A 45,578-nucleotide genomic window follows, 5' to 3' on the forward strand; every position below is an offset into this window, starting at 1 on the left:
GCTGGGGAGGCTTAAGCGCGATGGCGTCGTCACCCGGCTGCGCCAGCAGGCAATGAACAAGTCTTAAGCCGGGCGATCCATGGGCGGTGCTGCCCGGAGGATGGGGCGTTGGCACCTGCTCCATGATCGCTCCCCTCCTGGCCCTCGCCCCCGCCTCCATCACCTGGTCACCCAAGGTGGCGTTGGTGATGATTGTCTGCAACGTGATCGCCATCGCCATTGGCAAGGCCACGATCCAACATCAAAACGTTGGTCTCAAGCTGCCTAGCGCCGGCCTATTTGGCGGCTTCAGCCACGGCGCCATGCTCGGCACCATGAGCCTCGGTCACATCCTCGGCATGGGCGCCATCCTTGGCCTGGCCTCCCGCGGCGTGGTTTGAGCCCATAGCGCTCAAAGCGGTAGTCAAACCGGGCGCGCTCAGACGGCAACGGGCGCTGCCGGCGCCCGGAGACCGCTCTGCAGAGCCGAGCCGAAACGGGCTATGATCCGCTCGGCCATCTGGGGCGGGGTAAGACCGAGGCTCAGCTTGCTCTGCTCCGGGCTGGCATGGTCGACCAGTTGGTCCGGAATGCCAATGCGCAACACGGGCACCAGCACGTTGTGGTCGCTGAGGGTTTCCACCACCGCAGCGCCAAAACCGCCAGCCAAGGCACCCTCTTCCATGGTCACAACCCGGCCGATGCGCTTTGCCAGCGGCAGGATCAGCGCTTCATCTAGGGGGCGTAAAAAGCGGCCATTGATGACCGCGGCCCGCACGCCCTTTTCCTGCAGCAGGCCGGCCGTAGCCAGCGCCGGAGCCACCATGGCGCCGTAGGCCACGATCAGCAGATCATCGCCATCGGTGATTAGCTCGCCACGGCCGATCTCCAAGGGCTCAAAACCCTCCTCCGCCAAGGGCACTCCTTCGCCTTCGCCGCGGGGAATGCGAATGGCACAGGGGCCGCTGTGGTGAATCGATGTCACCAGCATGCGCTGCAACTCAGCCTCATCCTTAGGTGCCATCACCGTGAAGTTGGGGACGGCCCGCAAGTAGCTGATGTCATATTGGCCCTGGTGGGTAGGGCCATCGGCGCCAACGATGCCAGCCCGATCCATCACAAAGGTGACCGGTAGGTTCTGGATGCCGACGTCATGGATCAGCTGGTCGAAAGCGCGCTGCAGGAAGGTGCTGTAGACAGCCACCACGGGCTTGAGGCCCTCACAGGCCATGCCGGCAGCCATGGTCACGGCGTGCTGCTCAGCAATGCCCACATCGAAATACTGATCCGGCAGGGCCTTCTCCAGCAGGTCGAGGCCGGTTCCGGTAGCCATGGCGGCGGTGATGCCCACCACGGTTGGATCCTGCTCGCAGAGTTTCACCAGCGTCTGGCCAAACACCTTGCTGTAGCTGGGTGGTTTGGGCTTGCTCGAGGGATAGGCCTTACCGGTGGCCAGGTCGAAGGCGCTCTGGGCGTGATAGCCCACCTGATCTGCCTCGGCGTAGGCATAGCCCTTGCCCTTGGTGGTGGCCACGTGCACGAGCACGGGCCCCTCGGTGCGGTGCGCCTGCTCAAAGGTGCGCACCATGCCGGCGATGTCGTGGCCATCGATCGGGCCGATGTAGGTGAAGCCCAGCTCCTCAAACACCGCACCCACCTTGGGCACCGCCAAACGCTTCATGCTCTCTTTGAGAGTTTTGAGCTCGTTGGGCAGCTCACCGTGCAGGAAGGGCAGGTGCTTGATCGCTTCCTCGGCATTGCCCTGCAGAAATTGCAGGGGTGGGCTCAGCCGCATGCGGTTGAGGTAGGTGGAAAGGGCCCCCACCGGCGGGCTGATCGACATGTCGTTGTCGTTAAGCACCACGACCAGCTTGGTTTTCGGCAGGTGGCCGGCGTGGTTGATCGCCTCTAGCGCCATGCCACCGGTGAGGGCGCCATCGCCGATCACCGCCACACATTTGAAGTCTTCGCCGCGGCGATCGCGGGCCAGGGCCATGCCTAGGGCCGCCGAAATCGAGGTGCTGGCGTGGCCGGCACCGAAATGGTCGAAGCGGCTCTCGCTGCGCTTGAGGTAGCCAGCCACGCCATTTTTCTGACGCAAACTATCAAAATTCTTGTAGCGGCCCGTTATCAACTTGTGGGGGTAGGCCTGGTGACCCACGTCCCACACCACCTTGTCGTGATCGAGATCGAGGGTTTGGTAAAGGGCGAGGGTCAGTTCGACAACTCCCAAGCCCGGACCCAGGTGACCGCCGCTCGTGCTCACCACCTCCAGATGGCGCTCACGAATCTGGCGGGCAATGGCTTCAAGCTCAGCCGTGCTCAGGCCGTGCAGCTGATTCGGATGACTCAGCTCGCTGAGATGCATGCACAACCCTTGAGGTGAGGTGCAATCTAGGCCTTGGCTTCGGCCCAGGGGTGCGAATTGCGACACTGGTGGGATGAGCGAGGCCCCTGAGAGCTATCTGCAACGGATTCTGCGGGCGCGGGTCTACGACGTGGCCATTGAGTCGCCGCTGGATCCGGCGCCGAATCTCTCGGCGCGCCTGCACAACCGGGTGCTGCTGAAGCGTGAAGACCTGCAGCCGGTGTTCAGCTTCAAGCTGCGCGGCGCCTACAACAAAATGGCCGGCCTCTCGCCTGCCGAGCTAGAGCGGGGCGTGATCGCCGCCAGCGCCGGCAACCATGCCCAGGGAGTGGCGCTAGCCGCCCAGAAGTTGGGCTGTAGGGCCGTGATTGTGATGCCTGTCACCACACCGGAGATGAAGGTGAAAGCGGTGGCAGCCCGGGGCGCTGAGCTGGTGCTGCACGGCGACAACTACGACGCCGCCTGCACGGAAGCCACGCGCCTGGGCCTTGAACGGGGGCTCAGCTTCATCCATCCCTTTGACGATCCCGATGTGATCGCCGGTCAAGGCACGATCGGGTTGGAGATTCTGCGCCAGTGCTCCTCGCCGCCAGACGTTATTTATGTGGCCGTAGGCGGTGGCGGCTTAATCGCCGGCATCGGCGCCTACGTCAAAACCCTCTGGCCCCAAGTCCAGATCGTTGGCGTTGAGCCGGTGGACGCTGATGCCATGACCCGCTCCCTAGCCGCCGGGGAGCGGGTGCAGCTTGAGCAGGTGGGCCTTTTCGCCGATGGCGTGGCGGTGCGCCGCGTCGGCGAACTCACTTTTGAATTGGCAAAGCAAACGGTGGATCGCATGGTGACCGTCGACACCGACGCCATCTGCGCAGCCATCAAGGACGTGTTCGAAGAAACCCGCTCGATCCTGGAGCCAGCCGGAGCCCTGGCCGTAGCGGGCATGAAGCGCGATGTGATGCAACAGGGCTTGCACGGCCAAACCTTGGTGGCGGTGGCCTGCGGCGCCAACATGAACTTCGACCGGCTGCGCTTCGTGGCCGAGCGCACCGAGATAGGCGAAGACCGCGAAGCGATGCTGGCGGTGGAAATCCCCGAGCAGACCGGCAGCCTGCGGCGCTTCTGTGGCGTGCTGGGCCAGCGCAACCTCAGCGAGTTCAGCTACCGGCTGGCCGATCCCAGGGTTGCCCACATTTTTGTGGGGGTGCAGACCAGTGGCGCGGCCGACGAGCAGCAACTGATCAACGACGTGCAGAACGCCGGCTTCCCCTGCCTCGACCTATCCAACAACGAGCTGGCCAAGCTGCACCTGCGCCACATGGTGGGCGGCCGGCTGCCCGCCAGTGCTGGCGCGGCGCTCGAGCAGGGCGAGGAGCTGCTCTACCGCTTCGAGTTTCCGGAAAAGCCCGGCGCCCTGATGGCTTTCGTGAACGCCCTACACGCCAACTGGAACATCAGCATTTTTCACTACCGCAACCACGGCGCCGACGTGGGGCGGATCGTGGTAGGTGTGCAGGTGCCTCAAGCCGATAGACCCGCCTGGCAGGAGTTCCTCGATGGCCTGGGCTATCGACACTGGGACGAGTCCGCCAACACCGCCTACAAGCTGTTTTTGGGACCCAGCTCCGCACCCCTGCCAGCCCTGGCATGAGCCCAAAAAGCTGCAGTAACCTGAATCCATGCAAAGCAAGTCGCTGAAGCAGGGCAGTGCAGCGGCTGAAGCGATCCAGGCCCTATCCCTGCCCGCCCGCATTGAAGCAATTCTCTATCTGAAGGGCCGGCCGCTCAGCCTCGCTGAGCTGGCTGAGATTGCTGCCGTCAGCCGAGAGGAGGCGGAGCTTGGCCTGATCACCCTGATCACCGATTACGCCCACCGGGATACGGCCCTGGAAGTGTGCCAGGAGGGCAACCGCTACAGCCTGCAGCTGCGTGATGGCCTGGGCGATTTGGTGCAAAACCTGCTGCCGGTGGATTTATCCACCGCCGCCCTGCGCACCCTGGCAACGATTGCCCTCAAAAAGCGGATCTTGCAATCGGATCTGGTGGAGCTGCGCGGCTCCGGCGCCTACGACCACATCAAGGAGCTGCTCGCCCAAAACTTCATCGAGCGCAAGCGCCAAAGCGAGGGCCGCTCCTACTGGCTCACCCTCAGCGAGAAGTTCCATCGCACCTTCGCCATCAAGGCTGAGGCTGACCTATGGAAGCAGGCTGCCTAGAGTTGCACTACTAACAAATTTCCATGGACGCCCTGAGTTTCCTGCTGCAGGTTCTGGCCCAGACCCTGAGCATCTACACCCTGGTGTTACTGGTGCGGGTGTTGCTGAGCTGGTTTCCCAACCTCGACTGGGGCAACCCCGTGCTTTCGACGGTGAGCTCGATCACCGATCCCTACCTGAACGCCTTCCGCGGCCTGATTCCGCCCCTAGGCGGCCTCGACCTCTCGGCGATTGTGGCTTTCCTGGCCCTGCAGTTGGTGCAGAGCCTGCTCCAAGGCGCAAGCGTTTCTGTATTGGGAGCCGGCTACTGATCGGCCAGGGCTTGTTCAAGGGGCAGCAACTCGTCATCGGCGCCGGCACGAGTGCGCACCGGTGCGCTGAAACCCCTCGCCTTGACATTGCGGAAGCTGAGCGGACCAGGGGTGCCAGCAGGCACCGATAGGCGCAGGGCAAAGGCGGAAGTGCCGGGCGGAACATCACCGATCGAGCCCACCCGGGTGCGGTTTTGCAGCACTGGCTCACCACTTGAATCAACGATCAAGGCAAAAACGTCGGTGTCAACAACGGCCTTGCGGCCAGGATTCAGCACATTGCCGCGCAGGGCATAGCAGCTGGCGCCAGCCGGGCGCCGCAATTCCGGTTGGGCGCCGATGTCCTCAGCCGGGCAGGGCTCGATACTCAGCTCCGAAACCTGCAACTCAGCCGCCCAGGTAGGGGAGGGCAGCAGCAGCAGCGCGGCAAGCGCTAGAAGCGCTAACAGCCGCCCCAGCCACTGTTCAAGTGCACGCCTTTGCCTGATCACCGCCTGTCTCCACTGCCTCCGATCACGTTACGGGCGGCGCGGCTGGCCAATTTGTCTAGGTTGGTCTGGGCAATTTGCTCTAGCTCCAGGCCGAGTTCGCTAGCCAGCTGGGCCACATACCAGAGCACATCGCCTAGCTCCAGCTGCAAATCTGCAATCACCTCTGGCGAGAAGCTTCCCTGCCGGTCGCGCAACACCTTTTTGACCTTATCGGCCACCTCGCCAGCCTCACCGCACAGGCCCAAGGTGGGATAAATGGGGTTGGCGCCGACATCGGGGTAGTGGGCCGTGGCGCGGCAACGCTCCTGATAAAGCTGAAAATCCAACTTAAACAGCCCAATGCAGGCCTGGATGGTAGTTTCCAGATGTCTGTTGGCGTTTACATGCCCCAGCCCGATCTCATGCGTCGCACCAAGATCGTGGCCACGATCGGGCCTGCCACGGAATCCGCTGAACGTCTACGCGAATTAGTGGCCGCCGGCGCCACAACTTTCCGACTTAATTTTTCTCACGGCGACCACAGCGAGCATGCGGCTCGCATCGCCACGATTCGGCAGGTTTCAGCGGAATTGGGCATTGAGCTGGGCATCCTTCAAGACCTGCAAGGTCCCAAAATCCGCCTAGGCAGATTTGCTGCTGGGCCGATCACCCTGGCCAAGGGCGATCCGTTCACCCTCACCTCCCGGGATGTGGCCTGCAATAAGCAGATCGCCACCGTCACCTACGCAGGCTTGGCCGATGAGGTGGTGCCAGGCAGCCGCATCCTGCTGGATGACGGCCGGGTGGAAATGCTTGTTGACAGCGTCGACAAACCCGAGCAAACCCTTTTCTGCAGTGTCACCGTTGGCGGTGTGCTCTCCAACAACAAGGGCGTCAATTTCCCGGATGTGCAGCTCTCCATTCGGGCTCTCACAGAGAAAGACCGCATAGATCTGGCCTTTGGGCTGCAGCAGGGGGTCGACTGGGTGGCGCTCAGCTTTGTGCGCAACCCCTCGGATATGCGCGAGATCCGCGAACTGATCCGCAGTCACGGCCACAACACCCCCGTAGTGGCGAAGATCGAGAAATTTGAGGCCATCGACCAAATCGATGACATCCTGCCCCTCTGCGACGGGGTGATGGTGGCTCGGGGCGACCTCGGCGTTGAGATGCCCGCCGAAGAAGTGCCCCTGTTGCAAAAGGAGCTGATTCGCAAAGCCAACAGCCTCGGCATCCCGGTGATCACCGCCACCCAGATGCTCGATTCAATGGTGAGCTGCCCCAGGCCCACCCGGGCCGAAGTTAGTGACGTAGCCAACGCAATTCTTGACGGCACCGACGCCGTGATGCTCTCAAACGAAAGCGCGGTAGGGGATTTCCCCGTTGAAGCGGTGTCCACCATGGCCACCATTGCCAAACGAATCGAGCGGGATTACCCCCACCGGGTGCACGACAGCCACATGGCTACCACAATCCCCAACGCCATCTGCCAGGCGGTAAGCAGCATTGCTCGCCAGCTGAATGCGGCCGCAATCCTGCCACTCACCAAGGGGGGCTCCACGGCTCGCAACGTCAGCAAGTTCCGCCCCAGCACCCCAATTCTGGCGATCACCAGTGAGGTGAGTGTGGCCCGGCAGCTGCAGCTTTGCTGGGGTGTCAACCCTCTAGTGGTGGAAGAGCAGAGCTCCTCCACCAGCACCTTCAGCCTGGCCATGGGCAAGGCTCGCGAGCTGGGCTTTCTTCGCGATGGCGATCTAGTCGTCCAAACCGCCGGCACCCTTTCGGGCATCAGCGGCTCCACCGACTTCATCAAGGTGGGCATCGTCTCTGCCGTGCTCTCTAAAGGCACGGGCGTCGGCACTGGATCGGTGAGCGGTCGGGTTCGTTTGGTTGACAGCCCAGAGGCTGCAAAGGCTATCCAATCCGGCGAAATCCTGGTGGTGCATCAAACCAATGACGATTACGTCGAAGCGATCCGCAAGGCCAAGGGGGTCATCACTGAAGCTGGTGGCCTCGATAGCCATGCCGCCTTGCTTGCCCAAAGCACTGGCGTCCCGGCGATTGTTGGTGTCAACAACGCAATCGCCAGCCTGCGCCAAGGTGAAATCGTGACCATGGATCTGCAGCGTGGTGAGGTCCATCTAGGCGCCCGCAGCCACAACGCCGATGACAGACCCGCCATCGTTTAAGACCAGCAGCCACCTACGCCGCCATGCCAACCAAGCTCCCCATAGGGGAAACCGTGGGCATGGCCCTCAGCACCCTGAGCTCCAATCGGTTGCGCAGCTTGCTAACCATGCTCGGCATCGTTATCGGCAATGCCTCCGTGATCACCCTGGTGGGCGTTGGGCGGGGAGCCCAGAACCTGGCTGAAGGACAGCTAAGCAACCTCGGTGCCAACGTGCTCTTTGTGGTGCCAGGCAACAACGACACCCGGCGCCAGGGCATCGACTTCCCCAAAACCCTCGTGCTCGAAGATGCCGTCGCCATCGCGGAGCAGGTCCCGAGCGTCAAGCGAGTAGCCCCTCAAATCACCCTCAGTGAAGTGGTGCAGGCCGGCGGGTTGAGTAGCACCGCATCGGTTTCCGGAGTGACGCCTGAGTTTCTGCCAGTACGGCAGTTTGAAATGTCCCAGGGACGCTTCTTCTCCGCCAGCGATCTCAGCGGCGCCCGCAACGTCACCGTGGTGGGGCCTGACCTGGGATCAAAAATGTTTCCGGGCAAGGAGCCGGTGGGACGCCAGCTGCGAATTCGCAACCAGTTGTTTGAAGTGATCGGCGTTCTTGAACCCAAGGGAGCCGTGTTTGGCCAAAACCAGGACGAGAACGCCTACGTGCCGCTCAGCACGATGGTGAGCAAACTTTCGGGGCGCAACCGTACCTTCGGAGTCAGCCTCAACTTCATTAGCGTCGAAGCCCGAGACGAGCAGAGCACCAGTGCGGCGAGCTTTCAGATCACAAACCTGCTACGCCAACGGCACCGAATCCTGCGGGAAGACGACTTCGCCGTGCGCTCCCAAAAAGATGCCCTCACCATCGTGGGCACGATCACCGGCGGGCTCACCTTGATGCTGGCTGCCATTGGTGGCGTATCGCTGCTGGTGGGCGGCATCGGCATCATGAACATCATGTTGGTGTCGGTGAGCGAGCGCACCGAGGAAATCGGCCTGCGTAAAGCTCTCGGGGCCCGCAGTGGCGATGTGCTGCTGCAGTTTCTGGTGGAGTCCCTGGTGCTCGCCAGCCTCGGCGGTGTAATCGGCAGCGCAGTAGGGATTGGCACGGTGGCATTAGTCGGCGCCCTGACGCCCCTACCCGCCACGATTGGGGCAGCCACGGTGTTGATCACGGTGGGACTATCCGGCTCGATTGGCCTTTTCTTCGGTGTAGTGCCAGCCCGCCGGGCTGCACGCCTCGATCCAATCGTTGCCCTGCGTAGCCTTTGATATGGGCTGGCGCGAGCAGGAAAACGAGGCCAGAATCCGTAGAAATCATTAAAGACTGAGAATAGTGGCGTTCGTCACCAAACCCGCACTCAATCCAATGGGTTGATAGCTGGGTGAAATCGGGTTCCAGTTTTGGCACACATGGCGTGCAGCTACCGCAATACCAGCGATCGGATGGTGATCCTGCGCTGCATCGGTCCCGAAGAATTTTTTCTTGAGAGGGTTGCCTTTCCCTTCGAGCTGCTCACCTTTCAGTGCCCGCCGAGCAGCGAGGTCAATATCTGGACCCACGGCATCGGTGGACCGGAATTGGTGGACACGGCTAATGCGGGTGATCTGCTGATCGAGGCACCGGCCGAACCAGCCCAATTCGAAGCGCTGCAAAGTTTGGACGAATACGCGCCCGGCCTGCTAGAGGGCGACATGCCCTGGGTTGCAGTCGGCTGAAGCGATGCTCGGAGGGGGTCCTAGCGCCGTTACACTTGTCAACAAACTTTCTCAGTTATGAACCAGCGCTGGCGTCTGATTGCCCTCTGGCTACTGCCCCTCGCAGTGGTCGCATTTCTCGGATGGCAGCTGCTTGGTAACGGCGGAACAGCCCGCTTCAAGCCTGAAGGCGCCACTGTTGCGCCCAGCAATGCCGCCGTAGCCCGAATGAGCTATGGCCGCTTCCTTGATTACGTAGAGGCCGGTCGGGTGACCGCAGTTGACATCTACGACGGTGGCCGCAGTGCGGTGATTGAGGCCGTTGATCCAGACCTCGACAACCGGGTGCAGCGTCTGCGCGTCGATCTGCCTGGCGTCGCGCCAGAGCTCGTCAACCAGCTCAAAGAGCAGGGAATCAGCTTTGATATTCACCCACCTAAAACGGCTCCACCAGCCTTGGGCCTGCTTGGCAATCTGCTCTTCCCACTGCTGCTGATCGGCTCACTAATTTTTCTTTCGCGCCGCGGCAGCGGCATGCCAGGTGGCCCCGGCCAGGCAATGCAATTTGGCAAAACCAAGGCTCGCTTTGCCATGGAAGCTGAAACCGGCGTCAAGTTTGATGACGTGGCAGGAGTTGAAGAGGCCAAACAAGACCTTCAAGAGGTGGTGACCTTCCTGAAGACTCCAGAACGTTTCACCTCCGTTGGTGCCAAAATTCCCAGAGGTCTGCTACTGGTCGGCCCTCCCGGTACGGGCAAAACCCTGCTTGCCAAGGCCATTGCAGGAGAAGCTGGTGTTCCTTTCTTTGCGCTTTCAGGATCTGAGTTTGTTGAAATGTTTGTGGGCGTAGGCGCCAGCCGCGTTCGCGACCTGTTCAAGCGGGCTAAGGAAAACAGTCCTTGTTTGATCTTCATCGACGAAATCGATGCGGTTGGCCGCCAGCGTGGTGCCGGTGTCGGCGGCGGTAACGATGAGCGGGAGCAAACCCTCAACCAGCTGCTCACCGAGATGGACGGCTTTGAAGGCAATAGTGGCATCATCATCATTGCCGCAACAAACCGAGCCGATGTGCTTGATTCGGCCCTGCTGCGCCCGGGTCGTTTCGATCGCCAGGTTCAAGTCGATGTGCCAGATATCAAGGGCAGGCTGTCCGTGCTCAAGGTGCACAGCCGCGATAAAAAGCTGGCCGACGACGTGAGCCTCGAAGTGATTGCTCGCCGCACACCAGGCTTTTCCGGCGCCGATCTGGCCAACCTGCTCAATGAAGCAGCAATCCTCACGGCCAGGCGACGCAAAGAGGCCACGTCTTTAGCTGAAATTGATGATGCCGTCGATCGCATCATCGCCGGCATGGAGGGGAAGCCCCTCACCGATGGCCGCAGCAAGCGACTGATCGCGTATCACGAAGTTGGTCATGCCCTAGTGGGCACCCTGGTGCAGGCCCACGATCCTGTCCAAAAGGTCACCCTGATTCCGCGCGGTCAGGCCCAGGGCCTGACTTGGTTCTCTCCGGATGAGGAGCAGATGCTGGTGAGCCGTGCCCAACTCCGTGCTCGCATTATGGGTGCCCTCGGCGGCCGGGCTGCTGAGGATGTGGTCTTCGGCCACGCAGAGGTCACTACCGGTGCCGGTGGTGATATTCAGCAGGTCGCCTCAATTGCTCGCCAGATGGTCACCCGTTTTGGCATGAGCGATCTAGGTCAGGTGTCCTTTGAAGCCGGCAACCAGGAAGTTTTCCTAGGCCGCGACCTAATGACTCGCAGCGATGGCTCCGATCGCCTTGCCAGCAAGATCGATGATGCCGTACGTCAGATGGTGCACAGCTGCTATGCAGACACTGTCAAGTTGGTGGCAGAGCACCGCGCCTGCATGGATCGGGTGGTTGAGCTGCTAATCGAGAAAGAGAGCCTTGATGGCGAAGAATTCCGGACCATCGTGGCGGAATTCACGGCTATTCCAGAAAAGGAACGCTATTCACCACTGCTGGCTGGCTAATCAATCAGTAGCACTAGAAACCACTAGATCGGCACCCACCGACTCGGCGTGGGTGCCTTTTGATTGACTGCAGCACACCCCATGGGCCCTCAGCGCTTGTGCCCTGCGGGCCCATGGGGTGCAACTCAGTTTGCGTTATTCGTTTTAAACAGTCCCTTTAGATAGTCGTTTTTTGTTAAACAGTCGTTTTTCGGCGCCCCCCAGTTGCTCAAACGGGACGCACGGGGCGCTTTTCGATCACCTTGTCGATCAAGCCATACTCAACGGCTTCAGCTGGTGACATAAAAAAGTCGCGGTCTGTGTCTTCCTGGATGCGGGGCAGGGACTGGCCGGTGCGGTCGCTGAGCTCTTGATTGAGCTTCTGCTTCAAGTAGAGAATCTCATTGGCCTGGATGCGGATATCGCTAGCCTGGCCGCGGGCGCCGCCTAAGGGCTGGTGAATCATGATTCGCGAATGGGTGAGGCTGCTGCGCTTGCCCTTGGTGCCAGCGCAAAGCAAAAAGGCACCCATCGAAGCGGCTAGACCCACGCAGACGGTTTGCACATCGGGCTTGATGTGCTGCATCGTGTCAAAAATTCCCAGACCGTCGTAAACAGATCCCCCTGGTGAATTGATGTACATGAAAATGTCCTTCTCGGGATCTTCTGATTCCAGGAAGAGCAGCTGGGCCACAACCCGGTTGGCCGACTCAGCCGTGACCGGTTCGCCAAGGAAGATGATGCGCTCCCGCAGCAAACGGGAGTAGATGTCAAACGCGCGCTCACCCCGGCCCGACTCTTCAATCACGATCGGGATCATTGAGCTGCAATTACGTGTGGGTCTGATCCTACCGAGCCTGGGCGGCTAGGGTCGTTCCACCTTGGCCTAATCGAGCGTGCGTGCTGCCCTCACCGTTGCAGACAGCAAGCGGGAGTTTCACCGCGTCTTCCCCTTCGTGATTGCGCCGCTCTACCGCCGCATCGTGGATGAGCTGCTGGTGGAGCTGCACCTGCTCAGCCGGCAAACCGGCTTCCGCAGTGATTCTCTGTTTGCCTGCGGCCTTATCCAGGTGTTCGACAGTTTTGCCAGGGGCTATCGCCCCGACGCCCAGCGCCTCCCCCTGCTCCAAGCCCTCTGTTCCGCTTCCGGCTTCGATGCCAACCAGTTGCGCCAGCAACGGGATAGCGCCATGGCTGCCATGGGCAGTCACAGCGTGGAGCAAGTGAAACAGTGGATCGAGCAGGCCGGTGAGGGAGCACCCGAACCGGTGGCTGCAGCGCTAGCCGGCATCCGCCGCCCTGATTTCCACTACTCCCGGCTCATGGCTGTAGGTCTGCTGAGCCTGCTGGAGCAGGCCCAAGGTGCCGATGCCATTGACGCCTCCGCCATGCGTAGCTATGCCCACGACCTGGGCAGCGCCATGGGCTTGCTGCGCGAACGTCTCGACAAAGACCTGAGCCTCTACGCCACCAACCTGGAGAAGATGGCCCAGGCTGTGGAATTAATGGAAGAAACAGTGGCGTCCGAGCGCCGTAAGCGGGAACGGAAGCAACAGGAAGCTACTAGCGAAGCCGCAGCTGAAGCAGCCCCGACAGCTGGCTAAGGGCTGAACCACGGGCAACCGGCACTGCCACCAAACTCAGCTGGCTCGCCTGCTGAACTGGCTGGGGCAGTTCGGGCGGCAGCAGGCCCCGCTCAGCTAGTGCCGCCGGCCTGGCGCGCAGCTGCATCGAATTAGCCAGACCGGTCTGGCTAAGCACCGGAGTAGCAGTCGCGGCGGCGGCAGCAGGCGGTTCGGGGCCAAGGAAAAGCAGCAATTGGGGGCTGCCGGAAGCAGCCAGTACCCAGCGCCAGCCACCCACCACTTGACCATCCTGCCGGCGCCAAACAGTGGCGGGCAGGCCCTTGGAGCCGGAGGCCGTTGCTTGGAGTTCCTGGCTCTCCAGCGGCTCCACCAATCCAGCCAGCAGCTCGTTCCAGGGACGCCTATCCCCCGCGACCGCCAGCTGCAGCTCCAGGCCCGCCTGGAAAGGTCCCTGGGCCACCGGCCGCAGGCGTACGGCAAAAGGCACCCGCCGCAACAGGGCCAGTTGTCCATCACCGATGCCGTAGCGAGCCGCCAGCGGTTCGCGAATCAGCTGGCGGCTAAGCATGCCCTGCAGCAAGCTCTCAAGGGCAGGCCCACGCCACTCCAGCAGCAGATCTGCAGGCAAGGGCGGGGGCGCGGCGGCCGCTGCCACAGCCATCCGGCCTGGAGCGGCGAGCAGGCCGCTAGCGGCAGCCGCTTCGCCAGCCAGGCCCAGACTGGCCCCCTCCAGCCTCAGGCTTAAGCAACCTTCCTGGAAACGTTGCAGCAAGGGGGCTGCCGGGCCCGCCATCACGCCAAGGCCAAGAGGAGCCCAGAAAACTGCCTGCTCCTCCTGCAAGCGCTGCAAACAGCGCTTCTCTAGGCCGCGGCGCTGGCGCTGGGCCAGCTTGAGCTGGTCTTGCAACAGCCGCTTGGAAAGGGGATCGGCGGCAACGACAACCAGGTCGTCGACCCGAAAGCCTTGGGCGGGAATGGGGGTAGCTGTTTGGAACTTATAGGCGAGAAAGGCGCCACCATCGCCGTCGCGCCCCCAGAACTGCCACCAGAAGCGGCGCTGCTGACGCCAGAGCAGGCGAGCTTGGCTAGCGCCGAGGCGCTGGCTCCACAGGGCCGGCACCGGTCGCTCCGGAGCAGCGGGAAAGCTCTGCAGCAGGGCGGCCTGGCCCAGTAGCCGCTCCAAGCCCTCGGCCTGGGGCCGGGGGGAGCGCAGCAGCAGGCTGGATGGCAGCAGCAGCAGCAGGGCCGTCAAGGCGAGGGTCCAGCGCAGACGCGTCATGCCACAGCTTCATAGAGGGTGGTGCGGCGCCGCACCGGACGGCCAAGCCGGTGGGCCGCCGCCTGGAGCGACTGGGGCGACTGGCAAGTGCCGCCGCTGGCACCGGCCATCGTGGTGATGTGCTCTTCCATCAGGGTGCCGCCAAGGTCGTTACAGCCCCAACGCAAGGCCTCCGTTGCAACGGCAAGGGTGAGCTTCACCCAGCTGGGCTGATGAAAGCGAAACCAGGGACCTAGCAACAGCCGGGCCTGGGCAGTGAGCCGCAACATCGCCGCGGCGTCGGGCTGGTCCCGTTGCACCCGGGAGCGCAGGGCAGCTGGCGCCGAGGCGCCCACAAACGGCAGCAGCACAAACTCAGTGAAACCCTGGCGTTGATGCTGCCAGGCATAGCGCTGCACCGCCACCAGGGTGAGCAGGTGGGCCACCAAATCTGCCGGAGCCTCGATGTGACCAGCCATCAGGGTGCTGGTGGCTGGTAAGCCGTGCTGGTGCACCTGAAGCATTACGGCCACCCACTCCCTGGCAGTGAGTTTTTCAGGGCAGAGCACTTGCCGCACCGGTTCACTGAGCACCTCGGCCGCCGTACCCGGCACCGAACCCAACCCCGCCGCCTGCAGCCGGTCCAGCACCTGATCAAGCGGCAGCCCGTCGTGCTGAGCGAAGTAAAGAAGCTCCTGGGGCGAAAAGGCATGCAAGTGCAGCCCCGGTGCTGCCTGCTGCAACAGGCCAAGCAAGTGTTCGGCGTAGGCCAGCTGGCTGCCTGCCACGGTGGCGGCTGGGTTGAGGCCACCCTGGATGCAGAGCTCGCTGGCTCCAGCAGCGAGCGCCTCAGCGGCCTTTTGCTGCAGGTCCGCTTCACTCAGCCAGTAGGCCCCAGGGTCACCGGCATCGCGGCGGAAGGCACAGAAGCTGCAGTGCTTGATGCAGTGGTTTGAAACATTGAGGTTGCGGTTCACCACGTAGGTGACGGTGTTGCCCGCAAGCTGCTGGCGCAGGTCATCGGCAGCGCTACGCAGCAACTCATCCTGCTCGGCGTCGGCGCAGAGGCTGAGCAGATTCAGGCCGAGGGAGGCCAGCAAGGCCGGATCCCAGGCGGGCTGATCGTGCTGGGGCTGACCGTGCTCGGGCAGCTGGGGCTGGGCCGCAGCAATAGCCTCAATCAGGGCGCCCAGGTCGAAAGCTGAGGCGGAGCCAAACGGAGCAGCCGGGGGAAGAACCAGCAGCTCTGCTGCCGTCTGCCAGGCCCAAGCTGCCAACCCCGCAGGGGTGCTGGCAGAGGGCGAAAAGCCAGCAGGACTCACTTGCGTCGCTTGACTTCAAGAGCGTTGCGGCGACGGCGATCGCTCCACTCGATTATGGAGAGATAGATCACACCACCGCTCACAAAAACCAGCAGCAACACCGCGATGGCGGAAAGCACCTGGGAGGCGGAAAGGGTCAGCTCAGGCACTGAAGATCGCCAAAACTCGGTCAGAACTTGATGCTGTTGTCACCGTGACGGCCCCAGACCACCATGGCGATCGAGAAGCTGAACAGGGCAGCTAGGGAGGCCCAACCCGCTGAGATCAACATGGAGAATCTTGCAATCGTTGTGTGCACTTTACCTAGGGTGACACCATGAAGGCGTTCGTCGTTGCAGTCCGTGGTTGTGGTCCTTGTCTCCCCCAGCCCCGTTCAGGAGCGCCAGCTGATCCGCCAGCCATACCCCGATTTCAAGGTGGTAGTGCTTGACGACGACTTCAACACCTTTCAGCACGTAGTGGAATCTCTGGTGCGCATCCTCCCCGGCATGCTTGCCGACCTGGCCTGGGAACTGGCCCACCGCATAGACGGTGAGGGTTCGGCGATGGTTTGGTGCGGTCCCCAGGAACAAGCTGAGCTTTACCACCAGCAATTGGGAGCCGCTGGCCTGACGATGGCTCCTCTGGAGAGGGCCTGATGGGCCGGGTGGTCATCACCCACAGCACCTACGTGGAGGGGCTGATTCCCCTGCTCAAACAACTGGCCCTCTGCCCCGGTATCGACACCGTCACCCCAGCGGTGATCAGCAGGGTGCGGGGCCGCAGCGCCCAACTGCGGCTGCGGGTTACCGCCCCAATCACCGGAGGGCACAAGCTGATGGCTCGACGCGGCAGCAGCGTGCAAGAGGTGTTTGTCGTCACCAGATGGAGCCGCGAGCAACTGCAGGCGCGCCTGGACCAGTTGCTGGGTCAGGCGCCCCCCAGCAGCAACTCACCAGAGGGGGAGCGCTCGTAGACAGCCGCAGCCCGAAACCGGGCAAAGGCGCCTCCCTCACGGAACCAGGGCTCCGGCTCAAGGCTTAGCCCATCAGGCTGGAGTTGCCAGCGCTGCTGGAGGTAGGCGGCATATTCCTCCGCACTGCTCTGGGGAGACTGCCAATGCACCACAGCAAAGCTCAGGGCTCGTACCCGCACGATGCCCCCCTCAGACTCCTGAATCTCCTCCTCCAGAAGGAAAGTGCGAAAGCGTTCCTGGGAGTCGCGCCCCTCCAGGGGGTATTTGCGCATGTAGAGCTCGCGGGCACGGGGAAATACTGGCCCTGGAGCGAGGGTCAGAAGGGCTTCAAAGGCCTGTTGAAAGGACTGCATCGAGGCTGGCGGGCCGAACCCGAATACGGCAGTAGCAGCGTCCAGAATGCCGCCTGAACCCCACCACTGTCGCCACCCACCCCACCATGCCGATCTCGCCGCAGCAGCTCGATGGTGCCATGGCCTGGCGTTACGCCACCAAGCTGTTCGACCCCAGTCGTCGCATCGACGACACCACCTGGGCTGCCCTGGAGAATGCCCTGGTGCAGAGCCCATCGAGCTAAGGCCTGCAGCCCTGGAAATTTCTAGAGATCAACGACCCCGCCCTGCGCCAGCAGCTGCGCCCTGAGTCGTGGAACCAGAGCCAGATCACCGACTGCTCCCATCTGGTGGTGTTTCTGGTGCAACGCCGGATCGGACCCGCCGAAGCCGATCGCCTGATCGAGAAGATGGCAAGCGTTCGCGGCCTCGATTCCGCCGCTCTGGCCACCTACCGCCAAATGATCGACGTGGACCTGATCAATGGTCCACGTAGTCAGCAGATCGACCGCTGGGCAAGCAACCAGGTGTACATAGCCCTGGGCACCTTCATGACAGCTGCTGCCCTGCTGGAGGTGGATACCTGCGCCATCGAAGGCTTCGACCCGCTTGCCTACGACCGCATTCTCAGCCTGGAAGACTCGCCCTACCGCAGCTGCGTGGTGTGTGCGGCGGGCTACCGCGACAGCAGCGACAAATACGCCTCGCTAGCCAAGGTTCGCTACACCGCTGCCGAATTGATCGAAGTGCGCTGATTTAAAGGGGTGGACCGCCGTGCCGTTTTGCCCCAGTGTTCGACCTGGTGGAACCAGAAGGGGGTCAAGGACGGGGCGCCGTTTCCGGCTGCAAGGCCGGTTTACGTTGCTTCCGCTGCAGACCCCCATGTCGAAAAGGGAGTCAGATCAGAAAACTGTAAAAGGCAGTCACCAACAAGGCAGTCCGAGCCAATAATACGACGATTACGGCAGATCGGCGGGCAGGGGCCAGATAGTGCGTACCTGCTCCAGCAACTGCTCAGCCTGACCAGCCCGTTCGGCAGCGGTTATCCCAGACAGCAGCAGGGTGACGTGGCCGAGCTTGCGTCCCGGGCTGGAGCCCTGCTTGCCATACCAATGCACCGTGGCCTGGGGCAGGGCTGCCAGGTCATCGCGCTGACGCTGGTAGTCGCCTTCCGAACTTTCAAAGCCCAGCAGGTTCACCATCAGCGCCCCAGGTGCCCGCAGCTCGACCGGGCCCATCGGCAAGCCGGCGACGATCCGCACCTGCTGCTCGAACTGGCTGGTGTGGGCCGCCTCGATCGTGAAATGGCCGGAATTGTGGGTGCGGGGGGCGATCTCATTGACCTGCAGGCCGCCCGGCCCGTAAAAAAGCTCGATGGAGAGCACGCCTACGTAATTGATCGCTGTCAGCAGGGAAGCAACGATGTTGCGGGCATAGGCCTGCACCGCATGGGGCACGGAGGCCGGAGCCAGCACCCAGTCGCACACCTGCTGATGCTGGTGGGTTTGCACTAGGGGATAGCACTGCACGTTGCCGGCCCGGTCGCGGCAGGCGAGCTGGGAGAGCTCCAGCTGAAAGTCGACAAACTCCTCGAGAATCCAGTCGCCGAGGGGCACCCTTGCCAGCAAAGCAGTCAGGTCTTCAGGGCTGCGCAACACGGCAGTGCCCTTACCGTCGTAGCCGCCGGTGCAGGCCTTGGCCATAAGCGGGTAGCTGAAGCCGTCAGGCAGCAGATCGCCAGTGGGCAGATCACACCAGCGCGGGCAGGGCAGGCCCAGATTTTGCAACAGTTGCCGCTGACCGCGCTTGCTCACTAGGGGGCCTAAGGCCTCCAGGCTGGGCAAAAAGACCACTCCTTCAAAACTGAGCGGCGCCAGGGCCGATAGGTCTACCCATTCGTTTTCAAAGGTGATCGCGCCGCTGCGACGCGCCAGCTCGCGGGTGGCCACCACATCGTCGAGTTGAGCCAGCACGACGCTGCTGGCCAGGGTGGTGGCCGGGTCGTGGGCTCCTGGGGTCAAAACGTGCAAGGGCACATTGAGCTGGCGGGCAGCGGCGGCGAGCATCCAGGCCAATTGGCCACCACCAACTACACCGATAGGAATGGGCTCAGTCACGGGTTCGCTCCAGCCTCACAGGTAGCTGCTGTTCCGCATTGCGGCGGAACCAAAGGCTGAAGTCGCCCCACTGTTGGCAATTCCAATACATCACCTTACGGCGCAGGGTTCCAAGCAAGTTCGGCAAGCCGCTGAGCTCAAAATTGCCTTGGCCTGAGGAGACTCAACCTTAATCAAGCATCCGGGACTGGTCCAGTAATAGGAATTCAAGTGAGGCCCCGATCACCAGCAAAGAGATAGCGCACCAAGCTCAGCAGCAGCACGATCAAAAACAACGCCAAACCAATCGTGCAGGCGTAGCTGATCTCCAGTTCGGCAAAAGCCTGGTCGTAGACGTAGTAAACCAGGGTTCGGGTGGAATCGGCAGGCCCACCTTGAGTCATTAAATACACCTCTTCAAACACCTTGGTAGCCGCAATTGCGGAAATAACCGCCACCAGGGTGATGTAGGGCCGCAGCAGCGGCAGGGTGATATCTAGGTGCTTTCGCACGCCCTCACTGCCATCAAGGGCAGCTGCCTCGTAGAGATCGGGGGAGATGCCCTGCAGCCCGGCCAGAAAGATCACCATGTAGTAGCCGAGGCCCTTCCAGAGGGTCAAAAGCATCACGGACGGCAGGGCCAGCAGGGGGGAGGTGAGGAAACCAATGGGGTCGAAGCTGCTGCCCAACAGGGCGGTGAGCCAGCCGTTAATCAGGCCGTTTTCGGCATAGATCCAGCGAAAGGCAATGGCCGCCACCACGATCGACACCAGCACCGGGGTGTAGAGGGCACCACGAAACCAATGGATTGCCGGCAGCTGGCGGTTGACCAGCACGGCCAGGGCTAGGGCGCCGATCACGATCGGAGGCACCACTCCCAGCAGATACAAAAAGGTGGTGCCAGTGACCCGAAAAAACATCGGGTCGGCCAGCAGGCGGCGAAAATTGGCCAGGCCAACAAAGCGCAGCGGCTCGCTGACATCGAGGCCGGCCTGGCTGAAGCTCATCACCAATGCCATCGCTGCCGGAATCAGCACCGACAGCCCGATCAGCACCAGGGCCGGGGTCAAAAAGCCCCAGGCCGTGGCGGTGCGCTTGCGGAGATTGGCCTCGCTCATGCAAGGCAAAGTACCTGGGCTGGAGGATGATCGCCCAATGGATCTGCAAACGATCAGGGTGGAGCTGCAGGCTGCCCCCTACCCGGTGATCATCGGCTCGGCAGCCTTGCTGAGTCTGGGCGACCAGATCCGGGCCCTGGGCTTTAAAGCAGGCACCAAGGTGCTGCTGGTGACCAACGCCGTGGTGGAAGCCCACTACGCCGCCCCTGCCCTGCAAAGCCTCAGCGAGGCGGGGCTTGACGCCAGCACCCTGGTGATCGAGGCGGGAGAAGATCAGAAAACCCCAGCCACAGTGGGGCTGATCCACGACGCAGCCTTTGCCCGCCGGCTGGAGCGGGGCTCCCTGATCGTTGCCCTTGGCGGTGGCGTGGTGGGCGACATGGCGGGATTTGCAGCCGCCACCTGGCTGCGCGGCATTGCAGTAGTGCAGGTGCCCACCACCCTGCTGGCGATGGTGGATGCGGCGATCGGGGGCAAGACCGGCGTCAATCACCCCGGCGGCAAAAACCTGATCGGCGCTTTTCACCAGCCGCGCCTGGTGCTGATCGACCCCAGCAGCCTTGCCACCCTGCCGGAGCGGGAATTTCGCGCTGGCATGGCCGAGGTGATCAAATACGGCGTGATCGGCGACCCCGAGCTGCTGGCAGAGCTGGAGGCATGCGGCGCCCAGCTGGCCAGCTTGAACACATTGCCAGCCGCGCTGCTGCAACGAATCTTGGTGCGCTCCGCCGCGGCCAAGGCGAAGGTGGTGGCCGCCGACGAACACGAAGGGGGCCTGCGGGCGATCCTCAACTACGGCCACACCCTGGGCCACGTGGTGGAGACCCTCAGTGGTTATGGCACCTACCTCCATGGCGAAGCCGTTGGCTTGGGCATGCTGGCGGCCGGCGAAATCTCCCTGGCCATGGGCCTATGGAGCGCCAGCGATCAGGCGCGCCAGCGGGCCGTAATCGCCGCCGCAGGTCTGCCGCTGGCCTGGCCAGCCCTCGACCCCGACGCCGTGCTGGCCTGCCTGCAGGGCGACAAGAAGGTGCGGGAGGGTCAGGTGCGCTTCGTGCTGCCCAGATGCATCGGCAGCGTCGAGATCCGCAGCGACGTCAGCGCAGCAACGATCCGCAGCGCGCTCGCCAGCTGCGCCTAGAGGGCGTTGCGGGGTGGGTGGCCGTCACCGAGCAATAGCTGGCGCTCCCAGCGGTTTAGCTGCCGCAGCAGCAGGGCGCTGCCGCCAAGCAGCACCAGCAGAGTCAACCGGGCCGTCAGCCCCGGCAGCCAGGCCGCCAGCAGCAGCTCCACCCCCAGGGCCACCAGCACGACCGGCCGCCAGCGGCGTATCTGCCGCAGGGCACCGGAGCAGGCACGGCAGTGGCGGGTGTGGCTGTCGTAGCGATCCATCAAAGCTGCCCGACCCAGCCGGGGTGGCAGGGCGGAGCCTGGGCATGGCAGGCCGGCAAAATCCTTGACCCATTTGTGCAATGCCCGCACGTAGATGTCGGCGCTGCTGGGCAGGAAGCTCGCCTGGTTTTGAACCCGTTCCTGCCAGTGCAGAAACACCTGGTCGTCTTCCAGCACAGTGTGGTTACCGATGTGCTGCAACCACACCGGCCGAGCCCGCAGCAGCAGCCTGGGCAACAGCGAGCGGAACTGAAACGGGAAGCGGGCAAACAAGCGGCATTCCCCAGCCCGGATCGGCGTGGCATACACAACAGTGAGGAAGCGGGCAAATCCCTTCGCCGTGAGGTCGTGCCACATCAGGCCCGGCGCCTGAAAGGTGGTGAACTGGCTGCCCAGGCGCCCCCGGCGCGGGCCCTCGGGCCAAGTGGCGGTGAACCCCTCCCCCCCGAAACTGGTCAGCTCGGCTACCACTGGAGCGGCGTTCTGGCGCTTACCCACGGTTCGGTGGTGGGTGAAGGGCACATGGCTCACATCGAGCACGTTCTCCAGCAGGGTGAGGGCATCCATAGGCAGGTCGCGGAAGGTGTCCTGCACCAGCCAGCCGGGTTCCTCGAGCACGGGCACCAGCGGCAGGGGCACGGCCGCAGCCGCGGCAGGGTCGCCGGCAAAAACAAACAGCAGCCCCTGGGCACTGGCTGTGGCGTAGCGGCGGCAGGAGCTGCGGGGGTTGGCGCCGCTTGCGGCTTCGGCCTGGGGGATCGCGGTGCAGCTGCCCTGGGCGTTGAAACTCCAACCGTGATACGGGCACTCCAGCTCACCCCTTTCGTTGAGGCGGCCTTCGCTCAAGGGCACGAGCCGGTGGGGGCAGACGTCGGCAAAGGCACACCACTGCTGGCCTGCAGCGTCCCACCACAGCACCAGGTCCATCTCCAGCAGGGTGAAGGCCGAGGGGCGGCGAGGATCGAGATCCTGCAGATAGGCCACCGGATACCAACGCTGCAACCAGTGCTCCTGCCTGCTGCTGGCGCCGCTGGCGGAATCAATAACAGGAGCTGGAATCACCATGGGCAGCGGTAGCAACAAGGAAAAGCCGATGGGCCGATGATGGCGCGCTGGCCGGCAGCTCCGCTCAACTAGAAGCAGAGGTGTAGAAGCGCTGGGCGTAGCGCCACAACAGGCGACTGGCCACCAGGCACAGCCCGGCAGCCAGCAACGAACCCAAAGCCCAGATGGCCGAACCGCGCCCCAGCAGCGCCTCTGCGGGCACGGTGGTGAGGAAGGCCACTGGCAGCACAAAGGTGAACAGCAGACGCAGCGCCGGCGGATAGGCGCTCACCGGGTAGCGACCCGCCACCAGGGTGTAGCGCAACACCTCGGTGGCATTCCACACCTTCACAAACCAGATACTGAGGGCCGCCAACACAAACCAAAGGCTGTAGAGAATCACCAGGGCTGCAAACAGCAGCGCCAGGGAGAGCAGCACGGGCCCAGCCGCCGGTAGGCCAGATGGAGCCCCAGGACCCCTGTTCAGCAGGGCCCAAACGATCAGGCCAAAGCCAGCCAATATTCCTGGCAGCCCCCAGGGCGACACGGTGCGGGCCGACAGCCAGAACTGGCTATCAATCGGCTTGAGCAGCACGTAGTCGAGGGTGCCGGTCTGCACGTGGTTAACGATGCGGCTGAGGTTGGGCTGCAGCACGCAGGTGGTGAAACCATCCAGCACGGTGTAGAGGCCCAGCACCACCAAAGCGCCACTCCAGCTCCAGCCCCCCAGCTGGGGCCCACCACCAAACAGCAGCTGCAGCACAAAGACGCTGCCGGCCAGGTTGCCCAGCACCGACAGCAGCTCGATCCAGGCATTGAGCGGGTATTCGAGTTCGGCCGCTAGGGAGGTGCCCCAGAAGCAGCGCAGGCTGCGCCAGTAGCGCGCAAACTCCCTCATGCGCCCATCGCCGAATAGCGGCGCAGACCAGCCCGCCACAGCCAGTGGCCGATCGGCAGCAGCAGCAGGCACCAGGCGGCGATCGCCCCAAAACCCAACGCCACATTAACCGGTTCGCCGGCCAGCAGCCGGGCGGGAAAGTCGACCATCCAGGGGAAGGGCGTGGCCAGGGCCAGCCGCCGCACCGCTGGAGGAAAGGTATCCAGGGGTGCCACTATTCCCGATAAAAACAGATAAGGGATCATCAAAAGCCGATCGAGGGCCGCCGCCCGCTCACTCCAAAAACAGATGGTGGTAACGAGCACCTGCAGCAGAAAGCGCAGCAGAAAGGCCGCCACAATCGCCAGTATTCCCAGCAGCAAAGCCCCCGCTGACGGCAGCCATAGCAAGCCGGGCGCCGCCAGCCCGACCGCCAGCAGCATCACGGCCACAAACGGGATTCGCGAAGCCTGTTCACTGAAATGGGCCGCCAGATAACGCCAGAGCGGCGAAAGCGGCTGCAGCAGCAAGGGCGACAGCCTGCCCTGCAGGGCGTCGTCTTCGAACACCTGAATCAGCCAAACCACCGTGAACTGGCGCACCACAAAGGCCGCCAGGAAGTAGCGGCTGAGCTGTTGGGCTGAGAGGCCAGCCGCCGCCGCCGCGCCCGAGCCGCTCCAGACGCCGAGCATAATCAAGGGCAAAACCCCAGATAGGGCCCAGAGGGCGATCTCGGCCCGGTATTCGAGCATCAGCGCGTACTGACTACCCAGCAGGGCCCGCGCCACCCGCCATGCCCAGCTCACTGTGAAGCCTCGGCGCTTGAATCACGCTGGCGGAACAAACCGCCGATTAATTCCTCCACCGGCGGATCACTCACCTCCAGATCCACCACGGCAAAGCGCTCCAGTAGCGCCGCCACCCGCTCGGTGAGCTGGGCCCGCGGCACCAGCAGCCGCACCTGGTGGCCCTGATGGGCCTCGAGCTGGCCGAAACCGACAAAGGCCTCCGGTGGATGGAGGTCGGCAAGCTCCAGCCGCACCTGGCGGCAGGGAGCCAACCGCTGGGTGAGATCGGCCAGGGAGCCATCGTGGAACAGCTGGCCCTGGTGGATCAGCAGCACCCGCGGGCAGAGGGCCGTGATGTCGCCCATGTAATGGCTGGTGAGCAGCACGGTGGCGCCGGTGCGGCGGTTGTAGTCGGCGAGGAAGTCCCTCACCCGCGCCTGGGCATTCACATCCAGACCCAGGGTGGGCTCATCGAGAAACAACACCGCCGGCTCGTGCAGCAGGGCCGCCAGCAGCTCGGCCTTCATCCGCTGGCCCAGGGAAAGCTTGCGCATCGGGCGCCGCAGCTCCTGGCCCAGCTCCAGCATCTCGGCGAGTTGGCCTATGCGCCGCTGGGCCTCCGCCTCCGCAATGCCATAAACCGCGGCATTGACCCGCAGCGAATCGAGGGCGGGCAGGTCCCAGATCAGCTGCTGGCGGTTGCCCATCACCAGGGTGATCTGCCGCAAAAAGCGGGCCTGACGCCGATAGGGCTGGTGGCCTGCCACCTCCAGCTCGCCGCCGCTGGGGTGGATCAGGCCGGTGAGCATTTTCAAGGTGGTGGTCTTGCCGGCGCCATTGGGGCCCAGGAAGCCAACGATCTCCCCCGGCTCGATCGTGAAGCTGATTCCATCTACCGCCAGCACATCGCGATGGCGCCGCCGCAGCAGATGCTGGATTGTGCCGGCCAGGCCAGGCTGCTTCTCGCTGATTCGGTAGGTCTTGCTCAACCCACTAGCGCGAATGATTGGCCCTGCCACAACGTTTTGCTGTCCAGCTCACCGTAGGCAGCTAGCTGGGCTGTTTAGGGTTTAGATACCACATCCCATCAGCCTCTAAGACGATTACCAGCGCTGACTATCAGTGTGCTGGCCCTAGCTGAAGCGCAGCCTGCTGCCAGCTAATCCGCCAAACGAGCAACATGGAGCTGTGGTGGTGGAGATGCAGCGATGAGCCTGGTGGCAGTGACGGGAGCATCCGGAAAAACCGGTTGGCGGGTGGTGGATGAAGCCTTGAAGCGGGGCCTGGCAGTGCGGGCGATCGTGCGGCCCGGCTCCGTGCTGCCAGCGGCCCTGGTCGAAGCAGAGCAGCAAGGGCGGCTCGATGTGCGGCGACTGGATCTCAGTGCCACCGAGGCCTTGCATGCCGCCCTGAGCGGCTGTGACTCCCTGGTGATCGCCACTGGCGCCCGGCCATCAGTGGATCTGGCCGGCCCCCTCAAGGTGGATGCCTTCGGAGTGCGCGACCAGATCCGCGCCTGCCAGGCGGTGGGCCTGAAGCGGGTGGTGCTGGTGAGTTCGCTCTGCGCCGGTCGCTGGCAGCACCCCCTCAACCTGTTTGGCTTGATCCTGGTGTGGAAACGCCTGGGCGAGCGCTGGCTTGAAGAAAGCGGACTCGACTGGACCGTGGTGCGCCCCGGCGGCCTCAGCGAGGACGACAGCCGCAGCGAAAGGGAGGGGGTGGTTTACTCCGGCCCCAACCAGCAGGAGAGCAGCAGCCTGCCCCGCCGCCTGGTGGCCCGGGTGTGTCTAGAGGCCCTGGAAACCCCCGCCGCCAGCGGTCGGATCATCGCAATCACCAGCAGTCCCACCCAGCAGCCCCAAGCCCTCAACCAGTGGCTGGAGTCAGCGATCCCGGCTCCCGGCTGAAGCTGGGCAGCTCCGGGGTCCCACCCCGGCCGTAGGCCAGCCAGCGGAAATCCCCCAGGGCCACGGGATCCACCAGCCGCAGCAGGGCCTCGCGTCGGGCCAACACGGTGGCCAGGGCAACCGGGGCTTCCTGCTGCAGGCCGTGCAGGCGCTCCGCTAGGCCGAGGGCCAACAGGGCCTGACCCTGGCGGCACTGGCCTAGGGGCTGCCAGCCACTGGCGGCGGCTGCGGCATCGACGCTCTCGATACATAGGTGGGCGGTGAGATCCCAGGCGCCTGGCTCCAGCAGCGGATCGCCGCTGGCCTGCTGGCCCCGGTAGGCCATCAAGGTGCCGCCAGAGCGCTGGGGGGCGTAGTAGCGCCAGGCCTCTAAGGCGTAGTCGATCACCAGCAGCTGGCCCTCGGCCACAGCTGCGGCGCACTCGCCAAGCCAGGGGGCCAGGCCAGGATGCAGCTCGCTGCACCAGCCGGGCGGGCGCTGGGGCGAGGGGGGCAGGAGTCCGAGGGGCTCGAGTTGGGCGGCCGCTGCCGGCTCCAGGGGCGCGCCGGGCTCCAGCCGCAGCGAGAGCTCCGCCTCAGGGCCCTCGTGCAGCGCCACCATTTGCTGGCGCCAGAGCGCCCCGTCCCACTCGATCCTCTCCACCGCCAGGGCATCGAGCACCTCATGGGCGAGCACCACACCGCGCAGCGGTGATGCCGCCAGCTCCGCGAAGCTGGCCCAGCGACAGGGCAAGGGGCAGTTCTGCAGCAGGGATCGCTGACGGGCCGCCATGCCCTCGTTGGGCTCCACCAATACCAGCTCCAGGCGCTGGGCCAGCTGGGGCCAACCCGCCACCAGGGCCTCGGCCAGCTGCAGGGCCAAGCTGCCCTCCCCTGGCCCGGCCTCAACCAGGGCCAGGGGGCCGGGAGCGGCCGCCAGGGCAGTGAGCCACTCGGCCAGCTGGGGTGCCAGCAGGGCGGCGAAATCGGGGCCGAGGGAGGGAGCGGTGGCGAAATCCCCCGCCGGGCCGATGCGCAGCCGGCCAGCCCCATAGGCGCCGTGCAACGGATCGTGCAACACCCAATCCATATAGGTGCGTAAGGGAACCGCTCCGCCGACGGCCTCGAAGCGCTGCAGCAGCCAGGCGGGCAAGCTCACGTTCAGACGCCTGCTCAGGGAGAATGCATCTTCGCTGAGGCTGGTGAATGGGTCGCGCTTGGAATGCCGTGCTGCCTGCGCTGGCGTCGCTGTTGCTGGTGTTGACCTGCTGGCTGGGCGTGGGCATCGCTCCGGCCCACGCCTACGACAACCCCGACCTGCTGCCCGACCACCCCACGCCGGTGATCGACCTGGCCAAGGCCCTCACCGACGGTCAGCGCACCAGCCTGGAAGAAAATCTCACCCGCTTCGAGGCCGATACGGGCTGGAAACTGCGGGTGCTCACCCAGTACGACCGTACCCCCGGCCAGGCGGTGAAGGACTTCTGGAACCTGGACGAACGCAGCCTGCTGCTGGTGGCCGATGAACGAGGTGGCAACCTGCTCAATTTCAACGTGGGCGATGCCCTGTTTGCCCTGATGCCCCGCACCTACTGGGTGGAGCTGCAGACCCGCTTCGGCAACCAGTACTACGTGCGTGACAACGGCCAGGACGCCGCCATTGTCGATGCCCTAGCAGCGGTGGAAACCTGTTTGGAACGGGGTGGTTGCCAGGTGGTGCCGGGCCTGCCCCGCGAGCAGTGGCTGCTCACCCTCTCCACTTCCGTGCTCGGCGGCCTGGTGGCGGGCTTCGCTTCCTACCCGCGTAAAGAAGGTCGCAAGGTGGAGTGGGCCTGGGTGCTGCTGCTCTCGCCCCTGTGGCTGATCCTGTTTGGCGCCTTAGGGCTGGGCCCAATCCTGACCCGCACCAACGACCTGCTGCCGGTTGCCCGCAACACCCTGGCCTTCCTCGGGGCCGCTCTGGGGGCATACCTTATTGCCGGAGCCACCGTGGATAAGGCCAAATTCAAAGATGCCGATCAGGGCTAGAACTTTCAGCCGGGGCTTTGGCTGCGGGCCCTCGGGCCCAACTTTTCAAGCGCCTCGAGCTGACAGCGCAGGGAGCCCTCCGGCGCACAGGCGGGCTTGGTTTCAACTTTGGCTGTGAGCTGGGACTGCTGATCGCGCAGACGGCTGAGGTTGTCGTCGTAGAAGCGCTTGAGGTCGTGGAAGCGCTTCACCGGCTGGCCGTAGAAGCTACGGCCGGCGAGGGTGGGGAAGCTGGCCCACTCGGGAGCCAATTTGGCCGCCAGCAGCGGCGAGAACACGCCTTGATCAGCCAGGGCCAGGGCACCACGACGCTGGATTAGGTAGATAGCGCCCTGGTCTTGAACCTGGGGGCCAAAGGCAGCGATTCCCAAGGAGCGGGAAACCATGTTCCAGGTGAAGGGCATGAACTGGTAGGCACCGGCCGCGGCACTGGCATAGCGGGCAGTGCGCACCACCCGGTCGGGATGGCGCTCCAGGGAAGCCATCAGGCCGCCACCAAACATGATCCGGTAGCCGACGTCATCGCCATCGGCCCAGGTGCCCTCGGCGTAGCGAATGGTGTTGAGCAGGGCGCGGCGCTCAGCTGTGATTGCGAAGATCCGCGGCGACGGTGGTGGCAGGGGCAGGGCCAGAGCCGTGGGGAACTTGGTCTGAGGGGTATCAACAGACTCAAACAGCTCTGATGCTTGAGCTACAGGAGTCGCCAGGGCGAAAGTTGTCAAGCCCATGAACAGGGCAAGACCGGATTGGAAACAGGTGCTGGGCAAGGGCATACCGGAGCGGATCAAACGGCAGACCGCCTGCAGGCGGCCAGATCTAAAATGCTAAGAAAATATTTGTTCGTGCCAATTTGCCTATCAATCCGCCCCAACACGATGGAGTTAGTGCCAATCACACAAGTGTCCACCAGTGTCAACAACTACGGCGAACAGTTCAAATCACTGTGAGGCAGGGAAATTGCGACTGAATTTTTCACATGAATGAACGGCCCGCTACAAAAGCTGCCAGGGCCTCAGCCGCCTGAACCGCGCCATCGCTAGCCAGTGGCTCGCCAGTGGGGGCTTGCAGGGGCTGGTCGAGCTGCCAATCCCCCTGGAGGGCCTGCTCCTGACTGAGTAGCCGGTGCCAGCCATGGCGCAGCAAAGCCGCCTCCAGCACAGGCGCTTCGGCAAAACCTTCGCGATGCACCAGGTGCACCCCCACCCCGGCGCACAGGGCCTCGCAAAAGGAGCTGTATCCAGGCTTGGTGATCAGGCGGGCGCAGTGCCCCAAAACCTCCAGCGGTCTTACACCAGCAGGCAGCAGGCGGCAGTTGGCAGCTGTGGCCAGGCGGGGATCGGGGCTAACAAACACGTGATCGGGCCAACGCTGCAGCAGCCCCGGATCCAGGTCCAAGCCCAGCCCCCCAAAACTGACCAACACACAGCGATCACGCTCGTCCGGCAACTGCAGCTGCCGGGCCAGGCTGCCCGGCTCAAGCCGGGGGCTGCCGGCGGTAAGACCAATCGCCAGCTCGGGGATTCCCCAGTCGATCGGCATCGCCAGGGGGCAGTGCAGCAGCAGGTCGCCCTGGCGATAGGCCGCCAGGCAGCGAGCGGCCCAGGGGCTGAATTCGGCACCCATCGCTCCGTAGATGGCCTCCCAGCCAAAGCTGGCCAGCCAGATCAGAGGAGCCCCCAGACCGCGGGCCAAGGCCGCTGCCGCTGGGGGCACGTCTGCCAGCACAAGCAGCGGCGTCGCCTGGGCGGCCAGCCAGGCCTGTTCAGCCTCCAGCTGGGCAGGCAGCTCAGCTTCCAGGGCCGATAAGGCGGCCAGGGTTGCCCCAGCATCGGCCCCCAGGGCATCAGCCTGCACCACGCCCACATCCCAGCGAGAGAGGCGGTGTTCAAAGGGCACAGGACCCATGGCGGAGCGCAAAAAGGCTTCAGGCAGGGCCGTGGACAGGACCAGGCGCCAGTGGGGCCGCAGCCCATGCAGGGCGGTTAAAACGGAGGCGGTGCGGGAGCCATGGCCAAAACCATGGGCACTGACGCAGGCATAAATCAGCACGGCGCTAATTCAGGAGCTGGGTTGGGGGCAGTCCAGAGGCGCTCCTCGTAGAGCAGCTCACCACCCAGGCCAAACCAGCGATGGCTGGCGCTCACCACCTCCTGGTCCACCAGCTCAACCCAGCTGAAATGGCGCAGGGCCTGGCCAGCGCCATCGGTGCCGTGGCGGGGAACGCAGGCGCTGTTGATATAGGAGGTGCCTGCCCGGTCGCGACAGAAGCTCTGGCGATGCCCCTGGCCGCGCCTGAGGGCGTGGTGCATGTGACCAAACACCACTAGGGGCACGGGGCGACTGCGGCGGATCTGGCGGATGGCCAGGGCCAGATCGAGATCACCCCAGTCGCAGGCGGGTGGCTTCCAGTCGCGGCCGCAGGGGGAGGCCGCGTCGCTGCCGAGTCCGGAGGGGCCGCTATGGCTAAGCAACACCAAGGGCCAGTCGGGGGGTGCGGTGGCAGCGGCAGCGGTGATCCGATCGGCCGACTCCTGCAAGCTCACCGGCCCAAAAGCAGCATGCACTGCCTGGGAAAGTTTGAAGCCACCGCCAGCTGTGGCCGGTCGGCCCCCCACCACCGCCAGCTCCGGCGGGCTGAGGGCTCGCATTTTCCAGCCGCAATGCACTTCACCCAGCAGATCAATCTGCCGCTGCAGGGTGCGACCGGAGGAGTCTTTGCCGGTGTCGTGGTTGCCGAGGATGCAGGCCACCGGCATGGGCAGTTGGCGCAGCAGGGCCGGAATCCGCTGCTGACCATCGCTGAGGTCGCCCACCACGAGCAGTGCATCGGGGGCAAGGCAATCCAGCAGCGCATGGTCGCTGTGGTCCCAGGCACCGTGCAAGTCTCCGGCGATGGCAATGCGGAGCGTTTTCCCCCCGCCAGATACCGCCATCACTAATGCCTAGGCTCGTGCCATCCTGCATCAGCTGAGGCCGCCGGTTGGTTTTCACCGCCACCCAAAACAACGCACCGCACGACCTGCCCGCCGCGATCAGCGCCCTGAAGCAGGAGCGCAAGGCCGTGATCCTGGCGCACTACTACCAAGACGAAGCCGTTCAGGACATCGCCGACTTCATCGGCGACTCCCTAGAGCTCTCCCGTAAAGCCGCCGCCACCGACGCCGAGGTGATCGTTTTTTGTGGCGTCCACTTCATGGCGGAGACCGCCAAGATCCTCAGCCCGCATAAAACTGTGCTGCTGCCAGATCTAGAGGCCGGCTGCTCCCTGGCGGATGCCTGCCCGGCCGAGGCGTTTGCCGCCTTCCGCGCCGCGCATCCCGACCACATCGCCGTGAGCTACATCAACTGCTCGGCGGCGGTGAAAGCCCTCAGCGACCTGATCTGCACCAGTAGCAACGCGGTGGATCTGGTGAAGCAGCTGCCCGCCGACCGGCCGATCCTGTTTGCCCCCGACCAAAACCTGGGCCGCTGGGTGCAGCGCCAGAGCGGCCGCCAGCTCACCCTCTGGCCAGGCAGCTGCATCGTGCATGAAACCTTCAGCGAACAAGCCCTGCTGCAGCTGCAGCTCGAGCACCCCGAGGCAGAGGTGCTGGCCCATCCCGAGTGCCAGCAACACCTGCTGGATCTGGCCGACTTCATCGGCTCCACCAGCGCCCTTTTGCGTCAAGCAGAGCAGAGCGCCGCTAGCACTTTTATTGTGCTAACCGAGCCGGGGATCTTGCACCAGATGCGGCTGAAGCTGCCCCAAAAGACCTTTTTCGAGGTGCCCGGCGCCGACGGCTGCAGCTGCAACGCCTGCCCCTACATGCGGCTCAACACTCTGGAAAAAGTGTGGCAGTGCCTCGATCTAATGCAACCAGAAATCGTGATGGATGAGGCGCTGCGGCTCAAGGCCTTGGCACCGATCGAAAAGATGCTGGCGCTGAGCCGCTGAGTAGTAGATCAGCGAGGCCAAGTTCCAACACGCAGCTGGCGGTATCAGCGGCTCCGCAGTAGGTAAGCAGCGAATCGCCCTGTTGAATGATGCCGGTTGGAAACAACACGTTCGGCACAAATCCCTGGCGTTCGTACTCCATCTCTGGCGCCAGGATCTGGGCTCCTGAGCTGCGGATCTTCCAGGGTTGATCGAGATCGAGCAGCAGCATTCCCGCCCCGTAGCTGCCGATGCCGCTCTCAGCTTCAGCCTTGTTATTACCGTGATAGATCACCAACCAACCCTCCGATGTGCGGATTGGTGGTGTACCCGCACCGATACGACCGCGATCCCAGCCAGCGCCCGAACCCAGCAGGGGCTGGTGGCTGCCCCAGTGCAGTAGATCGGGTGAGGAGGCCAGCCAGATCTCCGGCCTAGAAAAATCATGGGCAGCAGTGGGCCGATGCAGCGCGAAATACTGGCCACCGATACGCTCGGGGAACAGCACCACATCCTTGTTTTCCGGGCAGAAGATCAGCCCGTGGAAATGGAAGGAGCTGAAATCAGAGGTGGAGGCCAGGGCCGTTGCCGCACCGTGAGGGGATACGGCTACATAGGTGACATAGAAACGACCATCAATTGGTGTGATGCGGGGATCCTCGATGCCATAGGTTTCGCAGGCGAAGCTGGGCCTGATAATTAGCTGCTCGCTGGGATCGATCTGGCGTAAATCGTTGCCACGAACCACGCGCAGGTGGGAGGTGGAGGTTAGCCGCAGCAGGCCCGTTTCCCTGATCTTCACCACCCTGGCGTCGACAACAAGCAGCTCCTGCTCCGCCAGCCAGTCGATCACAATTTTTCCCGCCGCCAGATCCCAGCGCGGCAAACCCACAAAACCCGGCCGAATCTGCCGCGGCGCCTCGGCCACCCTGATCAAAAGCACAACTCCCTGGGCCGTCGCTACGGCGCCTGGATTGAAGGAACCGATAACAGCCATGTCCGGCTGGGAAGGGGCAAGCTGGCCAGGGGTGAGCAGGCAGCTGCTGAACAAACGGGGCCTCATCGGCTGGCTTCAGCCAACTGGGTTGCCGCACAGGCCATAGCCAGGGAGTTGCGCCCATTGACCTCCGTAATCAGTCGTTGATGGGAACGGTCTGCAATCCAAGCAATCTGATCAGCGAACAGCGCCCGCAGAAGCTCACAGTAACGGCGCATCTTCTCGGCCTCTAATCCTGCATGGAGATCGATCTTCTGATAGGTGTCGAAGTTTTTGTGGCGGCCTCGGGCCAGGCGTTTGGAACCGCTATAGCTTTCGAGCACATCGAGCCTGGCATCGGGGAAGATCTGCATCAACCGGCGCGACTGCGCTTCATCCACCACGGCGCGCAGCCGCACCCGAGTAGGCACCCATTCCTCAAGGGTCAACTCACCACGCTCAAACAGCAGCCTGAATTCCTGGCGCTCCAACCGTGCCGGCTGAGTGAAACCGTGATAGAAGTTGATTAGGGCGCCATTGCTATAGCGCACCGAGCACTGCACCTGTTCCTCTATTCCGGAGCCGGGGCGCAGAGTGCGTTGGGAGGATACAACCTCTCCCTGGCCAAGCCAACCTTCGAACAGATCGAAGAAATGCACACCGTGTTCAATGAAGATGCCACCACTTTTGGTGCAATCCCAGAACCAGTGCTCGGCTGAAAGCCCCTCATCGCCGGCCGCATTGTCGAACCAGCCGTGCAAGCACTCACCGATCACTTTTGAGTTGATCAATTGGCTCACGGCCTCAAACAGCGGGTTGTAGCGCTGCATCAGGTTGGCGATGCAGAGGCGATCACCGGCGCGGGCCAGCTGCAACAGCTCATCGGCCTGGGCCAGGTTGAGAGCCAGCGGCTTTTCGCAGATCACATGCTTGCCTGCCTCCAGGGCTGCGCGCACCTGGGTGTAATGGAGGAAGGGGGGCGTAGCGATGTAAACAAGATCGACCTGATCAAGTTGGAGCAGGCACTCCACCTCCATGGTTTCAGCAACTCCAAAACGGCGGCCCATGGCGAGGGCCGCCTCGCGATGGGTGCCAGCCATGGCCACCAGCTCTGCACCCTCAACCTGTAGAAACTGCTGCAGAGCAAACAGACCAAATCCGCCTGCTCCAATGGCGCCGATGCGGATCTTATTCATGGCGTGATAATTAAATCGCGAGCGAGTTCGAGTAGTCGCATCTCCTGAAGGGCCAGGAGGAAGGCCAGGGTTGATTCGGCACCCTGGTTCATGTTCACGCTGTCATCCTGAAGACCGTCGAAACAGCCACCGGTACGTGCGTCATAGAGCGGCAGTTGCAGGTCGTTATCGCCCAGGAACCAGGCGAAAGCTCGCCAGGCTTCGCCGAGCCAGAAGCTATCGCCAGTAGCCGACCAAGCCTCAACGCAGGCCGAAACCGAAGCACAGGCTTCTAGGGGCTGCTGGTCGAACCTGGCCCGCTGCTGGCCTCGGCGGTAGAAACCGTTGGAACCAATCGGCCTGAAATGGCCTGCCTCGGCGGTTTGCTCTGCCATTAACCAGCGCAGGCTAAGTAAACCCACCTCAAGAGCTTCGTTTCGATCCGACCAGCGACCGCTGAGGATCAGGGCGTGCGGTAGTGATGCATTGTCATAACTGAGCACAGGCTCAAACCAGGGCCATTGATCGCCGCTGTTTTGATGGAAGGCAACCAATAACTGATCGGTGAGGGTATCGCGCATCAGATCAACGGTTCGATCGCCACTCAGCTTGCGCAGATACTCATGGATGGCCTTGAGCCCAAGGGCCCAAGCCCGCGGACTCTTTGTTTTAGTAACCGATGGCAAGGCCATCTGAAACAGATCCACTGCCCAGTGGCGCAAATCATTGCGGCGGGAGCGGCCCACACAGGCAGCCAGAGCCAGCAAAGTGCGACCGAGGCAATCATCTGAGCCATCTGCATCGAGCCAGGTGCGCTCAAAACTCATGAAATTATGAAATCGACACGTTTCTGGAACGTAGGCATAATTAATAAACGATGCGTAACAAGTTGCCAGTGCCTCTACATCCGGCGTGGCGTCACCCGATTCCTCCAGCAACACAAGCAATTGCAGGGCACGAACATTGTCGTCGGTGCAATATCCTTCCTTGAAATTGGGAAATGTGTATTTTGCGTGCTGATAAATACCAGTGGAATCCGAGATTCTCTTCAGGTGCTCAAGCCGCAAGGCTGGCAGCTCCCGCGGTTCCTGCTCAAGGGGCTTAATCGGGGAGTGCAGCACCACTCCGTTACCGCGCTCAAGCCTGGCTCGCTCAAAGGAGCTTTCGTATAGCTCGGCCACCTGGCTCCAGATCATGCCTCTGCCCAGCAAGTAGGCCTGCTTACGCATGGCATGGCGACGCACGTCATCGGTTAGTAAACCGATCAGAGCTTCGGCAATCGCCTCACTTTCCCGAAACGGGACCAGCACACCCCGGCCATCAGCAAGCAGCTCTTCTGCATGCCAGTAAGGGGTAGAGATCACGGCCTTGCCGCAACCGAAGGCATAGGAGAGGGTTCCGGAGGTGATCTGATCGCGGTTGAGATAGGGAGTGATATAGATATCTGCAACACCAAGAAAATCTTTCAGCTCTTCAGCCCCCACAAAGCGGTTGTAGAAGATCAGCTGCTTTCTCACCCCAAGCTCAAGGGCGAGCCGCTCAAGACTTAGGCGATAAGTTTCCCCTTGCTCGCGCAGCAAGTGGGGATGGGTGGCACCCAAAACAATGTAAACAATCTCGGGAAACTCCCTAACCACCTCAGGTAGGGCACGGATGACGTTTTCAATCCCTTTGGCAGGCGAGATAAGCCCAAAGGTAAGCAGAACCTGTTTACCTTCAACACCAAACTGATCCTTGTAATAATTGGGATCTACGAATGGCATGTCTGGCACACCATGGGGAATCACATCGAGACGATCTGGTTCCAACCCATAGATTTCCTCAAGAATCCGTCGCCCCCGCTCACTCATCACGATGATCCGCGTTGAAAGTGCGGCCAGCTCCTTCATCACATGCATCTGTTCGGTGCTGGGCTCCTCCAGGATTGTGTGCAGCTGGGTAACCACAGGGATATGGACATGGCGAAGCAGCGTGAGGATATGGCTGCCAGCCGGACCGCCATAGATACCGAACTCGTGCTGGAGGCAGATCACATCGGTATCGGTGAGATTCAGGAAATCGGCAGCACGGCGATAGCTGCGTAGATCCTGCTCAGCGATTTCAAAACGAACTTCAGGGGGATAGGCGTAGCCTTCCGGCAAATCGTTAACCGCTACGACGAAGCATTCGTTGTCGGCCGCGTCATTGGAGAGTGCTTTATAAATGGATTGCGAAAAGGTGGCGATTCCGCATTTGCGTGGCAAATAGTCGCCAACGATAGCAATTTTTCGAGTAGATCGTAGTTTCAAGAATATCGCTCCAGCGGGTTGGCCTTTAATTCCTTCAACAACTCCTCAACCGACACCGTGGCAAAACTCGTTGACTGGTCGCTCATGGCGTAGGGAATGATTAGCTTATCAGCATGGATCAACGATCCACAACTATAAACAACATTCGGAACATACCCCTCCCTTTCCTCCTGGGTGGGCTCGAGCAGGGGCTCCCTGAGGCGGCCGATAACCTGGCTAGGGTCGTTGAGATCGAGCAAAATCGCGCCGATTGTGTATCGCCGCATTGCTCCAACACCATGGGTCAGCACCAGCCAGCCAGCTTCGGTTTCGATTGGAGAGCCACAGTTGCCAATCTGAACGAACTCCCAGGGGTAGGTGGGTCGCATCAAAATACGCTTTTCGTACCAGAAGTGCAGCTGGTCTGAATACATCAGATAGATATTCTCTCCATCCTGTCTGGATAGCATAGCGTAAGAATCTCCCAGTTTTCTTGGGAAAAGAGCCATGCCCTTATTTGCTACTTCTGGGCCGTTTAATGTGCTTATCTTGAACTGGGTAAAATCTTTGGTTTCCAACAACTGGGGGAAGACAAGCTGGCCATCATAGGCGCTATATGTCGCATAATAGGTAGTCTGCCCGTCTTCCTCAAAGGCAACAAATCGTGCATCTTCAATGCCTCGCCTTTCGGTGGGAGAAGTGGGGAATATAGCCCGCTCCGAGCAGTCATCACCTGTGTCAAAGCTAAGCTCGTAATTAGCGCGCGCCAGCGATAGCACGCCCTCCAATATATGCGCGCTGTCTATATTGGCGAGACGATCACTGCGCAGGGCCTGGTTGGTGAGCTCCGTGAGTTTCTCAAAGCTGAAAAAATCAGGCAGCTGATCCATCAGCCGCTGAGCAAGACGCGAAAGCAAGCCCATCTCAACAAGCTTTCGCTCGAAAAGATGCTTGTCATAGCTTGGGTTTTCATGAACATCAGCAGCTGCTACAAAGGGGCTCGGCTGATCTAGGGCGATGTCTCCCTGTCGGTTGATTACGCCAGTGCGAAAAACAATTGATGAGATATGGCCTTCGCCAGTGGCCCGTAGGCTCAGCAGAAAGCGCATACTGCCTTTTTCTAGCCCCGACTGATCCGGATGCCGCACGATCGATGGATTGAATAGAGCCGCCGCTTCAAGGGAATATTCCAGCGTGAAATAGGCGCCGATGAGCAGCCTCTCGCAGCGGTTCAGGGGCCGATCGGTGATCAGATGCTCACTCACATGATCGAAACGACTTAGCAGGAAGGCCTGCAACTTTTCATGGCGGCCTTCAAAGCTCTCCAACATGATGGCAGCTTCACGCTCCGCCTCGGAACGGCTAAGGGCCGTGACCCGAGCAACAATTCGTTGAATGCGTTCCCTGCCGCTCGTTTCGAAGGCCCTTAAAAATACCCGCGCAGGGTCCGGTCGAATTTGAATATTTGTTCTACTAACTTGAAGCACCATCCCTTATGCCCTGCCTGGGAAATAAAAAAGCTAGAAATTTTGACCTTTTATCGTCTTTCGACACCTTCCATTTTTGTACGCTAGTCCAGCCTCGGCCAGGTCGAGCACAGGCCCGTCCCGGCGAGTATTGGGCGGTGGGCGCCAGCGAAGCAATCCTGCACCGTATCGGCGAGGCCCGGATGTCCTTCCACCTGGCGGATTCCTGCCCGGCCGAGGCGCTTGCCGCCTTCCGCTCCGTGCATCCCGACCACATCGCCGTGAGCTACATCAACTGCTCGGCGGCGGTGAAAGCCCTCAGCAACCTCATCTGCACCAGTAGCAACGCGGTGGATCTGGTGAAGCAGCTGCCGGCAGGGCGTCGTTCCTCCAACGAGAGTAAGGTTTAAGGGCGGTTTTTCCTCCATTATTCACGCGATTCTGCGTGATCAGAACCGCAAAGGAACATTGGATATCGTCGTCCCGTGATTTCAAGACATCTGGCCTGGTGGACCGTTCCGTGCGGTTTGATCACGGCCCTGGTGGTGCATCAACAGGCTGCCAAAGGGATGGCCTTCTTCCTCGGGCTTCCGATCTGGGTGTTGGTGTTCATCGGCCTGCAGGTAGGCCTCACCATGGCTGCCGTATGGATCGCACGGTCATGAGCATCACGGCTCTATCGGCGCTGGTCGGCTTGACCCTGTACTTACTGGCCCTCCTGTGGCTCGGGACCAGGGGTATGGCAGCACAGAAAGTCAATACCGATGCATATTTCCTGGCGGACCGACGTCTGCAGACAGGCGTGTTGTTTTTCACCCTGATCGCCACCAATCTCAGCGCCTTCTTCTTCCTCGGCTTCGCCGGGGCGGGCTATCGGATCGGGATCGCCTATTTCCCGATGATGGCGCTGGGCACGGGCGTTGCTGCTCTGAGCTTTGGCAGCATGGGCTGCAGGGTGCGAAGGATCACTAGAAAACACAACCTGATAACGCCATCCGAACTGATCGGTCACTTGCTACCAGGGGAAGGACCACGCTTGCTGGTTTTCCTAGTGATGGTGTTCTTCACACTGCCCTATCTAGCCTTGCAACCTCTGGGCGCTGGCTATCTGCTGGAGAGCCTCACCGGCGGTGCCGTGCCGTTTGCCGTGGGTGCCGGACTGCTCACGGTGGTGATCGTGCTCTATGTGGTGGTTGGCGGTATGCGCGCCGTGGCGTCCACCGATGTGCTGCAGGGGGTGCTGATGTTCCTGCTGATGCTGCTGGCCTTTGCAGCCGTGGCCCATGGCTTGGGCGGGGTGCCGCAGGCCAACCGGGCGCTGCTGGCGCAGCAGCCCACCCTGTTCTCTGGTGCTGGACTGCAAGGCTTCTTTACGCCGCAGATGTTTGCCAGCTATCTGTTGCTCTGGCCGCTGTGCCTGCCGATGTTCCCGCAGATGATGATGCGGTTCTTCGCAGCGGGGGATGACCGTTCGTTGAAACAATCGATGGTGCTGTATCCGGTGGTGGCTGGGGTGATGTTCATCTGCCCCGTGCTGATCGGGATGTGGGGCCATCTGGCCTTCCCGGATCTGGCGGGCCGCGCCGCTGATCAGGTCATGCCGCTGATGCTTGAACGCTTTAGCCCGCAGTGGCTCACGGGTCTGGTGATTGTGGGGGCGCTGGCTTCGTTCATGTCAACCCTGGATTCCCAGTTGCTCGCCCTTTCGTCGATGGTGACCCGCGATCTCTACTGCCGCTATTGGCGCCCGCAGGCCTCGCTGGGAGAGCAGGTGCGCGTGGGCCAACTGGCGGTGGTCGCCTTGGCAGTTGCCGGATTCGCCATCGCCCTCCGTCCTCCGGATGCCTTTTTGTCCCTGGCGACCCACGCCTTCTCAGGTCTGGCCGTGCTCTTCCCCATGCTGGTTGGTGCGGTCTATGGCCTGCGCTGGTCTGTTACCGGAGCCATTGTGTCCGTGGTGGGGGCAGAAGCGGTTCTGTTCGGTCTGGCCATCGGTTGGATCCCGGAATCGATTCAAGCCGGCTATCTGCCACTGATACCGGCACTAGCTGTTGCCTGCGGCGTTCTGGCCTTCGATCTTGTCATTGGCCTATGGCGGCAGGGTGGGGCTGCAGGGCGATAGAGCAGTTGAAACTTCGCTGGGGCGCGTTCCTAAGATCGGCAAGAAGGCTATTGGCCACCCATGCGCACCGCCAGCTTCGCCAATGGCGACTCCATGCCCCTGCTGGGGCTGGGCACCTGGAAATCGGCTCCGGGTGAAGTGGGAGCCGCGGTGCGGGAAGCCATCCGGCTCGGCTACCGCCACATCGACTGTGCCAGCGTCTACGCCAACGAGCCGGAGGTGGGCGCGGCAATCCGCGGCGCCATCGAGGCCGGCGAGGTGAAGCGGGAGGAGCTGTGGATCACCTCCAAGCTCTGGTGCAACGCCCACGGGCGCGACAACGTGGAGCCGGCCCTGCGCCGCACCCTCCAGGATCTGGGCCTGGAGTGGCTCGATTTGTACCTGATCCACTGGCCGGTGCCGATCAAACCGGGTGTGGCCTTTCCGGCCAGCGGCGATGACCTGCTGCAACCAGAGCAGGTGCCGCTGGGATCCACCTGGGAGGGGATGGAAGCGGCCTTGGAGGCGGGCCTCACCCGCCATATCGGCGTGAGCAATTTTTCCAGCCGCAAGCTGCGCCAGCTGCTGGCCAACTGCCGGATCCGTCCGGAGCTGAATCAGGTGGAACGGCACCCCCTGCTGCAACAACCAGCCCTGGTGGCCGACTGCGCGGCCGAGGGCGTTCACATCACCGCCTATTCACCGCTCGGCTCCCAGGACCGGCCAGCCGCCCTCAAGGCCGCTGATGAACCGGTGCTGCTGGAAAACCCGGTAATCGGCGCTATCGCCGCGGAGCTTCGCTGCAGCCCGGCCCAGGTGCTGATCGCCTGGCAGCTGCAGAGCGGCATCTCCACCATTCCCAAGTCGGTGAGTCCAGCGCGGCTGCAGGAAAACCTGGCGGCAGCGGCGATCACACTCACGCCGGCCGATCTAGAACGGATTGCTGCACTGGATCAGCAGCTCCGCCTGGTGGATGGCTCGTTCTGGCTGCTGGAGGGCAGCCCCTGGACGCTGCAGACCCTCTGGGACGAAGACTGATCAGCTCTTACCAGGGGCTATTCGCAGTCGATGATGCAGAGATTGCCGGCACCGGCTCCTGGCACCGCATCGAGATTGATGCGGTGCCAGGAGCTCACAAAACGGCCTCCATGGTGCACGGCCAGGGCCAGGAGATAGGCATATGTGATCTGGCGTGGCCCCAGCAGGCGCTCCCAGCAGATGACTGGGATCGCGGCAGGCTTCTGCCAAGCGTTCAGCCACCAGGGCGGCGGGCTGAGCGTTGGGGTAGGCCGGCTGGGCCCTGATCCAGCAAGGCGATCACCACGTTGATGTCGAGCAGGGCGTGAGCCATCAGAGGCCCGCCTCATCCCGCAGGCGGTCAATCACGTCGTTGGTCACCACCTGGCCGCTGGCAGGGAACGGCCGAAAACACGCTAAGCCAGGTACTTGAGCCGCAGGGGGCTGGGCTGAATCGCCAGTGCCATTGAGGGCGGCGCGCAGCAGCTGCGACACCATCTGACCAGCCGAGGTGCCTTGACGGCGCGCGACCTCCTTAGCCGCCAGCACGTCGTATTCGATATCCAGCGTGGTGCCCATCAGGGCCCATCCCACCAGATTTCATGATTTCATGATTTCATTTTTACATCAAAGAATCAGCGCATCACAGCATCAAGGTCAACGGCAAGGGGCATGGTGAGGGGTGAGGTGCGAGTGGAGAGATCCCGGATGATCACGCAGGTCGTCACCTGAGCCGAACAGCCAAACTGGACCCATGCCTCTCCCCCCCGGCAGCCTGCTGGAGCACACCCCCCAGGGGCTCTACTGCCGGGCGGCGGCGGCCTGGATAGACCCCGTGGGGCCGGTGCCGCGGGCGCTGATCACCCATGCCCACGCCGACCACGCCCGGCCGGGCTGCGGCGAATACTGGGCGGTGGGCGCCAGCGAAGCGATCCTGCGCCAGCGCCTGGGGGCCACGATCAACCTGCTCCCGGCGGACTACGGCCAGGCTCTCCGCATCGGTGACGCCCGGGTGTCGTTTCACAGTGCGGGCCACGTGCTCGGCAGCGCCCAGATCCGGCTGGAGGCGGGCGACGAGAGCTGGCTGGTGAGCGGCGACTACAAACGCTGCGCAGACCCCAGCTGCGCCCCGTTTGAGCCGGTGCAGGCAGACGTATTTATTACTGAGGCGACCTTCGGCCTGCCGATCTATCGCTGGCGGAGCGGCGCCGAGGTGGCCGGCGAGATCCTGCGCTGGTGGCAGGCGGCGCAGGAGCGGCCCTCGATCCTGTTTGCCTATGCCTTCGGCAAGGCCCAGCGGCTGCTGGCCGAACTCGCCGCCATCGGTGTTAGCGATGAGATCCTGCTGCATGGCGCCGTGGAAGCGTTGATGCCGGCCTACCGGGAGGCGGGGGTGCGGCTGCCGCCCACCCTGCCGGTGAGCGCAATCGCCAAGGGGGAGTCGCTCGCTGGCCGCCTCGTGATTGCGCCGCCCTCAGCCCACCGCTCGCTGTGGATGAAGCGCTTCAAGCTGCCGCAAACGGCTTTTGTGAGCGGCTGGATGGCGGTGCGCGGCGCCCGCCGCCGCCGCGGCTATGAGCGCGGCTTCGTGCTGAGCGACCACGCCGACTGGCCCGGTTTAATCCAGAGCGTGCAGCAGAGCGGCGCCCGCCAGGTGTATGTGACCCACGGCAACAGCGACGGCCTGGCCCGCTACCTGAGCGAGGTGGAGGGGATCAGCGCCGAGCCATTGGAGGGGCAAAGCAGGCCATGATCAGCGGCGAGCGCCCAATCCCCAACCGTGCTGCCGCAACTCCAAACAACAACAGCTAAGGGGCGAACTCTCAACCTCTGCAGCGGCCTTGGCTTCGCTTTGCTGACGCTGCTGGCCCCGCCCCCCGGCGCCCTGGCCCAGCCAGCCAGAACCATTCCCCTGCCGGAGCGCGAGGGCCAGACGCTGCTGTTGCAGAGCGTCGACCGCGCCGACTACGGCCCGTTGGCCGAACAGTTCCTCACCCAGGCCAACCTGGCCTACTGCGGCGTGGCCAGCATGGTGATGGTGCTCAACAGCCTGGCGGTGCCGGCTCCGGCGGCGGCGGGTTACGGCAGCTATCGCTTCTGGACCCAGCAGAATGTGTTTGAGTCTGCAAGCACCCAGGCAGTGCTGGCCCCCGAGCTTGTGGCCCGCCAGGGCATGACCCTGGAGCAATTGCGGGCCCTACTGGCCAGCCATGGGCTGCAGGCCCGGGCCATCCACGGCGACCGACTCAGCCAGGCCCAGTTCCGCCTGCTGTTGCGCAGCAACCTCAGTGATCCCTCTGATCGACTGCTGGTGAACTACGACCGCCAGGCCCTGGGGCAGGCCGGCGGCGGCCACATTTCGCCGATAGCCGCCTATCACGCTGCCACGGATCGGGTGCTGATCCTCGATGTGGCGCGCTACCGCTATCCCTCGGTGTGGGTGCCCTTGGCCGATCTCTGGCAGGCCATCCGCAGCACCGATAGCAGCTCCGGCCGCAGCCGCGGCTTGGTAGTGGTTAGGCGCATCTGAGAGCCATGCGCCGCTTTGCCGCCCTCTACACAGCACTGGATGGCAGCGGCGGCTCCAATGCCCGGGTTGAGGCCCTGGTTGCCTACTTCAGCGAGGTGGATGCCGCCGATGCCGCCTGGGCCCTGCATGTGCTGCTGGGCAAGCAGGGCAAACGCCTGATCACCGGCCGGCGCCTGCGCCAGATCTGCCTGGAGGGTTCCTCGCTGCCGGAGTGGCTGTTTGACGACTGCTACGCCCACGTGGGCGATTCAGCCGAAACGATCGCCCTGCTATGGCGCCAGGTGGCTCCCGAAAGCCCAGACGTCCCAGCGGAGGGTGACCCCGCCGGCGCACCACTGCACTACTGGATGGAGCAACTGCTGCCCGCCGCCGCTGGCCTAGAGAGCGACGCCCAGGCCGACGCGGTGCGGCGGCTGTGGTGGGGCCTGGCTGGCGGCGAGCTGCTGGTGGCCAACAAGCTGCTCACCGGCGGGCTGCGGGTGGGTGTAGGGCAAGGGCTGGTGCTGCGGGCGCTGGCCCAGCTGAGCGGACTGGAGGAAGCGCTGCTGCAGCACCGGCTGATGGGCGGCTTCCGCCCCAGTGCCAGCGCCTACGAGGCGCTGCTGGCGCCGGCCGGTGAGACCGATGCGGTGCCGAGCCGCCCCTATCCCTTCTTCCTGGCCTCGCCGCTGGAGGTTGGGGTTGCTGGCGAGCACAGCGGTAGCCCCCTACCCGGCCCGGCCACGGCGTGGTTGACGGAGTGGAAATTTGACGGCATCCGCGGCCAGCTGATCCGACGCGCCGGCCAGGGCTTCCTGTGGAGCCGCGGCGAGGAGTTGATCAATGGCGCCTTCCCCGAGCTGGTGGTCGCCAGTGCGGCGCTACCGGAGGGCACGGTGCTCGACGGCGAAATCCTGGTGTGGCTAGCTGAGGCCGAGCAGCCGGCACCCTTTGCGCAGCTGCAGCGGCGCCTGGGCCGCAAGGCACCAGGCCGCAAACTTCTGGCCGAGTGCCCCGCCAGCTTCGTGGCCTACGACCTACTCGTGCGAGCGGGCGACGACTGGCGCCCCAGACCCCTAAGCCAGCGCCGGGCAGCCCTGGAGGAGCTGCTCCAGGCACTTCCTGAAGCGGCAGCCACTTCTGAAACCGGGCTCCTGCGCCTCTCGCCCCGCCTACCCCTAACGGGCTGGGAGCAACTGGAGCCACTGCGCCTGCAGGCCGCCAGCGCCGCCGCCGAAGGACTGATGCTTAAACAGCTCGACTCGCCTTATTTGGCCGGCCGCAAGCGGGGCCATTGGTGGAAACACAAGCGCGAGCCCTACAGGCTCGATGCGGTGCTGCTCTATGCCCAGGCGGGCAGCGGCCGCCGGGCAAACTTGTTTACTGATTACACCTTCGGGCTGTGGGATGGCGCCCCCGGCAAGGGCTCGGCCCAGCTGGTGAGCTTCGCCAAGGCCTACTCCGGCCTCAACGACGCTGAGATCACGGCGCTGGATCGCTGGATCCGTAGCCACACCACCGAACGCTTCGGGCCAGTGCGGGCAGTGGAGCCGCTGCAGGTGTTTGAGCTGGCCTTCGAGGGGCTGCAGCGCTCCAGCCGCCATAAAAGCGGCATCGCCGTGCGCTTCCCCCGCATCGCCCGCTGGCGCCAAGATAAGCCGGCCAGCGAAGCCGACACGCTGGCTATTGCCCTGGAGCTGCTGAAGGAGTGAGGAGTGAGGTATGGCACTAAAAATATATAAAGCAATATGTAGGCACAATTAGGCCGGCAGAGCAATATCAAACCTAAAATGATGATGCGAGTGATGCGCCAAGATGGGCGTGCTTCTAGGAACAGGTAGTTATCGGATCCGCATAAGATCCAGCCCCAAGACGCGGCAATAGGAAGAAACCCAGCCTGCACAGGGCTGCTAGCAGTTGCTGGCAAGATGGGCTGAGCTGCTTAGGCTGAACGAAGAGAATGGGGCAGCTTGGTTACCGGAGCCGCCCATTCAGAGTTCGAAGGATCGCGGCTTCGCCCACGGGATGGCGCCAATGCCCTTGCCTTGCCTTTCCGTAGCCATAGGGCTACATTGGGTAGGTGATTTCACTCCTTCGCACCGATGAGTTCGCGCGTTGGCTCAGGGGCCTTCGGGATCTGAGGGCCAAGGCGATCGTGCAAGCCAGGGTTGAGCGCCTCATTAGCGGCAATCCAGGCGATGTACGCCCCGTAGGCGCTGGAGTATCTGAGCTGCGGATTAATTTTGGCCCTGGTTACAGAGTCTATTTTCAGCAAAGAGGTGCTGTGTTGAT

At 62.9% G+C, this 45,578-nt stretch carries 49 protein-coding genes, 1 other RNA gene and 1 pseudogene (1 of these 51 only partly in view); 26 read left to right on the plus strand and 25 right to left on the minus strand.

Annotated features, from left to right (window positions below):
* Both AC01FP_RS01690 and psaK read left to right on the plus strand, forming a co-directional pair.
* On the plus strand, positions 1 to 67 hold the end of the coding sequence (locus AC01FP_RS01690) for a transporter substrate-binding domain-containing protein (RefSeq protein ID WP_474477375.1). It extends 1,016 nt beyond the left edge of the window; 67 of the gene's 1,083 nt are visible here — the last part of the coding sequence; its start codon lies beyond the left edge, outside the window; its stop codon occupies positions 65 to 67.
* 55 nt (positions 68 to 122) lie between these two features.
* Positions 123 to 380: a photosystem I reaction center subunit PsaK gene (gene psaK, locus AC01FP_RS01695; protein WP_474477378.1), complete on the plus strand. Its 258-nt coding sequence runs from the start codon at positions 123 to 125 to the stop codon at positions 378 to 380.
* A gap of 38 nt (positions 381 to 418) precedes the next feature.
* On the opposite strand, the gene dxs is transcribed toward psaK, so the two are convergent.
* A complete protein-coding gene (gene dxs, locus AC01FP_RS01700; RefSeq protein ID WP_474477381.1) occupies positions 419 to 2,347 on the minus strand; it encodes a 1-deoxy-D-xylulose-5-phosphate synthase in 1,929 nt (642 codons plus the stop codon).
* Positions 2,348 to 2,420: 73 nt separating this feature from the next.
* Between dxs and ilvA the strand changes: the two genes are divergently transcribed.
* The 3 genes from ilvA to AC01FP_RS01715 are packed head-to-tail and all read left to right on the plus strand — an operon-like array spanning position 2,421 to position 4,868.
* A complete protein-coding gene (gene ilvA, locus AC01FP_RS01705) occupies positions 2,421 to 3,992 on the plus strand; it encodes a threonine ammonia-lyase, biosynthetic (RefSeq protein WP_474477384.1) in 1,572 nt (523 codons plus the stop codon).
* 28 nt (positions 3,993 to 4,020) lie between these two features.
* A complete protein-coding gene (scpB, locus tag AC01FP_RS01710) occupies positions 4,021 to 4,557 on the plus strand; it encodes an SMC-Scp complex subunit ScpB (protein WP_474477386.1) in 537 nt (178 codons plus the stop codon).
* Positions 4,558 to 4,580: 23 nt separating this feature from the next.
* Positions 4,581 to 4,868, plus strand: coding sequence for a YggT family protein (locus AC01FP_RS01715; protein WP_474477389.1), 288 nt, complete (start codon positions 4,581 to 4,583; stop codon positions 4,866 to 4,868).
* Here the strand turns inward: AC01FP_RS01715 and AC01FP_RS01720 are convergent.
* Together AC01FP_RS01720 and AC01FP_RS01725 are read right to left on the minus strand one after the other, a co-directional pair.
* Positions 4,862 to 5,359: a hypothetical protein gene (locus AC01FP_RS01720; protein WP_474477392.1), complete on the minus strand. Its 498-nt coding sequence runs from the start codon at positions 5,357 to 5,359 to the stop codon at positions 4,862 to 4,864. The two genes, AC01FP_RS01715 and AC01FP_RS01720, sit on opposite strands and share 7 nt — an antisense overlap.
* The gene (locus AC01FP_RS01725) at positions 5,356 to 5,685 is read right to left on the minus strand and encodes a nucleoside triphosphate pyrophosphohydrolase family protein (RefSeq protein ID WP_474477394.1); all 330 of its coding nucleotides are present in this window, start codon (positions 5,683 to 5,685) and stop codon (positions 5,356 to 5,358) included. Before AC01FP_RS01725 ends, AC01FP_RS01720 begins: the two co-directional genes overlap by 4 nt.
* Positions 5,686 to 5,742: 57 nt before the next feature.
* Here AC01FP_RS01725 and pyk point away from each other — a divergent pair, with 57 nt between their 5' ends.
* The 4 genes from pyk to ftsH all read left to right on the plus strand — a co-directional run bounded on the left by pyk (position 5,743) and on the right by ftsH (position 11,201).
* Positions 5,743 to 7,527 carry a pyruvate kinase gene (pyk, locus tag AC01FP_RS01730; protein ID WP_474477510.1) on the plus strand — a complete coding sequence of 595 codons (1,785 nt, stop codon included), beginning with the start codon at positions 5,743 to 5,745 and terminating at the stop codon, positions 7,525 to 7,527.
* Positions 7,528 to 7,550: 23 nt separating this feature from the next.
* The gene (locus AC01FP_RS01735; protein ID WP_474477397.1) at positions 7,551 to 8,780 is read left to right on the plus strand and encodes an ABC transporter permease; all 1,230 of its coding nucleotides are present in this window, start codon (positions 7,551 to 7,553) and stop codon (positions 8,778 to 8,780) included.
* Positions 8,781 to 8,921: 141 nt separating this feature from the next.
* Positions 8,922 to 9,227, plus strand: coding sequence for a DUF1830 domain-containing protein (locus tag AC01FP_RS01740; RefSeq protein ID WP_474477400.1), 306 nt, complete (start codon positions 8,922 to 8,924; stop codon positions 9,225 to 9,227).
* Between the two features lie 57 nt (positions 9,228 to 9,284).
* Positions 9,285 to 11,201, plus strand: coding sequence for an ATP-dependent zinc metalloprotease FtsH (ftsH, locus tag AC01FP_RS01745; protein ID WP_474477404.1), 1,917 nt, complete (start codon positions 9,285 to 9,287; stop codon positions 11,199 to 11,201).
* A gap of 208 nt (positions 11,202 to 11,409) precedes the next feature.
* Here the strand turns inward: ftsH and clpP are convergent, their stop codons facing one another.
* Positions 11,410 to 12,000 carry an ATP-dependent Clp endopeptidase proteolytic subunit ClpP gene (gene clpP, locus AC01FP_RS01750; RefSeq protein ID WP_474477407.1) on the minus strand — a complete coding sequence of 197 codons (591 nt, stop codon included), beginning with the start codon at positions 11,998 to 12,000 and terminating at the stop codon, positions 11,410 to 11,412.
* 76 nt (positions 12,001 to 12,076) lie between these two features.
* On the opposite strand from clpP, the gene psb29 reads away from it, so the two are divergent.
* On the plus strand, positions 12,077 to 12,784 hold the full coding sequence (gene psb29 / locus AC01FP_RS01755) for a photosystem II biogenesis protein Psp29 (protein WP_474477410.1): 708 nt from the start codon (positions 12,077 to 12,079) through the stop codon (positions 12,782 to 12,784).
* Here the strand turns inward: psb29 and AC01FP_RS01760 are convergent.
* The 4 genes from AC01FP_RS01760 to petN are packed head-to-tail and all read right to left on the minus strand — an operon-like array spanning position 12,744 to position 15,617.
* Positions 12,744 to 14,045, minus strand: a complete 1,302-nt coding sequence (locus AC01FP_RS01760) for a hypothetical protein (RefSeq protein WP_474477413.1) — start codon at positions 14,043 to 14,045, stop codon at positions 12,744 to 12,746. The genes psb29 and AC01FP_RS01760 overlap by 41 nt on opposite strands.
* Positions 14,042 to 15,301: a CofH family radical SAM protein gene (locus AC01FP_RS01765; RefSeq protein ID WP_474477416.1), complete on the minus strand. Its 1,260-nt coding sequence runs from the start codon at positions 15,299 to 15,301 to the stop codon at positions 14,042 to 14,044. The genes AC01FP_RS01760 and AC01FP_RS01765 overlap by 4 nt, the downstream gene beginning before the upstream one ends.
* 41 nt (positions 15,302 to 15,342) lie before the next feature.
* On the minus strand, positions 15,343 to 15,495 hold the full coding sequence (locus AC01FP_RS01770) for a hypothetical protein (protein ID WP_474477419.1): 153 nt from the start codon (positions 15,493 to 15,495) through the stop codon (positions 15,343 to 15,345).
* Between the two features lie 20 nt (positions 15,496 to 15,515).
* Positions 15,516 to 15,617: a cytochrome b6-f complex subunit PetN gene (gene petN, locus AC01FP_RS01775; RefSeq protein WP_106501620.1), complete on the minus strand. Its 102-nt coding sequence runs from the start codon at positions 15,615 to 15,617 to the stop codon at positions 15,516 to 15,518.
* A gap of 70 nt (positions 15,618 to 15,687) precedes the next feature.
* On the opposite strand from petN, the gene clpS reads away from it, so the two are divergent.
* Together clpS and AC01FP_RS01785 are read left to right on the plus strand one after the other, a co-directional pair.
* Positions 15,688 to 15,984, plus strand: a complete 297-nt coding sequence (clpS, locus tag AC01FP_RS01780) for an ATP-dependent Clp protease adapter ClpS (protein ID WP_474477422.1) — start codon at positions 15,688 to 15,690, stop codon at positions 15,982 to 15,984.
* Positions 15,984 to 16,301, plus strand: a complete 318-nt coding sequence (locus tag AC01FP_RS01785; RefSeq protein ID WP_474477425.1) for a DUF2103 domain-containing protein — start codon at positions 15,984 to 15,986, stop codon at positions 16,299 to 16,301. Before clpS ends, AC01FP_RS01785 begins: the two co-directional genes overlap by 1 nt.
* Here the strand turns inward: AC01FP_RS01785 and AC01FP_RS01790 are convergent.
* Positions 16,256 to 16,654, minus strand: a complete 399-nt coding sequence (locus AC01FP_RS01790; protein ID WP_474477428.1) for a hypothetical protein — start codon at positions 16,652 to 16,654, stop codon at positions 16,256 to 16,258. The two genes, AC01FP_RS01785 and AC01FP_RS01790, sit on opposite strands and share 46 nt — an antisense overlap.
* Before the next feature lie 86 nt (positions 16,655 to 16,740).
* On the opposite strand from AC01FP_RS01790, the gene AC01FP_RS01795 reads away from it, so the two are divergent.
* The gene (locus AC01FP_RS01795) at positions 16,741 to 16,878 is read left to right on the plus strand and encodes a hypothetical protein (RefSeq protein ID WP_474477431.1); all 138 of its coding nucleotides are present in this window, start codon (positions 16,741 to 16,743) and stop codon (positions 16,876 to 16,878) included.
* A 3-nt stretch (positions 16,879 to 16,881) separates the two neighbouring features.
* Positions 16,882 to 17,388, plus strand: a complete 507-nt coding sequence (locus AC01FP_RS01800; protein WP_474477513.1) for a nitroreductase family protein — start codon at positions 16,882 to 16,884, stop codon at positions 17,386 to 17,388.
* 7 nt (positions 17,389 to 17,395) lie between these two features.
* Here AC01FP_RS01800 and ssrS read toward each other — a convergent pair.
* The 3 genes from ssrS to AC01FP_RS01815 form a co-directional block, all read right to left on the minus strand.
* A non-coding RNA gene (gene ssrS / locus AC01FP_RS01805) (6S RNA) lies at positions 17,396 to 17,577 on the minus strand.
* A 15-nt stretch (positions 17,578 to 17,592) separates the two neighbouring features.
* Positions 17,593 to 18,750: a 5-(carboxyamino)imidazole ribonucleotide synthase gene (locus tag AC01FP_RS01810; protein WP_474477434.1), complete on the minus strand. Its 1,158-nt coding sequence runs from the start codon at positions 18,748 to 18,750 to the stop codon at positions 17,593 to 17,595.
* Positions 18,751 to 18,956: 206 nt separating this feature from the next.
* Positions 18,957 to 19,847, minus strand: a complete 891-nt coding sequence (locus tag AC01FP_RS01815; RefSeq protein ID WP_474477437.1) for a carbohydrate ABC transporter permease — start codon at positions 19,845 to 19,847, stop codon at positions 18,957 to 18,959.
* 37 nt (positions 19,848 to 19,884) lie between these two features.
* Between AC01FP_RS01815 and aroB the strand changes: the two genes are divergently transcribed.
* Entirely contained in the window at positions 19,885 to 20,988 is a 1,104-nt protein-coding gene (gene aroB, locus AC01FP_RS01820) for a 3-dehydroquinate synthase (RefSeq protein ID WP_474477440.1), read from the plus strand.
* Here aroB and AC01FP_RS01825 read toward each other — a convergent pair.
* The 4 genes from AC01FP_RS01825 to AC01FP_RS01840 form a co-directional block, all read right to left on the minus strand.
* Positions 20,985 to 22,304: an aromatic ring-hydroxylating dioxygenase subunit alpha gene (locus AC01FP_RS01825; protein WP_474477443.1), complete on the minus strand. Its 1,320-nt coding sequence runs from the start codon at positions 22,302 to 22,304 to the stop codon at positions 20,985 to 20,987. The genes aroB and AC01FP_RS01825 overlap by 4 nt on opposite strands.
* Positions 22,305 to 22,368: 64 nt before the next feature.
* Positions 22,369 to 23,181 (minus strand): ABC transporter permease, encoded by an 813-nt coding sequence (locus AC01FP_RS01830; protein WP_474477446.1) that lies wholly within the window; start codon positions 23,179 to 23,181, stop codon positions 22,369 to 22,371.
* On the minus strand, positions 23,178 to 23,912 hold the full coding sequence (locus AC01FP_RS01835; protein ID WP_474477516.1) for an ABC transporter permease: 735 nt from the start codon (positions 23,910 to 23,912) through the stop codon (positions 23,178 to 23,180). Before AC01FP_RS01835 ends, AC01FP_RS01830 begins: the two co-directional genes overlap by 4 nt.
* 50 nt (positions 23,913 to 23,962) lie before the next feature.
* Positions 23,963 to 24,955, minus strand: a complete 993-nt coding sequence (locus AC01FP_RS01840; RefSeq protein ID WP_474477519.1) for an ABC transporter ATP-binding protein — start codon at positions 24,953 to 24,955, stop codon at positions 23,963 to 23,965.
* Between the two features lie 201 nt (positions 24,956 to 25,156).
* Here AC01FP_RS01840 and AC01FP_RS01845 point away from each other — a divergent pair, with 201 nt between their 5' ends.
* A complete protein-coding gene (locus tag AC01FP_RS01845) occupies positions 25,157 to 25,855 on the plus strand; it encodes an SDR family oxidoreductase (protein ID WP_474477449.1) in 699 nt (232 codons plus the stop codon).
* Here the strand turns inward: AC01FP_RS01845 and AC01FP_RS01850 are convergent.
* Complete coding sequence (locus AC01FP_RS01850) at positions 25,815 to 26,993, minus strand: class I SAM-dependent methyltransferase (RefSeq protein WP_474477452.1); 1,179 nt, start codon at positions 26,991 to 26,993, stop codon at positions 25,815 to 25,817. The two genes, AC01FP_RS01845 and AC01FP_RS01850, sit on opposite strands and share 41 nt — an antisense overlap.
* A 47-nt stretch (positions 26,994 to 27,040) precedes the next feature.
* On the opposite strand from AC01FP_RS01850, the gene AC01FP_RS01855 reads away from it, so the two are divergent.
* A complete protein-coding gene (locus AC01FP_RS01855) occupies positions 27,041 to 27,862 on the plus strand; it encodes a TPM domain-containing protein (protein ID WP_474477455.1) in 822 nt (273 codons plus the stop codon).
* Between the two features lie 5 nt (positions 27,863 to 27,867).
* Here AC01FP_RS01855 and AC01FP_RS01860 read toward each other — a convergent pair whose 3' ends face one another.
* The 3 genes from AC01FP_RS01860 to AC01FP_RS01870 all read right to left on the minus strand — a co-directional run bounded on the left by AC01FP_RS01860 (position 27,868) and on the right by AC01FP_RS01870 (position 30,795).
* Complete coding sequence (locus AC01FP_RS01860) at positions 27,868 to 28,635, minus strand: glycoside hydrolase family 104 protein (RefSeq protein WP_474477522.1); 768 nt, start codon at positions 28,633 to 28,635, stop codon at positions 27,868 to 27,870.
* Positions 28,636 to 28,834: 199 nt separating this feature from the next.
* On the minus strand, positions 28,835 to 29,911 hold the full coding sequence (locus tag AC01FP_RS01865) for a hypothetical protein (protein WP_474477459.1): 1,077 nt from the start codon (positions 29,909 to 29,911) through the stop codon (positions 28,835 to 28,837).
* On the minus strand, positions 29,905 to 30,795 hold the full coding sequence (locus AC01FP_RS01870) for a TIGR04168 family protein (RefSeq protein ID WP_474477462.1): 891 nt from the start codon (positions 30,793 to 30,795) through the stop codon (positions 29,905 to 29,907). Before AC01FP_RS01870 ends, AC01FP_RS01865 begins: the two co-directional genes overlap by 7 nt.
* 47 nt (positions 30,796 to 30,842) lie before the next feature.
* Between AC01FP_RS01870 and nadA (AC01FP_RS01875) the strand changes: the two genes are divergently transcribed.
* Positions 30,843 to 31,796 carry a quinolinate synthase NadA gene (gene nadA / locus AC01FP_RS01875; protein WP_474477465.1) on the plus strand — a complete coding sequence of 318 codons (954 nt, stop codon included), beginning with the start codon at positions 30,843 to 30,845 and terminating at the stop codon, positions 31,794 to 31,796.
* On the opposite strand, the gene AC01FP_RS01880 is transcribed toward nadA (AC01FP_RS01875), so the two are convergent.
* Genes AC01FP_RS01880 through AC01FP_RS01895 form a run of 4 tightly spaced genes read right to left on the minus strand, consistent with a single transcriptional unit; the run spans position 31,750 to position 37,683 of the window.
* On the minus strand, positions 31,750 to 32,838 hold the full coding sequence (locus AC01FP_RS01880; RefSeq protein ID WP_474477468.1) for a glycoside hydrolase family 130 protein: 1,089 nt from the start codon (positions 32,836 to 32,838) through the stop codon (positions 31,750 to 31,752). The two genes, nadA (AC01FP_RS01875) and AC01FP_RS01880, sit on opposite strands and share 47 nt — an antisense overlap.
* On the minus strand, positions 32,835 to 33,947 hold the full coding sequence (locus AC01FP_RS01885; RefSeq protein WP_474477470.1) for a Gfo/Idh/MocA family protein: 1,113 nt from the start codon (positions 33,945 to 33,947) through the stop codon (positions 32,835 to 32,837). Before AC01FP_RS01885 ends, AC01FP_RS01880 begins: the two co-directional genes overlap by 4 nt.
* Positions 33,944 to 36,169, minus strand: coding sequence for a glycosyltransferase family 4 protein (locus tag AC01FP_RS01890; protein ID WP_474477473.1), 2,226 nt, complete (start codon positions 36,167 to 36,169; stop codon positions 33,944 to 33,946). Before AC01FP_RS01890 ends, AC01FP_RS01885 begins: the two co-directional genes overlap by 4 nt.
* Before the next feature lie 41 nt (positions 36,170 to 36,210).
* Positions 36,211 to 37,683, minus strand: coding sequence for a glycoside hydrolase family 130 protein (locus AC01FP_RS01895; protein ID WP_474477476.1), 1,473 nt, complete (start codon positions 37,681 to 37,683; stop codon positions 36,211 to 36,213).
* 191 nt (positions 37,684 to 37,874) lie between these two features.
* Here AC01FP_RS01895 and nadA (AC01FP_RS01900) point away from each other — a divergent pair.
* From nadA (AC01FP_RS01900) to AC01FP_RS01915, 4 genes and pseudogenes are all read left to right on the plus strand, one after another.
* Positions 37,875 to 38,036 (plus strand): annotated as a pseudogene (nadA, locus tag AC01FP_RS01900) (quinolinate synthase NadA); the annotation flags it as partial.
* Positions 38,037 to 38,144: 108 nt separating this feature from the next.
* Positions 38,145 to 38,324 (plus strand): hypothetical protein, encoded by a 180-nt coding sequence (locus tag AC01FP_RS01905; RefSeq protein ID WP_474477479.1) that lies wholly within the window; start codon positions 38,145 to 38,147, stop codon positions 38,322 to 38,324.
* Complete coding sequence (locus AC01FP_RS01910) at positions 38,306 to 39,781, plus strand: sodium:solute symporter family transporter (RefSeq protein ID WP_474477482.1); 1,476 nt, start codon at positions 38,306 to 38,308, stop codon at positions 39,779 to 39,781. The genes AC01FP_RS01905 and AC01FP_RS01910 overlap by 19 nt, the downstream gene beginning before the upstream one ends.
* Before the next feature lie 60 nt (positions 39,782 to 39,841).
* Positions 39,842 to 40,798, plus strand: a complete 957-nt coding sequence (locus AC01FP_RS01915) for an aldo/keto reductase (RefSeq protein WP_474477485.1) — start codon at positions 39,842 to 39,844, stop codon at positions 40,796 to 40,798.
* 312 nt (positions 40,799 to 41,110) lie between these two features.
* Here the strand turns inward: AC01FP_RS01915 and AC01FP_RS01920 are convergent, their stop codons facing one another.
* Positions 41,111 to 41,356 (minus strand): hypothetical protein, encoded by a 246-nt coding sequence (locus AC01FP_RS01920; RefSeq protein WP_474477488.1) that lies wholly within the window; start codon positions 41,354 to 41,356, stop codon positions 41,111 to 41,113.
* A 175-nt stretch (positions 41,357 to 41,531) separates the two neighbouring features.
* Here AC01FP_RS01920 and AC01FP_RS01925 point away from each other — a divergent pair, with 175 nt between their 5' ends.
* The 4 genes from AC01FP_RS01925 to AC01FP_RS01940 form a co-directional block, all read left to right on the plus strand.
* Positions 41,532 to 42,530, plus strand: a complete 999-nt coding sequence (locus tag AC01FP_RS01925; protein ID WP_474477490.1) for a ligase-associated DNA damage response exonuclease — start codon at positions 41,532 to 41,534, stop codon at positions 42,528 to 42,530.
* Between the two features lie 27 nt (positions 42,531 to 42,557).
* A complete protein-coding gene (locus AC01FP_RS01930; RefSeq protein ID WP_474477493.1) occupies positions 42,558 to 43,307 on the plus strand; it encodes a phytochelatin synthase family protein in 750 nt (249 codons plus the stop codon).
* 5 nt (positions 43,308 to 43,312) lie between these two features.
* Positions 43,313 to 44,998: an ATP-dependent DNA ligase gene (locus AC01FP_RS01935; protein WP_474477496.1), complete on the plus strand. Its 1,686-nt coding sequence runs from the start codon at positions 43,313 to 43,315 to the stop codon at positions 44,996 to 44,998.
* Positions 44,999 to 45,366: 368 nt separating this feature from the next.
* Positions 45,367 to 45,578: type II toxin-antitoxin system RelE/ParE family toxin (locus AC01FP_RS01940; RefSeq protein WP_474477499.1), on the plus strand; the 212-nt coding region annotated here is incomplete at its 3' end.

This window comes from Cyanobium sp. NIVA-CYA 375 (assembly GCF_056108345.1).

Bases quoted from the DNA above. Each gene is read 5' to 3' on its own strand.
- psaK (WP_474477378.1), top strand. From the start codon at position 123: ATGATCGCTCCCCTCCTGGCCCTCGCCCCCGCCTCCATCACCTGGTCA.
- dxs (WP_474477381.1), bottom strand. From the start codon at position 2,347: ATGCATCTCAGCGAGCTGAGTCATCCGAATCAGCTGCACGGCCTGAGC.
- ilvA (WP_474477384.1), top strand. From the start codon at position 2,421: ATGAGCGAGGCCCCTGAGAGCTATCTGCAACGGATTCTGCGGGCGCGG.
- scpB (WP_474477386.1), top strand. From the start codon at position 4,021: ATGCAAAGCAAGTCGCTGAAGCAGGGCAGTGCAGCGGCTGAAGCGATC.
- AC01FP_RS01715 (WP_474477389.1), top strand. From the start codon at position 4,581: ATGGACGCCCTGAGTTTCCTGCTGCAGGTTCTGGCCCAGACCCTGAGC.
- pyk (WP_474477510.1), top strand. From the start codon at position 5,743: ATGCCCCAGCCCGATCTCATGCGTCGCACCAAGATCGTGGCCACGATC.
- AC01FP_RS01735 (WP_474477397.1), top strand. From the start codon at position 7,551: ATGCCAACCAAGCTCCCCATAGGGGAAACCGTGGGCATGGCCCTCAGC.
- AC01FP_RS01740 (WP_474477400.1), top strand. From the start codon at position 8,922: ATGGCGTGCAGCTACCGCAATACCAGCGATCGGATGGTGATCCTGCGC.
- ftsH (WP_474477404.1), top strand. From the start codon at position 9,285: ATGAACCAGCGCTGGCGTCTGATTGCCCTCTGGCTACTGCCCCTCGCA.
- clpP (WP_474477407.1), bottom strand. From the start codon at position 12,000: ATGATCCCGATCGTGATTGAAGAGTCGGGCCGGGGTGAGCGCGCGTTT.
- AC01FP_RS01760 (WP_474477413.1), bottom strand. From the start codon at position 14,045: ATGACGCGTCTGCGCTGGACCCTCGCCTTGACGGCCCTGCTGCTGCTG.
- petN (WP_106501620.1), bottom strand. From the start codon at position 15,617: ATGTTGATCTCAGCGGGTTGGGCCTCCCTAGCTGCCCTGTTCAGCTTC.
- AC01FP_RS01785 (WP_474477425.1), top strand. From the start codon at position 15,984: ATGGGCCGGGTGGTCATCACCCACAGCACCTACGTGGAGGGGCTGATT.
- AC01FP_RS01790 (WP_474477428.1), bottom strand. From the start codon at position 16,654: ATGCAGTCCTTTCAACAGGCCTTTGAAGCCCTTCTGACCCTCGCTCCA.
- AC01FP_RS01795 (WP_474477431.1), top strand. From the start codon at position 16,741: ATGCCGATCTCGCCGCAGCAGCTCGATGGTGCCATGGCCTGGCGTTAC.
- AC01FP_RS01815 (WP_474477437.1), bottom strand. From the start codon at position 19,847: ATGAGCGAGGCCAATCTCCGCAAGCGCACCGCCACGGCCTGGGGCTTT.
- aroB (WP_474477440.1), top strand. From the start codon at position 19,885: ATGGATCTGCAAACGATCAGGGTGGAGCTGCAGGCTGCCCCCTACCCG.
- AC01FP_RS01825 (WP_474477443.1), bottom strand. From the start codon at position 22,304: ATGGTGATTCCAGCTCCTGTTATTGATTCCGCCAGCGGCGCCAGCAGC.
- AC01FP_RS01830 (WP_474477446.1), bottom strand. From the start codon at position 23,181: ATGAGGGAGTTTGCGCGCTACTGGCGCAGCCTGCGCTGCTTCTGGGGC.
- AC01FP_RS01835 (WP_474477516.1), bottom strand. From the start codon at position 23,912: ATGCTCGAATACCGGGCCGAGATCGCCCTCTGGGCCCTATCTGGGGTT.
- AC01FP_RS01845 (WP_474477449.1), top strand. From the start codon at position 25,157: ATGAGCCTGGTGGCAGTGACGGGAGCATCCGGAAAAACCGGTTGGCGG.
- AC01FP_RS01855 (WP_474477455.1), top strand. From the start codon at position 27,041: ATGGGTCGCGCTTGGAATGCCGTGCTGCCTGCGCTGGCGTCGCTGTTG.
- AC01FP_RS01860 (WP_474477522.1), bottom strand. From the start codon at position 28,635: ATGCCCTTGCCCAGCACCTGTTTCCAATCCGGTCTTGCCCTGTTCATG.
- AC01FP_RS01870 (WP_474477462.1), bottom strand. From the start codon at position 30,795: ATGGCGGTATCTGGCGGGGGGAAAACGCTCCGCATTGCCATCGCCGGA.
- AC01FP_RS01880 (WP_474477468.1), bottom strand. From the start codon at position 32,838: ATGAGGCCCCGTTTGTTCAGCAGCTGCCTGCTCACCCCTGGCCAGCTT.
- AC01FP_RS01885 (WP_474477470.1), bottom strand. From the start codon at position 33,947: ATGAATAAGATCCGCATCGGCGCCATTGGAGCAGGCGGATTTGGTCTG.
- AC01FP_RS01895 (WP_474477476.1), bottom strand. From the start codon at position 37,683: ATGGTGCTTCAAGTTAGTAGAACAAATATTCAAATTCGACCGGACCCT.
- AC01FP_RS01910 (WP_474477482.1), top strand. From the start codon at position 38,306: ATGGATCGCACGGTCATGAGCATCACGGCTCTATCGGCGCTGGTCGGC.
- AC01FP_RS01915 (WP_474477485.1), top strand. From the start codon at position 39,842: ATGCGCACCGCCAGCTTCGCCAATGGCGACTCCATGCCCCTGCTGGGG.
- AC01FP_RS01920 (WP_474477488.1), bottom strand. From the start codon at position 41,356: ATGGGCACCACGCTGGATATCGAATACGACGTGCTGGCGGCTAAGGAG.
- AC01FP_RS01925 (WP_474477490.1), top strand. From the start codon at position 41,532: ATGCCTCTCCCCCCCGGCAGCCTGCTGGAGCACACCCCCCAGGGGCTC.
- AC01FP_RS01935 (WP_474477496.1), top strand. From the start codon at position 43,313: ATGCGCCGCTTTGCCGCCCTCTACACAGCACTGGATGGCAGCGGCGGC.